This window comes from Streptomyces solicavernae (assembly GCF_029968095.1).
GTDB lineage: Bacteria > Actinomycetota > Actinomycetes > Streptomycetales > Streptomycetaceae > Streptomyces > Streptomyces solicavernae.
Genome location: NZ_JASCIR010000002.1, coordinates 112,460 through 168,939, shown reverse-complemented (window position 1 = coordinate 168,939; position 56,480 = coordinate 112,460). Strand labels below are relative to the sequence as shown.

Genomic DNA, 56,480 nt, shown 5'->3' with positions numbered 1-56,480 from the left:
CAGCACCGCGTACGACGCGGCCGGCAACGTCACCAAACGCACCGACGCCGACAAGCGCACCACCACCTACGACTACGACAACCTCGACCGACTCACCACCGTCACAGCCGCCGACGGCGCAAAGACCGCCTACGAGTACGACCCGGCCGGCAACGTCACCACACGCACCGACGCCAACAACCACGTCACGACGTACGCCTACGACGCGGCCCGCCAACTCACCACGGTCACCGACCCGCTCAGCCGCGTGACCTCGTACGCCTACGACGCCGAGGGCAACGCCACCAAAAAGACCACGCCTCGCGGCTCGACCAGCTACACGTTCGACCCGCGCGGGCTGCTCACCAAGGTCGACTACTCGGACACGACCCCTGACGTGTCCCTCGCCTACGACGCCGCAGGCCGGATGACTTCCCGGGCCAACTCGAAGATCTCCGAGGACTTCGTCTACGACGCGGTCGGCAACCTCACCAAGACCCGCGGCTTCGCCTACACCTACGATGCCGCCGGTCAGATGCTCACCCGCAAATACTCCGACGGCAACACCATCGGCTACGCCTACGACAACGATGGCCGCACGTCGTCCATGACCGCCGACGGAGTCACCACCAACTACACCTGGGACGCCGCGGGCAACCTGACCCGAACCGCCCTGCCCAACTCCGAAACCGAGGACCGCTCCTACGACCGGGCCGGCCGACTGACCGCTGTCACCTCAGCCAAGTTCGGCTCCACCGTCACCAGGACGGCACAAACCCTGTCCGCCGCCGGGCTGCCCACCCACGTCGACGTCACGCGTGCCAGTGTCGGCACTGGCGGCTACGACCTGACCTACGACGCGGCAGGCCGCCTCACGTCCGGCTGCTACCGCAGCCTTGGGTCACCGGCTGCGCGTCCAGCCGCACCACCTCCTACACCTACGACAAGGTCGGCAACCGCCTGACCTCTGCGCTCGGCGCCACCGAGACCAACTACACCTACGACGCCGCCGACCAGCTGACCTCGGCCACCACCGGCACCACGACCACCGCCTACGACTACGACAGCGAGGGCAACCAGACCAAAGCGGGCGCCGACACCTTCACCTACGACCTGGCCGGCCAGATCTCCGCGGCCACAGTCGCGGGCATCAGTTACGCCTACGACCACGATGCCAGCGGCAACCAGGTGACCACGAGCAAGGACGGCACGGTCACCAACCGCACCCAGTGGGACCCGAACGCCCCGCTCCCTATCCTGGCCACTGAATACGACAGTGCCTGGACGATCAAGCAGTCCTACCGCTACGACCCGTTGGGGCATCCCACCGCGACCAAGACCGGCTCAGGCGGCCTCTTCTACTACCACCACGACACCCAGGGCTCCCCGGTCGACGTCACGAGCAGCACCGGCACGCTCCACCAGCGATGGGCCTACGACCCGTACGGCACCCGACTGCTGAACACGGTCACCAGTGGCGCGCCCACGAACACACCATCCTTCACCGGTGCACGCTACGAAACCACGACAGGCAACCTGGACCTTCACGCCCGCCAATACAACACCGCAAGCGGGCGCTTCACCCGCCCCGATCCCGCGACTCGCGACCGGTCAACGCCAGGTGTCTCGGCGTACGCATACGCCGACAACGTCCCCTCGCTGCTTACCGACCCCAGTGGACTGACACCTGTGCCGGGCGACGACAACGGCAATGGAAAGGTCGACAGCGTTGGCGAAGGGCTGAAGATCTTCGGCAACGGATTCCTTCAAGGACTGAAGCTCCCCTTCGACTTCGTCGGCGATGCCTACGACGCTGTCACTGGACAGAACGGCGGCGCTGGGGCCTTCGTGGACAAGTACCTCCCCGTCCGACCCGGCTACCGCCTCTACCGTGCCGAGTACATGCTCCGCCAACAGGGCTGCGATGCGCTCGCAGACCTGTACGCCGATGCTGCCGACGAACTGGCAAAGCAGATCGCGGTCACAGGTCTTGCGGGCCTCACGGGGTGGCGACGGACAGCAGTCAACCCCGAAGCTCCCGCTGCAGGGGGCGTCGTCAGATTCCCTGGCATCAACGTGCCCGCCAAGGCGATCGTGACGCCCAAGCAGGTCTTCCGAGGCGATGCCCGGGACCCACAACTGATATTCAAGACAGGATTCCGAGTAAAGGCCGAGGATGGGAACCTGGACCTGAACGAGTACGGACGGAACAACACCCCCTCGGCTTGGGTTGGGACCAGTAAACGGGCCAGTCTCGCTGCCATGTTCCCCCAGAAGGCCAAGGGGACCACTTGGGTGTATGAGATCGACTCTCCCGGGGCGGGAATCGATGTGAACAAGGCCCTGGGGCTTGGCTATGTGTTCCGAGCTGAAAGGGAGATCGTTTTTCCTGGAGGCATCGACCCATCGAACATTGTGAGAGCTGTCCGCTGATAGTGGGGTAGGCCGACCAGCGAGGTCGTCGAGAATCCGGGGTACCGTCCATGAACAAGAAGACACGCGTCAGGGCGAAACTGAATCACGGTGGCGAACAGATCTGGACCGTCCGGTACTCGGACCAACCGCCCTGGCAGGTTCAGGCGGAGGCACCCGACGGCGCATCGTTCTCAGCTGCAGGCGATGACCTGTTCCGTGCCCTGCAGCAGGTTCGCCGGGACCTTGAGGCGAAAGGAACGATCCTGTGCTGCAACGGCGCTCGCTCCAACGCACACCCCTCACCCGCAGCGTCGGAACACGGCGCAGAGCTCGTCTACCTGGTTCCCGCGAGGAGACCGGCCTGTTCCCTCGATCTCGCACCTCTTCTTGCCCCTGCCCCGTCGAGGGTCGTCGTGTCCGTGAGTGAGCAGGAACGGCGATGGCAACGAATCCAGTCAACTCCGCTTGGCGCGCTCAGAATTGCCAACCCGATCGGTTGGTGGAAGAAGATCGACGAGGCAATCCTGGGCCTTCGGCAGTGGGTTCCCGTAGAGACTGAAAGCGGCTTCGTGGAGTGGCAGTCCTTCAGACCACGACGGGGAGGCCCCGGCTCCACGGCCCAGAGGCTGTGACATCTGACGGCGTGGGTTCAAATCCAACTGAGCCCACGCCGTCGGTCGGTTCCCACCTCACCGGCACTCGTCGAGACAATATCCATCCAGACCGGCGCTCTCAGCGCTGCATCCGTCCGCGCCTCCTTGGCGGAAGAGTTGCCGACAGCCGCATGCCGGGTGGGGCGGGCTGCGGAACGGAAGGAACCGATCATGGAAACGGACCGGCAGCCGGCCCAGGGCCCTCTGCGTTGTCTCGTCACCGGGGCCTCCGGGTACGTCGGCGGCCGTCTGGTGCCCGAGCTGGTGGAGGCCGGTCACCGGGTGCGGTGTCTGGCCCGCTCTCCGGGCAAGCTCCGCGATCATCCGTGGGCGGGGGACGCCGAGGTGGTGCGGGGCGATGTCACGGACGAGGACTCCGTGGCGGCGGCGATGAGGGGTGTGGACGTCGCGTACTACCTGGTGCACGCGCTCGGCTCCGGCGCAGGCTTCGAGGAGACCGACCGCCGCGCGGCCCGGGTCTTCGCCGAGCAGGCGCATGCCGCGGGTGTGCGGCGGATCGTCTACCTGGGCGGTCTCACACCCCGTGGCGTGCCCGAGGCAGAGCTGTCCCCGCACCTGCGTTCCCGCGCGGAGGTCGGCCGGATCTTCCTGGACGGTCCGGTGCCCGCCACCGTGCTGCGGGCCGCGGTGGTGATCGGCTCGGGGTCGGCGTCGTTCGAGATGCTGCGCTACCTGACCGAGCGGCTGCCGGTCATGGTCACGCCCAGTTGGGTGCACACCCGTACCCAGCCCATCGGCGTACGTGATGTCCTGCGCTACCTGGTCGGCTCCGCCACGATGCCGCAGGACGTGGACCGGGCCTTCGACATCGGCGGCCCGGACGTCCTCACCTACCGCCAGATGATGCGCAGATACGCGGATGTGGCGCGGCTGCGGAAGCGGCTCATCCTGCCGGTTCCGATGCTCACCCCGGGGCTGTCCAGCCACTGGGTCGGGCTCGTCACCCCGGTGCCCGCGTCCATCGCCCGGCCGCTGACGGAGTCACTGCGGCACGAGGTCGTCTGCCACGAACACGACATCGCGCGGTACGTGCCCGACCCGCCCGGCCGCCCGCTGCCGTTCGACGAGGCGCTGGCCCTGGCGCTGCGCCGGGTGCGCGAGGCGCAGGTCGCCACCCGCTGGTCCTCCGCCTCCGTACCGGGCGCGCCCAGCGACCCGCTGCCCACCGACCCGGACTGGGCGGGCGGCAGCCTCTACGAGGACGAACGGCACCTGCCCGTCGACGTGTCAACGGACGTGCTGTGGAAGGTGATCGAGGGGATCGGCGGCGACAACGGCTGGTACTCGCTGCCGCTCGCGTGGGCGGTCCGGGGCTGGCTCGACCGGTTCGTCGGAGGCGTGGGTCTGCGCCGTGGCCGCAGGGACGCCGAGCGGCTGCGGGTCGGCGACTCCCTGGACTTCTGGCGTGTCGAGGAGATCGAGCCAGGACATCTGCTGCGGCTCCGGGCGGAGATGCGGCTGCCCGGCCTGGCGTGGCTGGAGATGTACGCCGAGGTGGACGACACGGGCCGCACCCGCTACCGGCAGCGCGCCCTGTTCCACCCGCGCGGCCTGCTGGGTCACGCGTACTGGTGGTCCGTGTTCCCGTTCCACGCGGTCGTGTTCGGCGGCATGGCCCGCAACATCACGCAGGCCGCCGCCAAAGGCATGAGCGCACACCGGAACACGTCCCGCTCCGGTCCCGGCGGACCCGCGCACACCGGGAGGACGGAGCACACCGGGCAGACGGAGCACACCGGGCGGACGGAGCACCGGTGACCCGACCTGCACCGCACCACCTCCTCACGGGAGTTGCCCCATGACTGTCGCGGTCGTCCTGTTCACCTCGGACCTGCGCCTGCACGACCACCCGCCGCTGCGGGCCGCCCTCGCCGCCGCCGACGAGGTGGTGCCGCTCTTCGTACGCGACCCCGCTGTGCACGCGGCGGGCTTCGACGCGCCCAACCGCAGCGCTTTTCTGGCCGACTGCCTCACCGACCTCGACGGCTCACTGCGCAGACGCGGCGGCCGTCTCGTCGTGCGTGGCGGACCGGTGGCCGAGGTGGTGTGCCGGGTCGTCACGGAGTGCCGGGCGACCGAGGTGCACATGGCCGCAGGCGTCTCCGCACACGCCCACCGGCGCGAGCAGCGCCTGCGGGACGCCCTGGACGCGGGCGGCACCGCCCTGCACGTACACGACTCCGTGATCACCGCCGTCGCCCCCGGAGCCGTGACCCCGGCCGGAAACGACCACTACGCGGTGTTCACGCCCTACTTCCGCCGCTGGTCGCAGGAGCAGCCGCGGGAGGTCTGCCCGGCACCGCGCGCCGTGTCCGTCCCGGAAGCGGCGCGCGGTGAACGGCTGCCGGACCGCGGCCGGTTGTCCGGTCTCTCGCCGGGTCTGCCCGCGGGAGGGGAGACGGCGGGACGCGCCCGGCTCTCCCGCTGGACCCGGTCGTCGCTCGACGGATACGAAGACGGCCACGACGACCTGGCGGGCGACGCGACATCGCGGCTCTCGCCGTATCTGCACTTCGGCGCCCTGTCACCGGTGGAGGTCGTCCAGCGGGCCCGCGCGCGCGGCGGTGGCGGTGCGGAGGCGTTCGTACGCCAGGTGTGCTGGCGCGACTTCCACCATCAGGTGCTTTCGGCGCGGCCGGACGCCTCCGTTCGGAACTACCGTGACCGGCACGACCGTTGGCGGACCGAGGAGGACGCCGCCGACGACATCACCGCCTGGCGTGAGGGCCGTACCGGCTATCCCGTCGTCGATGCCGCGATGCGTCAACTGCGCCACGAGGGCTGGATGCACAACCGAGGACGCCTCCTCGCGGCGAGTTTCCTCACCAAGACGCTGTACGTGGACTGGCGGATCGGCGCCCGGCACTTCCTGCACCTGCTCGTCGACGGCGACATCGCCAACAACCAGCTCAACTGGCAGTGGGTCGCCGGAACCGGCACCGACACCCGCCCCAACCGCGTCCTCAACCCCGTCCGCCAGGGCCTGCGCCACGACCCGACCGGCGCCTACGTACGCCGCTGGGTGCCCGAGCTGAAGGATGTGGACGAGCGACTGGTGCACGAGCCGTGGAGACTCCCTGAGGACGAGCGTGATGGGCTCGGCTATCCCGCCCCTCTCATCGATCTCGCTGACGGCCTCGCCCGTTTCCAGCGCGCCCGCGACCGGGACTGAGGTGTGCTCGCGTGCACTGGCTCTTCGGCGACCAGCTCGGGCCCCACTTCCTCACCCCCGGGGACGACGGGCCCGGCCGCGACACCCCGCTGCTCATGATCGAGGCGCGGTCGGTGTTCCGGCGCCGGAGGTTCCACCGCGCCAAGGCCCACCTGATCCTCTCCGCGATGCGGCACCGGGCGGCGGAACTCGGTGACCGGATCACGTACGTACGGGCCGACACGTACCGGGAAGGACTGGAACAGGCCGCAGACAAAGCCCCGGTGACGGTCCATCACCCGACATCCCACGCCGCCCTGAAGCTCGTACGGTCCCTCCCGCACGTCGCGGTGGGCCCGGCGCGCGGATTTCTGCTGCCCGTGGACGAGTTCACGACCTGGGCGGACGGCCACGGCGGCAAGCGGCTGCGGCAAGAGGACTTCTACCGCTGGATGCGCCGACGGCACGGCCTCCTGATGGACGCGGACGCCCCGGCGGGCGGCCGCTGGAACTACGACCACGACAACCGGGAGCCCCCGCCCCGGGACGCCCCCGACCTGCAGGTTCCCGCCCCGTACCGGCCGCGGGAGGACGACATCGACGCAGAGGTCCGCCACGACCTCGACCGCTGGGAGAGGGACGGCGAGGTCTCCTTCGTCGGCCGCGACGGGCCACGCCTCTTCCCCGCGACCCGCGCCGAGGCTCTCCGGGCACTCCGACGCTTCATCGGCCGTCGGCTCGACACCTTCGGGCCGTACGAGGACGCCATCCTCGCGGCCGACCCGGTGATGAGCCACAGCCTGCTGTCCGCCCCTCTCAACCTCGGGCTGCTCGACCCCGCCGAGTGCGTCGGGCGGGCCGAGACGGCGTGGCGGGCGGGCGAGGCGCCGCTGAACAGCGTGGAGGGCTTCGTCCGGCAGATCGCGGGCTGGAGGGAGTACGTGTGGCAGCTGTACTGGTACTTCGGCGACGCCTACCGGCACTCCAACGCGCTGCTCCACACCGCTCCCCTGCCCGCCTGGTGGAACGAGCTCGACGCGGACTCGGTCGGCGCGCACTGCCTGCGCACGGCGCTGGCCCAGGTCAGGGACACCGGCTGGACCCATCACATTCCCCGGCTGATGGTGCTCGGCAGCTACGCGCTGCAGCGGGGCTGGGACCCCGCCGCCGTCACCGACTGGTTCCACCGCTGCTTCGTGGACGGATACGACTGGGTCATGGTCCCCAACGTCGTGGGCATGTCCCAGTACGCGGACGGCGGGCGGATGACCACCAAGCCGTACACCTCGGGCGGCGCCTACCTGAACCGCATGAGCGACCTGTGCGGAGCGTGCCGGTACCGGCCTGCCGAGCGGACCGGCGAGCACGCCTGCCCCTACACCGCCGGCTACTGGGCGTTCTTCGACCGGCACCGCGAACGCCTCGCCCACAACCACCGCACAGCCCGGCCGGTGCGACAGCTCGACCGGCTCGCCGACCTCGCGCAGGTCCGCCGAGAGGACCGCGAACGAGGGGACGCACCGCCATGAGACAGGGACCGGTCGGCCGTTGGAGTGAGCGGAGACGCGAGGGCACCGCGTACCGGGCAGGAATCAGCGCATCCGTACGCGGGACTGCCGCGGAAGCACGGGTGCACACGTGACGGAGGGCGAGGAGAGGCTGGGAATGCCAGGACCGCGGCCGGATACGGCACCACACGCCGGACTTGTCGAACTTGTCGACGCCCCGCTCACGGCCGTCGGGGTAACGGAAGCCGTGGAAGCGGTTCTCGACGACGTGCTCGACGCGGGACTTCGGCGGGCCCACGACATCGACCCCGTGTACGCCCGGGACGTCGTGGGCCGCGTGACCGCCTTCGTCCAGCGGGGCGGGAAGCGGCTGCGCACCGCGTTCGCCTGGTGCGGCTGGCGGGCGGCGGGCGGCTCGGCCGACGCCGCCCCCGTCCTGCGCATCGGGGCCGCGCTCGAACTCCTCCAGGCGTGCGCGCTCATCCACGACGACGTGATGGACGGATCGTCCCTGCGCCGGGGCGGTCCGTCGATGCATGTCGACTTCGCGCGCCGGCACCGGGCGGACGGCATGAACGGCTCGCCGGAGTCGTTCGCCGAGTCCGCCGCGGTCCTCGCCGGGGACCTCGCGCTGGCCTGGTCCGATGACCTGCTGACGGAGACGGCGCTCAGCTCACCGCACGGCATACGGCTGCTCAGCGAGTGGCGGGGGATGCGCGGGGAGATGGTCGCCGGCCAGTACCGCGACATACACGCGCAGGCGAGCGGCGCCTCCGGCCTCGACGAGGCGGAGGCCATCGCCACGCTCAAGAGCGCCCTCTACACGGTCGCGCGCCCGCTGGCCCTCGGCGCATCCCTGGCGGGCGCCGACGCGCACACCCTGGACGCGCTGCGCGCCGCGGGCCGGTGTGCCGGTCTTGCCTTCCAGCTCCGCGACGACCTCCTCGGAGCCTTCGGCGACCCGGTCCTGACCGGCAAACCGGCCGATGACGACCTGCGCACGCGCAAGCTCACGTACCTCGTCGCCGTGGCGCTCACCCTCGCCGAGGCCTCCGGGGACGCCGACGCCGTGGACGTGCTCGCACCGGGTGCGGAGCATCGCTCCGACGCCACCGTGGAACGTATGCGCCTCGCACTTGAACGCACCGGGGCGCGCGCCCTGGTCGAGGGGAAAATCGAGGAACTGGCGGCGAGGAGTCTGCTGCATTTCGCCGAGTGCGGCGCGAGTCCTGAGGCACGACGCGAGTTCGCCGCCTTGGTCGCACGCGCCGCGGGCCTCCCCGCCCCGCAGCAGCGCGGGGAGGGCCGATGAAAGCCGTACCGGGCCGCACCGACCACGTGGTCGTCGTCGGAGCCGGGCTCTCCGGTCTCGCCTGCGCCCTCCACCTGCTCGGCGCCGGCCGCCGGGTCACGGTCGTCGAACGGGACGCGGGGCCCGGCGGCCGCGCCGGTCGGGTCGACCTCGGCGGCTACCAGGTGGACACCGGGCCGACGGTCCTGACCATGCCGCACCTCGCCGACGAAGCGTTCGCCGCCGTCGGGGACAGCCTGCACGCCCGAGTGGAACTGGTGCCGCTGCACCCCGCCTACCGTGCGGGCTTCGCCGACGGCAGTGCGCTGGACGTGCACACCGACGGTGAGGCGATGGAGGCGGAGGTCCGACGCTTCGCCGGAGCGGACCAGGCCGCGGGGTACCGCAGGCTGCGGAAGTGGCTCCAGCTCCTCCACCAAGCGCAGATGCGGCGCTTCATCGACACCAACTTCGACTCGCCGTTCCAGCTGCTTCACCCTGACCTGGCACGCCTTGCGGCGCTCGGCGGTTTCGGGCGTCTCGACCGGCGCATCGGCCGCTTCCTGTCCGACCCACGGCTGCGCCGGATCTTCACCTTCCAGGCCCTGTACGCCGGAGTCGCCCCGGCACAGGCACTCGCGGCGTATGCCGTGATCGCCTACATGGACACCGTGGCCGGTGTCTGGTTCCCCAAGGGCGGCATGCACGCTCTGCCACGTGCCATGGCCGACGCGGCCGATGAGGCAGGCGCCGACTTCCGATGGTCTGCCGAGGTCACCGCACTGGAACGATCGGCCGGCCGGGTGCGTGCCGTGCGGCTGGCCACGGGAGAGCGGATTCCTTGCGACGCGGTCGTACTGTCCTGCGAACTTCCCTCCGCCTACCGGCTGTTGGGCCGGTCCCCGCGGCGTCCCGTACGGCTGCGCCACTCGCCGTCGGCGGTGATCCTCCATGCCGGGACCGACCGCACCTGGCCCGGCCTCGCCCACCACACGCTCTCCTTCGGCGCGGCCTGGGAAAAGACCTTCGACGAGTTGACCCGTACCGGGAAGCTGATGAGCGACCCGTCCCTGCTCATCACCCGGCCCACGACGCACGACCCCACCCTCGCGCCGCCGGGAAGGCACCTGCACTACGTTCTGGCCCCCTGCCCGAACACCGTCGTCGGGCCCCCTGCCGCCACGTGGCACGAACTCGGACCGCGCTATCGGGACAGCCTGTCCACCGCCTTGGAGCGCCGGGGCCTGGACGGCTTCCAGGACAGCGTCCAGGAGGAGTTGCTGGTCACCCCGCTGGACTGGGCGGCGCAGGGGCACGCGGCGGGCAGCCCCTTCTCGGTCTCCCACACGTTCGCCCAGACCGGTCCGTTCCGGCCCCGCAATCTGGTCGGCGGCCTCGACAACGTCGTGCTCGCCGGCTGCGGGACCACTCCCGGCGTCGGCGTACCGACCGTACTCATCAGCGGCAAGCTCGCCGCGGCGCGTGTCACCGGCAACGACCGCCGGGCAGGACCGAGCAGGCCGATGTCGCCGGCCGTCGGCGGAGCCGCGTCCGTCACCACTGCGAGAGGAACCGATGACCCGTCGTGAACTGGACGCCGCCGGGATCGTCGATCCCTCCTTGCGCGCCGCGTACACCCATTGCCGGCAGCTCAACGCCCGCCACGGCAGGACCTACTTCCTCGCCACCCGACTCCTGCCGGTGGCGCGCCGCTCCGCGGTGCACGCGTTGTACGGCTTCGCGCGCTGGGCGGACGACATCGTCGACGACAGCGACCGGCGTCTGACACCCCCCGAGCGGGACCGGCTGCTGCAACGCCTGGAGGACGACCTGGCCCAAGGCCTACGGACGGGCGATGGCGACGATCCCGTGGTCCGCGCGGTCGCCGACACGGCCGCCCGGTACGCCATCGATCCCACGCTGTTCGCGGACTTCCTGGCCTCCATGCGCAGCGACCTGAGCGTCACGGACTACCCCACCTACGCCGACCTGCGGGCGTACATGCACGGTTCGGCCGCCGTGATCGGTTTGCAGATGCTGCCGGTCCTGGGCACGACCGTGCCCCGCGAGGAGGCGGCGCCGCACGCGGAGGCGCTCGGAGTGGCGTTCCAGCTGACCAACTTCCTGCGGGACGTGGGCGAGGACCTCGACCGGGGCCGCGTCTACCTGCCGGCGGACCTGCTCGCCGCTCATGGCGTCGACCGGCCCCTCCTTGAGTGGAGCCGCCGCACCGGCCGCCACGACGGGCGGATCCGCGCCGCACTGGTCGCGGCCGACGCCCTCACGCGGGACGTCTACCGGGACGCGGAACCGGGCATCGCGATGCTCGACCCGCGGGTGCGCCCCTGCATCCGCACCGCGTTCACCCTGTACGGCGGCATCCTCGACGCGATCTGCGACCAGGACTACACCGTGCTGCACCGCCGAGCGGTGGTGTCCCGCAGACGCAGGACGGCAACGGCCGCGGCAGGAGCCCTGCGCATCGTCGGGGCGCGGTGCCGCGCCCGCCTGTCGGCCCCCGGGGCACCGGCCACGCCGGGCGGGTCGGTACTTCAGTGGAAGGGACAGAGCAGTGACTGACCGTCGGAGCAGGGCCCGCTGGACACCGCCGTTGCGCCGCCGCAGCGGTCCGGGGTGGGCGGCACAGACACCGACCTGGCAGGCCGCGCGCCCCGCCCTGATCGCCGAAGCACTCAAGCGGGCCTCGGCGCGCCCCTCCGGCAACTGGTTCGTCGTCGGCGCTTCCAGGGACGTGCGAGCCGGTGCCGGGCCGTGCGGCCGGACGGTGGGCGGCGTCGAGATCGTGCTGTGGCGCTCGGACACCGGCGCATTGCACGCGGGTCCGGGTGCCTGCCCTCACCTGGGGGCTCCGCTGCGGGACAGCCGCGTGGTCTGCGGCACGCTGGTCTGCCACTGGCACGGACTGGCCCTGGACGGCGCCCCGTTCGCGGGCTGGGAGCCCTTCCCGGTCCACGACGACGGAGTGCTGCTGTGGGTACGCCTGGACGAGGTCGGAGGTGAGAAACCCACCGAGCGCCCGTCGGTACCGGCCCGCCCCGCACCGGGGCAGGCTCTGGACGCCGTGTTCACCGCGGTCGGAGCGTGCGAACCACCGGACGTCGTCGCCAACCGCCTCGACCCGTGGCACGGTTCGTGGCTCCACCCGTATTCGTTCGTGGACCTGACGGTGGCGCGAACGCCGAGCGGCGACGGTGACGACGCCTTCGTCGTCGACGTCTCCTTCCGGGTGGCGGGGCGTCTGGTGGTGCCGGTGCGGGCGGAGTTCACCGCACCCGGTCCGCGTACGGTCCTGATGCGCATCAGCGAGGGCGAGGGCGCCTCTTCGGTGGTGGAGACCCATGCCACGCCGCTCACCGCCGAGGGTTCCGGGCGGCCCCGGACCGCGGTGGTCGAGGCGGTCGTCGCCGCCTCGGACCGCCGGGGCTTCGCGCTGGCACGGGCCGCCGCCCCCGCACTGCGCCCGCTCGTGCGCCGTACGGCGGGCCGCCTCTGGCGCGACGACCTCGCGTACGCCGAGCGGCGCTGGACCCTGCGCAGCAACGGGCGCTTCCCTGAGTGAGCCGGGAGATCAGCGCTCCGCGAGCGCCCCGAGCGCCCCGAGCGCCCCGAGCGCCCCGAGTGCCCCGAGTGCCCCGAGTGCCCCGAGTGCCCGCAGCGTGGGCGAGCGACCCGCGCGCGGCACCGTCCACAGCACCTGCCCCCGTACGTTCCAACGGGCGAGCAAGGCGTTGGCCGCCAGGAAGCCGGTGGTGGCGGCGCGTTCCATCAGGGCCACCGGAAGCCCGCAGCGCACCGAGTCCCCGGCCAGCGTCAGCCAGGCGTGGGGGCTCTGCACGGCAGGACGGCGGTGATAGGACCCGACGGGGAAGAGCGGGCAGTCGGCACGCCATTCGTGCCGGGCGTCCACGATCCGGGCCGCACGCGTCTCCGGGTACACCGCGTGCAGCTGCTCGACCAGTCCGGCCTGTACGGCGCCGGGTTCCGCCGCCGGACCGACGGCGTAGGCATGCAGCTCGACCACGGAGCCGCCGGTCCGCGCGGCCCATCGGGCGGCTTCGTTCTCGTAGCGGTCCAGGACGCTGACGTTGTCCAGGCCGCCGAACCCGCTGGTGCCGAGGAAGGCGGCACGGTCGGTGCGGACCGGCCGGTCGAGCCAGAGCCTGGAGACGAGGAACGGCGGGGCGGTACGGAGGGCGGCGACGTCCTCGCGCCAGGAAGGGGTGCCGAGTTCCGGCGATGCGGCCACCACCTCGCGCAGCCCGCCCGCGTCGAGGGCGAGGACGACCGCGTCGTGACCCTCCGCCGAGGTCTCGGTGTGCACCTCGGCCCGCTCGCCTTCGCGCCGCTGCACCCGGTGCACAGGCGTGCCGGTGCGGATGTCCGCTCCGAGGCGCTGAAGGTAGTCGCCGAGCGGCTCCCAGAGCGCTTGCGGAAAGGGCGCGTCCGGGACGTCGAAGAGCAGCCCCTCGGCGGAACCGAGGAAGTAGATGTGGAACATCAACAGCAGTTCGGCCGCCGACAGTTCGCGCGGGTCGGCGAAGAAGCTGCGCGAGAACACCTCGAACGCCAAGTGGTGGGCCGCTTCGGGGAACCGGACCTGTTCCAGGAACGCGGTCGCGCTGACGGAGTCGAAGCGTTCGTAGACCTGCGGCACGCGCACGTCGAGGAGCGGCAGGGCCGCCCGGGGGTTCATCGCGGCGAGATCCCACCACCCGAACGTGGGGCTCAGAGCGACGAACCCGAGGGCGCTCAGGGGCGGTGTCCGCGGGACACGGGCGAAGCTGTCGGTGAGCCCGCCGCTGTGGCGGAGGGGATAGTCGGGCAGGGGAGTGAGCCGCGTGAGTCCGGGGTCGGTGCGCCGCAGCAGGCCCCGCAGGTTGTAGTACTGCCGGAAGAAGGCGTGGAAGCCGCGGCTCATGGTCGCCGTGGAGCCGTCGGCCAGACGGGTGCGCCATCCGGCCAGTCGGCCGCCGAGCGACTCTCCTCCTTCGTACAGCGTCACGTGAGCACCGCGTTCCGCCAGCAGGACGGCGGCGGACAGACCGGCGATTCCGCCGCCGATCACCGCGACGCGGGGTGCGTCCCCCGGAGCGAACCGGTCCCGGCCGGGCCCGGGCATCAGCACTTCGGCCTTGCGGTCCCGGCCGCGCCGGGCCGCGCGGGGCGGGGCACTCATGCGGGCCGCTCGGTCTGATCCGTTTGATCCATCTGACCCATCTGACCCGTCCGACCCATCTGACCCGTCCGATCCATCTGATCCGTCTGATCCGTCTGATCCATCTGCTCCGTCTGCTCCGTCGTCGCGGCGGAGTCGTTCCGGGCCAGGAACGTGTGCACGATCCCCGTCTGCCAGCCTGCGACAGGGGCGGTGCGCACCCCGGTGAATCCGGCCCGCGACAGCCGGTCCGCGAAGGCCGGCGCGGTGTCGAAGTCGAGCACGCTCTGCCACAGGTGGCGGTACAGCGCACGGTCACCGCTGAGGGTGCCCACGGGGATGATCACGCCCTGGCACACGGCGGTCCACAGGGCGCGGTGGACCACCGAGCCGCTGAGGCTGTACTCGTGCACGACGAGCCGCCCTCCCGGTCGCAGCCGGCTGCGGACGGACGCGAGGACGCTGTCCGGAAACGTGACGTTGCGGAACAGATAGGCGGCGAAGACCGCGTCGAACGGCCCTTCCCGCATCGTCTGCAGGTGCTCGGCGGCCTGGTGCACGAAGCGCACACGCGCGGGCCACGGCTTGGCCCGTGCGCGCCGCAGCATCCCGGACGAGGCATCGACAGCGGTGATCCGGGCATGGGGCGCGGCCCGCAACAGCGCGCGCGTGGAGGCCCCGGTGCCACAGCCGAGATCGAGTACGTGCTGTCCCGCCCCCTCGTCGGGCAGCCGGAGCCGGCGCGCCGAGCGGCGCAGATCGGTCTGGTAGCCGGGGTTCAGCGCGGTGAGGAGGTCGTACGTGCGGGCTGCGTCGTCGAAGGCGTGGGCAAGGTCGTGGTCGTGCAGCAGGGCCATCAGCGGCTCTCCTCGCAGGCGGGAACGGCGGCAGGCGCGGCCCGCAGGCGGCCGCGCAGGAAGGGGAGTTCAACAGCGGTGCGCAGCATGGGCCGCACGGGACAGCGCAGTCCGATGCCCCACTCCTCCCACGGTGTGGTGGCACCGTCGAGGAAGCGCAGCAGGCGCTCGGGCGGGGTGTGCCGGAACAAGTCGGTGAAGAACGCGGGACCGTCGATCCGCCCGGTGTCCAGCGCGCGCAGCAGCACCGCGTCGAGGGCAAGCGCCCGCCGGCCATGAGCAGGGGGCACGGCCGCCCGCCCGCGGCGGACGCCGTCGGCGATGGCGCGGCTCTGCCGCTGCACGGCCGCGAACGTGTAGCCCGTCGCCGGCCGGGTGGCACCGCCCGCGGCCCCGATCCGGAAGACGGAAGCCCCGACCCGGCGGGGGAAGCGCCCGTCGGTCATCGGGATGACGCCCTGCTCCACCGCTTCCACGGTCCGGGCACCGATCCCCAGGACGTCGCGGGTGTACTGGCCCAGGGCCGCTTCGTACGCACGCGTGCTCAGCGGAGCGCGGGAGAACTGGGTGTACTCCACCAGCGCCCGGTCCGGAGCCAACGGCAGTACGTAACCGAAGGCGAGCCCGTGACGGGGCTGCGGCACCCGGAAGTCCATCAGGTCCGCGACCGCCGGATCGAAGTGTTCCGTGTCCGTGCGGACGAACCAGCCGCGGAAGTGCTGCAGCAACTGCGTCCGGGCCGACGGCAGTACGGGCACGGGCCGGGAGTCGAACACCAGGCGAGCCCACAGCGTCAGGGCCCCGCCGTCGGGCAGGGTGCAGTCGACCTCGGCGCCGTCGCCCACGTCACGTACCGCATCCGCGGTCGCCCGCACCACCTGCGCACCGGGGGACCGGGCAAGGCGGGCGTGCACCAGCCGCTCGAACGGCCCGGACCGCAGCATGCGGTAGCGGAACGGTGACGGGGTGACGCTCACGGGGCTGCCGTCGGCGGCGTGCACGCGCAGGCGGGACCACGAGGCGCTCACCGCTTCCTCGAAGTCGCCTGCGCCCGCTTCCCAGAAGCACCAGGTCCGCTCCGGCGGACGCAGCGGCCCGTCCGGGGCCTCCACGACCGTCACGGTGGCGGAGCCGTCCGCCATCAGCCGGTGCGCCAGACTGAGTCCGGCCGCGCCACCGCCCACGATGACCACGTCGGACCTGACGTTCCTGACGTTGCTGGCGTTGCTGCTGTTGCTGCCGTTGCTGCCGTTGCTGCCGTTGCTGCCGTTGCTGGCGCCGGGGTGCTGCTCGGACGTCGGCCGCGTCATCGGGCCCGCCGCTCGGTCACCGGGGTTCCGTCCGCCGACGTGCGCAGGAGTTCGGCGTCCGAGGCCATGGCGTCCACGACGGCTGCGACCACCTTGTCCACGTCGGCGCCCGCAGGCAGCGGCGGGGCAGCACCCACGACAGGCCGGTCGGCGAAGCCGGTGTCCATGTGCCCCGGCCGGATGTCGAGGACCCGGACGCCTGCGGTCCGTGCCTCACGCCGTACCGCACCGAGCCAGGCACTGAGGGCTGCCTTGGAGGCGCTGTAGTCGGCCATCCCCGGTTGCGGGCGCTCCGCCACGACCCCGGTGACGGCGGCGATCAGCGATCCGGGACGCATGACGCCCAGCGCGGCGCGGAAGAACGCCGCAGGCGCCAGGAAGTTGACCGCCATCAGGTGTTCGGCCACCTCGTCGCCGACCTCGTCCACGCTGCCGAAGCCCACCGATCCGAACACGGTCACGACGGCGTCCAGACCGCCGAGTTCGGCCACTACCGTGTGCACGGCACGCGCGCAGGACGCGGGGTCGTACGCGTCGAACAGCACGGTCGGCACCGAACCGTGGCTCCTTGCAGCAGCTGCCAGACGCGCCGGGTCGCGTCCGGCCAGCGCGGGGCGCGCGCCCCGGCCGACCAGCTCAGCCGTGATCGCACCGCCCAGAACGCCGGTCGCACCGGCCACCAGCACCCGCGCACCACGCATGTCCATGTCTCACCCCGCGATCGCCAACTTGCCATGCCCGCAGTCTCACTTCAGCTGATGGTGTGCCAACGGATGCAGCGGGGCACGGCGGAGAACCCTCAGGCGCCTGCCAAGTCTTGCAGCACCTCGCGGGCGGCGCGCGTACCCGACGCCAGCGCACCCTGCACCGACCCGGTCGCGCGATGGTCCCCGCACACGTACCGGCCCGGAGCGAAACGGCTCGTGCGGCTCAGCGGCAGCGGCGGCGGCATCGCGGGCAGCGCTTCCGCAACCGTGCAGGAAGCGATCTGCCGCCAGCCGCTCGTGTCGGTGCCGTACAGCTCGCCCAGGCGCCGCAGCACCTTGCGCGCCGTGTCCGGCGCGTCCTCGCCCAGCACTGAGCTGGAGATCAGCGAGGTGCCTCGTGGTGCGTAGGTGGGGGCGACCTCGCTGAGGACACAGGTGTTCAGTACGGCTCCCGTGCCGTCCACCATCAGGGTGGGTTCCGGCATCGGTGTCGTTGGAGCGGCGTGGTAGTAGGTCGTGACGGTGCGGCCGGCCGGGACTTGCAGGCCGGGCAGCAGGCGGGCCGCGGAGGTGGCGTCCGTTGCCACCACGACGGCCGTGGCAGGCAGCTCTGTGCCATCGGCAAGGAGCACGCCTGTCGCCGAGATCCCGGCCACGGCCCTCTCCAGCCGCAGGACGCCGTCGGGCAGCCCGTCGGCGAGCTGTGCGGGTACGGCACCGATGCCCTCGGCGGGCAGGCAGAGCGTTCCCCGGATCATGCTGCGCCAGACCAGATGGAAGAAGCGCGCAGAGGTGTCCAGCCGGTCTTCCAGAAACACACCGGACAGAAACGGCCGCAGGATCTCGGCGACCACGGTGTCCGACACTCCTGCCCGGGCCAGCTCGGCCGAGGTGGTGCGCTCGGGGCCTCGCTTCAGAGCGCGGGCGGGAAGGAGTGTGTCCCGCGCGGTGAGCGCCGCGAGGGCGATCAAGTCGCGGGGAGGCACCGTCCGTTGCGAGAGCAGTTGCGAGAGCAGTTGCGAGAGCAGAGGTGCGGCTGCCGCCGGCCGCCTCGTCGGATCCACGAACCGGACCGGCCCCGTCGAAGTAGAGGCGACGAACCCCGGAGTGAACGGACGCAGTCGCAGGCCCGGCAACTCCAGACGCCGCTTCACCTGCGGGTACGACGTGTTGAACACCTGGAACCCGCGGTCCAGCAAGAACCCGTCCCGTCGGTCCGTACGCATCCGGCCGCCGACACCGTCGGACGCCTCCAAGAGAGCCACCCGCCTCCCAGCACGGCACAGATCCCGAGCGCAGGCGAGCCCGGCGAGACCGGCCCCGACGACGATGATGTCCGGAGCTGCGTGTTGCTGAACGGTCATCCCACTCCTTCGTTGGCGAACCACCTGAGCTGCGTGGCTCGCGCACCGTGGAGATCACTGCGGGCAGGCCCTCCCCCGTGGCCGGCGTCCCGCTGCCGGCTCAGTGGGGTTGAGCACGCGCCGGTGCTCGTCTCCGCCGGCGGCCACTTCCTCACGTACGCGGGTGCAGGTCTGCGCGAGGATCCGGCACACCTGCATCTGGGAGACGCCGATCTGTTCGGCGATGCGGCTCTGCGTCTGGCCCTCGAAGAACCGCAGGTAGAGGATGGTCCGTTCGCGGTCCGGCAGGTGCCGGATGCTGGATCCGGCCGCGAGCCGGTCCACGATGAGGTCGTACGAGGGGTCGGTCGTGCCCAGAGTGTCGGCCAGGGAAATACCGTCCACATGCTCGGGCTCGGCGTCGAGGGACAGCGCGCTGTAGCTGCTCAGCGCCTGCTGCCCCGCCTGCACGTCCTGCTCGGAGAGGCCGGTGTGCCGGGCCAGCTGCGGGACGGTGGGCTCCGGGCTGCCGGGCCGCTGGGACATGTCGCGGTACGCGATACGGACCGTGTTGCGCAGGTCCTGGACGCGGCGGGGCACGTGCAGGTCCCAGGTGTGGTCGCGGAAGTGGCGGCGGATCTCTCCGCTGATGGTGGGCACGGCGTACGGCTCGAAGGGGCCGCGACGCGGGTCGTAGCCCCTGATGGCCTTGAGCAGGCCGAGAGCGGCGATCTGCTGGAGGTCCTCCAGCGCCTCGCCCTTGCCGTGGTACCGGCCGGCGATGCGGTGAGCCATCGGCAGCCATGCCTCGAACAGCTCCTCGCACAGCGCGTCGCACTCCCGCCCCGGCCCGAGGCCGTGGATACGGGCGAAGGCCTGACGGGTATCCGGGGCGTCGTCGTGCAGGCGCCGACGGGAGGGCCAGCGGGTCACGGGCCGTCCCGGCCGGGCAGATCGGTCGGTGAGCATGAGCATCCGCTCCTCAGCGGGCCGCGGACGGGGAACGGTGCCCTGAGCCCGAACTCTCCGGGTGCTCGTTCCTGATCGCCCACGGCGGAAGCGCATGTGCACTCCCACTCCTATCGTCCTCCGGTCACGCGACTGCGCGAGTCGGACCTGCGTCGTACGGGTGTGGAAGTGGTGGACGGTGCGGCCGCTCGTCAGTGGGGACAGGGGTGGCCCTGCGCTACCGCCCCCGCCCCTCCTCCCGGCCCTCCGCCCGCCCCTCCACACGGTCCTCCGATCCGCTCCCGTCGCTAGTGGGTTCCGGCCCGTCTGCGCGAGCGGAGCACCCCCGGGCGCGCCGGGCCTCCTTCATCTCCGCCTCGTACAGGTGGGCTCGGCCGGAGGCGAGCTCCTGCCGCACCTGCGCCTCCACGCGGGTGAACGGCCGGTAGTAGGTGGCGTTGTAGGCCTCGACGATCTGGTAGGTCCAGTGGCCGGGGATGACGTTGCGCCCCACTATCTCGCGCTCCACCAGGTCGGCCTGCGCCGTGTGCCCCGCCCGTCGCAGCAGCTCGACGGCCGTCCCGACGGCGAGGTCGGCGCCTCCGGTCATCTGGTGGAAGGCGTACAGGTGGCCACGGGCTCGCTCCGCGATCTCCAACGCCTCCGACAGGACGCCCAGGGCTTCGACGGTGGCGTCACTGACACCCGGCGGCCGTACGTGCTCCGGGTCCGGGTGGCCTTCGTCTCCGTCGTCCGTGGCTCGGCTCATGAACCGATCCTGCCCCGTCTCGTGCCCTGGTGCCGCCGGTGGGCCGCGGCCGACGGGTCCCGCTACGGCGAGTGGGCGGTCGGACGACCGGACGCCGCCCGGCCCGGAGGTGAGCCGGGTGAGACAATGTATCCGGGTATCCGGGTATCCGGAGCAATCGTGGGCACGGTCCCTTCCCGGCTCGCCAGGCTCAACGTCGGAGCGGTGCGAAATGAACAGCCACAGCAGCGCCACACGTGGGAGTGTGTTCAGTCGCTCGGTGTTCGGTGCCCCCTGCTGGATCAGCCTGACCACGCGTGACCTCTCGGCCGCGGAGAAGTTCTACACCGCCGTACTGGGGTGGGACTGGCGCGTCGGCAAACTCGGCGACCAGTACCGGTTCGCGAGCGTGAACGGGGTGCCCGTGGCGGGCGTCTCCGCTGTGGGGGCCATGGAGATGGCCTTCGCATGGACTCCCTTCTTCGCCACCGCCGACGCCGACCAGACCGTTGCGCGCAGCCAGGAGCGCGGAGGGACGACCGCGGTGGGGCCCATCTCGTTCGCACCGGGGCGGGCGGCTCTCCTGGCCGATCGTGACGGAGCCGTCTTCGGCATCTGGGAGGGCGAACTCGTAGCCGACTGGGAGGACTGGCGCCGCGCGGCCCCGGCCTTCGTTGAGCTCCACACACGGGACGCCTTCGACGCGGCCATCTTCTATGCCGAGGTCCTCGGCTGGGCCTCCGGGACCGCAGGGTGCTGCGAAGTCCAGTACGACGACGAGAAGGTCGTCCTGAGAAGCCGGGGCGAGACCGTGGCCCACATCCATTCGGGTGCCGTCGATTCCGCGAGGGATCCCGCGATCCGGCCCCGATGGCAGATCCACTTTGCCGTCGCCGACGTGGACGCCTGCCTCGATGCCGCGCCGGCCCACGGCGGCAGCATCGTCCAGGGCGTGCCGGGCTCCGCCGAGGCGGTCCTGCTCGATCCGGACGGCGCACGCTTCAAGATCAACGCGCGCTCTGCCCTGTGAGGCCTTGAAGCACGCCTTGGTCAGCTGCCCTCCTGCTGCCTTCCTGCCGCCTTCCTGCCGCCTTCCTGCTGCCATCCAGCTGCCTTCCCCGCCCGCTCAGGCACCGAAGCCATGTTCCCGTACGTCTCGAAGTGCGACGGCGGGAAGCGTGGGTACTCGCGGAAAGGACCAGGCGCAAGGCAACGGCCGTCCGGCGGCCGGCGGCGGCGGGAAGCAGCCAGAAGGGACAACAGTCATGGGCATATGCGATGTCTGCGGAAATGATTACGAACTCACCTTCGAGGTCCGCCACCAGAAAGAGACATACGTTTTTGACAGCCTGGAGTGCGCGGCTGAACGCATCGCACCGACGTGCTCGCACTGCGGCTGTCGCATTCTCGGGCACGGCGTGCAGGCGGAGAGTCAGATCTACTGCTGCGCCCATTGCGCACGTCTGCAGGGGCAGCGGGGGCTGGTCGACCATCAGTGACCACGAACGGCCAGCAGTGACCACGAAGGGGCCAGGCAGGTCGGCGTGCCGCAGGCGGCCGCTCCCGTGGTGCGCATGAGGCCCGCTCTCCCTATCGTCTGGTGAGAGAGAGCACGTTCCGCCGACGGGTGTGCACGGAGACGATCCGGCCGATGCGGTCGGATCGTCTCCGCGTATCCGACCCGGAGGAGCCGTCATGCCGGAGCTGTTCATCGGCGGAAAATGGACCGCAGCTGTGGACGGGCAGGTGCGGGAGATCCGCTGCCCCGCCGACCGCACCCTGGTCGCCACCGTCGACGAGGCCGGACCGAAGGACGCCGCCGCGGCGATCGCCGCCGCACGGGAGGCGTTCGACCACGGCCCGTGGCCCGGCACCCCGGCCGCCGAACGCGGCCGGCTGCTGCTGCGCGTCGCCGACCTGCTTGAACGCGACAAGAACGCGCTCGCCCGCGCCGAATCCCTGGACACCGGGAAGCGGCTCGTGGAGAGCGAGTACGACATGGACGACATCGCGAACTGCTTCCGCTACTTCGGCAACCTGACGGCGGCGGGCGGCAGCGACCGGATCGTCGACGCCGGCAACCCCGAAGTGGACAGCCGGGTGGTGCACGAGCCGGTCGGGGTGTGCGCGCTGATCACCCCGTGGAACTACCCGCTGCTTCAGACCGCCTGGAAGGTCGCCCCGGCGCTCGGCGCGGGCAACACGTTCGTCCTGAAACCGAGCGAGCTGACCCCGCACACCGCGATCCTCCTGATGCGGCTGCTCGCCGAGGCGGGGCTGCCGGACGGGGCCGCCAACCTGATCCTCGGCGCGGGCCCCACCGCGGGCGCACCGCTCAGCGAGGACTACCGCGTCGACCTGGTGTCGTTCACCGGCGGGCTGGTCACCGGACGCCGCATCATGGCCGCCGCGGCCCCCACCGTGAAGAAGGTGGCCCTGGAACTGGGCGGCAAGAACCCCAACATCGTCTTCGCCGACGCCGACTTCGCAGCGGCCGTCGACTACGCCCTGATGGCGGTCTTCCTCCACTCCGGCCAGGTCTGCTCGGCCGGGGCGCGGCTCCTGGTCCAGGACGACCTCCATGACGCGTTCGCCGACGCGGTGGTCGAGAGCGCCCGCCGGATCCCGCTCGGCGGCCCCTTCGACGAGCACGCCCGCACCGGCCCGCTGATCTCCGCCGCGCACCGGGACAAGGTCGAGGCGTACGTGGCGGCCGGCCTCGCCGAGGGTGCGGTGCTGCGCTGCGGCGGCGCCCGCCCCGACGACCCGGCGCTGCGGGACGGCTACTACTACCTGCCGACGGTCCTCGACGAGTGCACGCCCGGCATGTCCGTGGTCGCCGACGAGTCCTTCGGCCCGGTGCTGACCGTCGAGCGGTTCCGGGACGAGGACGAGGCGATCGCGCTGGCCAACGACACGGTGTACGGCCTCGCGGGCGCCGTCTGGTCGCAGGACACCGGCAAGGCCCAGCGGGTGGCGAACCGGCTGCGCGCGGGAACCGTATGGATCAACGACTTCCATCCGTACGTGCCGCAGGCGGAGTGGGGCGGCATGAAGCAGTCCGGCTTCGGCCGCGAGCTTGGCCCGGCGGGCCTGGCCGAGTACCAGGAGGCCAAGCACGTCTGGCGCAATCTCTCCCCGACTCCGCAGAGGTGGTTCGAATGAGCACGGACTCCGGTTCCCGCCCCGGCCCCGCCGTGCCCGGCAAGAGCCAGGGCGAGCACGACGACGACGCGCTCGGCGAGCTCGGCTACCGCCCGGAGCTCAAGCGGACGCTGGGCAACTTCCACACCTTCGCGGCCGGGATCAGCTACATCTCGATCCTCACCGGCACCTTCCAGCTGTTCTACTTCGGCGTCACCTTCGGCGGCCCCTCGTACTGGTGGTCGTGGCCGATGGTCTTCGTGGGCCAGTTCATGGTGGCCCTGTGCTTCTGCGAGCTGGCCGCCCGCTATCCGGTCGCGGGGTCCGTCTACAACTGGGCCAAGACCCTGGGCGGCCCTCATGTCGGCTGGCTCGGCGGCTGGATGATGATGACGGCCACCATGGTGACCCTGTCCGCCGTGGCGCTGGCCTACCAGATCACGCTGCCGCAGATCTCCGAATGGTTCCAGTTCGTCGGTGACGGCACCGGCAAGAACGACGCGGCGGCCAACGCCGTCCTGCTCGGCACGGTGCTCATCCTCTTCTCCACCCTCGTCAACGCCTTCGGTGTGCAGCTCATGGCCCGGATCAACTCGGCGGGCGTCTTCATCGAACTCATCGCCGCCGTCGCGCTGATCGTCTTCCTCGCGGCCCACATCACCCGCGGACCCAACACCGCGCTGACGGAGACGTACGGGCTCGGCAGCGGCCAGAACCTCGGGTACCTCGGCGCGTTCCTCACCGCCTCGCTGGCCTCCGCCTATGTGATGTACGGCTTCGACACGGCGTCGTCCCTCGGTGAGGAGTCCCACGACCCGAGCCGCAACGCGCCCCGCGCGATCCTGCGCGCCCTCATCGCGTCGTTCCTCATCGGCGGCCTGATCCTGCTCTTCGCTCTGCTCGCCGTCCCGGACCTGCAGGCCGAGGAGCTGTCCACGGGCGGTCTGCAGTACGTGGTTCTGGAAACGCTCGGTTCGACCATCGGCGAGATCTTCCTGTGGTCCGTCGTCGTCGCCATCACCGTCTGCGTCCTGGCCGTGCACGCGGCCGGCATCCGGCTGATGTTCGCGATGGCCCGGGACAACAACCTGCCCGCGGGTTCGGTGCTCGCCAAGGTCAGCCCCCGCTTCCAGACGCCCGTGATCCCCGCCGTCCTGATCGGTGTGGTCGGTGTCGTCATCCTGGTGATCAACATCAATCAGCCGCAGATCTTCTCGGTCATCACCAGCATCGCGATCATCATGATCTACGTGGCCTACCTGCTGGTCACCGTGCCCATGCTGATCAAGCGGCTGCGCGGCCAATGGCAGCCCGCCCGGGGGAAGTTCTCGCTCGGCAGGTTCGGCCTGCCCATCAACATCATGGCCGTGCTCTGGGGCACGGCCATGTCCCTCAACCTGGCCTGGCCGCGCGCCGAGGTCTACAACGCGACCGGGCCGCAGCACTGGTATCTGCGGTGGGGTGCGTTCCTGTTCATCGGCATCGTCGCGCTCGGCGGCTTCGCCTACTACTGGTTCGTGCAGCGGCACAAGACGGGCGTCCTCGCCGAACACCGCAGCGAGACCGCCGCCCCCACCGCTCCCCCGGAGCCCCCGGCTTCGTGAACGGCAGGACGAGCCGCTGCCGGCCGACTGACAGCGGGGCCAATGTCCGGCGGACCGGTCCGGGCGGCGGTACCGGCGGCGGCGACCGACGGTACTGACACTGGCCCAACTGGTCGATTTCGGCACGGCGTTGGCCGTACGCGGTGTTGGCGGCGGGCGGCCTGATCCCCGGGATGTGGAGTCACCGCCCGGATGCCCGTCGGAGGCAGATGTTCATGGCCGCTTTGAGCTCGGTCGTGGAACCACTGCCTGGGCGTGCTCACTGCTGCTCGGCCCAGACCGTCAACTTTCCTGTGGCGCTGGGGAGATCGCCGTACTGGCTGGTGTTGGGCGTGAGCCCAGTGATCTCCAGCAGGGCGAGCCTGCCCTTCGTGGTCCGGGTGCACAGCAGGTCGCCGACCTCGATGTGATCGGTGAACTGCTCGCCCGGGATCTCCGAAGGCAGCGGGTTGGTCTGTGCCGCGCGCAGGCACTCCTGCGGGGATCGCCCGGCGCTCTTGCCCGTCGTGGTCGTGAACTCCCAGCCGTCCCGTTCGGAGACGCTGCTGATGAGGAGTTCGTCATTGTCGTAGTCGGCGTCCTGGGTGTTCACCCGCGGTCCGTCGTAATCGACGCCGCCGCCCGATGAGGAGCTGCCTGCGGGTGCGGGCAGGGCGAGTTCGCGGTCCTCGACGACGGTCCTGAAGGAGGGCTTCGGCGCTGCCGTGCCGTCGCGACCGGACGGTCCGGGCTTGCCCTGGCCCTTGGCCTGGTCCGAGGCCTCCGCGTCTTCGGCGGTGGCGTTCGCGCGCGTGTCGTCCGAGGGGCGGCCCTCCGAATCCTCCCAGTAGCTCGCAATCCTGGACTGGAAGAACTGCACGACCAGGATCAGCGCGACCAACGCGGCGATCGCCGCCAGCGCGAGCTTGAGGATGTGCCCGGCCGTTGCCGTTGCCTTTGCCGTTGCCGTGGCGGGTGCCTTCGGGTGACTGCTCGGGGCCGAAGCAGGGGCCGCGGTCCGGTTCCCGGAGTGCCACGGCCGGTCGCCCGGTGCCCGTGCCGCTCCCACCCCTCCTCGTACCAGCGCGAGGGACCCCGTCGTCCCCACGGAGCGCCGCCGTGGCCGCGGCAGGCCACGGCCGTGCAGGGCCCGGTCGACGTGGAGGTGGATCTCGTCGAGCGTGAGCGGTTCGGGCCGCCCGAGCGCGTCGAGCAGGGCGCCGGTGAACGCGGTGTGGCGCTCGCCCTCGGGCGCGTGGGAGGGAGCGGTCGACGTCGTGGACGTCAGCGTGTACGTGCCGGTCACCTCGGTCTGCCCGAGCGCCAGGCCCGCCGGTTCGGACATCGCCGAGACGGCCTGGCCCGAGAAGCAGCAGTCGAGCAGGAGGACACGGGAGTCGGCGAGGGCGCCGCCCACCCGGTTCTTGATCAGCTCGATGGAGACCGCGGAGTACGGGACCTGCTCGGGGTCGGCGTCGGTCTGCGGCAGAGAGAGGTGCAGTCGGCCAAGGTCGTCCTGCAGCCCGTGCCCGGCGTAGTACACGAGCAGCAGGTCGGTAGCCTCCTGCGAGGCCCAGGACAGCGCGGCCCCGACCGCGGACGCATCCGCGGGGTCCGCCACCACGCGGCAGTGCTCGGGGTCCAGGAGCCCGTGCACCGGGTCGGTCAGCGCGTCCCGTAACGCCGACAGGTTCGCCCCGACGGCGGGCAGGTCGGGAAGGCGCGGGTCCACGAAGCGTCCGCTGCCGATCAGCACCGCCCGGCTGACACTCCCGTCGGGAAAGTACCGGCCCGTCATCCACCCTGCCCGTCGGCCGGGTCGAACAGTTCCTGGGCCCGGCGGATCACGGCCTCCGGGTCGGCGGCCCGCTTGATGTCCAGGCTGACCTTGCGGCCGTCAGCGGACTCCAGGCTGACGGTGACATCGGAGCGCCGGCTGGTGATCCAGGAGCACAGCGGGGCCACCAGGCCGGCCACCCCGCCCGTACCGAGCAGGATGGTCAGTACGTCGACGGATGCGCCCATCTGGCCGGGCCGAGGCGGGGCGAACGAGCTGCGGACCCGGCCCCGCAGGGTGTCGTCGGACGACAGCCACTGCTGCAGCGACCGCAGCTGTGCCGAACCGTCCGCACCGGCCGGCCCGTCCGGCCCGCCCGGCCCGTCCACGCTGAGCCGCAGCTCCCCGACAGCCGACATGCCGTGTCCTCCCCGTAGTTGGCGTGCCCCGGCGGCTGCCGAGGGCGGCCGCCACGGGGGCGTTGCAGCAGTCATCTTGGCATGAACGGATCGGGCGCGGCGGCACACGGCGCAGCGTTGGCGAAGGCGGCGGAACGAGGCTCCGGCCTGCTGCCGGACGCGGTCGGCGAGAAGCTGATGAGCCGGGTGCACGGCGGCACCTCGGCCCTGTCCCGATGCGGCTCCCGCGGCGCCCTGGCAACCGGCTTGCGGCGCACCGCGTTGCGCAATCAAGTGCACCGGTGCGGCAGCGGGCGTAACCATACCGCTGGGTCTACCGTCGAGTCGTGCCTATGAACCCTGAGACCACCGGAAGAAGCGGCAAGCGACGCGGCATTCAGCATCTGACGCCGGCCGGCGTGAAGATCCTTGAGACCGCCTCCCGGCTCTTCTACGAGCAGGGAATCCGCGCGGTCGGCGTGGAAGCGATCGCGGAGGAAGCGGGCGTCACCAAGAAGACCCTCTATGATCGCTTCGGCTCGAAAGAGGGACTTATCGTTGCCTACTTGCGTGCTCGTGACGGCCTTTGGCGTTCCACCCTGGTGAAGCACATCAATGGCCACGACGGCCCTCCCGCGCAGAAGCTGCTGGCCACGTTCGACGCCTTGGGGGAATGGATGCGCGAGCGGAATCCACGCGGCTGCGCCTTTGTCAATGCCTCCGTGGAACTACCCGCGGACCACGCCGGCCGGGAGGTCGCCCGCGAGCAGAAGGCCTGGTTCCTCGACTACGTGGCGGACCTCGCAACCGAAGCCGGCGCCGAGGACCCCGCGGCGCTGGCCCGTCAGCTGCTGATCCTTCACGAAGGGGCCTGCATCACCGACTCCATGCACACGGTGGAGAGGGCTGTCGACATCGCCGAGCGGATGGCCGCGGTCCTCGTCGAGGAATCACTGGCCTGACCCCGAGGCGAGGCACCCGAGGCGAGGCAGATGACATGCAGGTCCGCCCCTCGGCCACCGGGGGACTCGGCATCCAGGTGTTTCGCCAGCTCGGTCGCGTACGGGCGGAGCAGGTCGTGCCAGCGGTAGTGATGCTCGTCCTGGTGCCGGATCAGGTGGGCGTCGGCGACATTGCGCAGCAGCAGTGACGCCTCGCCCTGACCGACACCCGCGGTCGACGCGGCGGCGGCGGCGTTGATCGCATAGTGGGGAAGCAGGCCAAGGAGCCGGAACATGCGCGCTGTCGGCTCGTCGAGCGTTCGGTAGGAGGTGTCGAACGCATGGCTGAGTACGACCTCGCCCGCGGCAAGCTCCAGCCGGGCACGCTCGGGTTTCAGATCGGCGACCAGGCTCGCGGCGCTGTGGTGTTCACGGCTCACGATGTGCTCGGCAGCCAGGACCAGCGCCAGCGGGAGATGACCACAGCGTTCGCCGGGCTGGCCACGGCCGCGGTGTCGGCGTCGGCGTCGGCGTCGGCGTCGGCGTCGGCACGTACGTCACCGATGACCGAACGGATGAGCAGAGCCGCCTCACGCCGGGACAACTCCGGCAGGGCCAGCGTGACCGCGCCCGCCAGGGAGATCAGCCCGGGCAGCCTGGAACGGCTGGTCACCACGACGGTGCAGCCCGGAGAGCCGGGCAGCAGAGGGAGGATCTGCTGGGTGTCTGCGGCGTTGTCCAGTACCAGCAGTAGCTCGCGGCCGTGCAGGGCCGAACGGAAAGTCGCGGCCCGCTGGTCCAGATCCGCCGGGGTGCACTCAGCGGGCGCACCCAGAGCGCGGAGCAGGTACCCCAGAACACCGAACGGTTCGGCCGCGGCTCCCCGCCCCGGACCCAGCAGGTTGACGAACAGCCGGCCGTCGGCGAAATATCCGTCGCTGACGGCTCGTTGTGCCGCCTGGACCACCAGCGCGGTCTTCCCCACGCCCGGTGGGCCGTTGACGACAACGACGGGTACGGCACGGGAGTGCTCATCGCCGTGCAGCACCTTGACCAGCCGGTTCATTTCGCCCTGGCTCCCGACGAAGTTGCGCTTCGCCGCGGGCAGTTGGGCAGGACGCCCCCAGCCTTGCTGCTGCCGGGTGGCCGCTTCCAGAGCCGTGGCGATGACGGTGAAGGTGTCGTCGGCGTTCAGCGCCTGGTCGCAGGCCTCCGCGAAACTTACCGAGGGCGGTCGCTGTCGGTCTCGAACCGTTCGTCGACGATGGAGGGGTAGCCATACAGGTCGGTATAGTCTGCGCGGAACCTCGTCCACACCCGCTCAGCGGTCAGGACTGCTGGGAGATGCCCAGATGAGGATGTTGCTTCGGCACGCGTGGACACTTTTGCGAGACATCGCGTACATGATCAATGCGGGACATGTCATCAGGCATGGCGCATGGGAGTACAAGCGCGCGGGCGCAGAGTGCCCAGCCCGCGGAGCCGTCGGCGGCGAACCGTCCTAGGCTCGGATCAGGACAATCGAACACCAGCCTCAACTGAGGGAGGCGGACATGTACGCGTCTATGAGACGGTCCGCTGCACGACGGTCCGGGGTCTTCCTGGGCGCGGCCCTGCTCGTCGCCGCCGCCGGGATGCAGGGCGGCGGCGCCACCCAGGCGGCCGCCGCCGAGGACGGGGAGCTGAAACTCGGCTACGTCCTGCCGGAGACCGGCCAGTTGGCGTTCCTGGGTCCGCCGCAGATCGAGTCGACGAAGTTCGCCATCGAGGAGATCAACAAGGCGGGCGGGGTGCTCGGCAAGCCGATCCCGGCCGTCGTCTCCGGTGACGAGGCGGGCCAGGAGGCCGTGGCCGCGCAGTCCGCGAACCGGGTGCTGAACGCCGGCGTGGACGCGGTGATCGGCGCGGCGGCGTCCGGGATGTCGCTGGCCTTCATCGACCGGGTGACCGGTGCGGGCGTCGTCCAGTGCTCCGGCTCCAACACCGCCCCGACATTCACCGACTACGAGGACGACGGCTTCTACTTCCGCACCGCGCCGAGCGACGCACTGCAGGGGCCGGTCCTCGCCGACGTCGTCCGGGGCGACGGCCACGACCGGGTAGCCGTGATCGCCCGCGCCGACGACTACGGCCGCGGGCTGCTCGACTCGACCCGCGACGCCCTGGAGGAGGACGGCGCCGAGGTGCCGGTGGCGGAGACGTACGACCCGAAGACGACGAACTTCGACCAGATCGTGCAGCAGGTGGCGGACGCGAACCCGGACGGCGTCGTCGTCATCGGCTTCGAGGAGGCCACGCAGATCCTGCAGGGCCTGATCGAGGCGGGCGTCGGCCCGCAGCAGATCGGCGTGTACGGGGCCGACGGGCTGCGCAGCGAGGAGCTGCCGAACCTGGTCTCGCCCGGCAACCCCGAGCGGCTCGCGGGCATGAAGGGCACGGCGCCCGCTTCGGCGTCCAACCCCGACTATGTGAAGCGGCTCAAGGAGTTCGCGCCGGACCTGAAGGAGCTGCAGTTCGCTCCGCAGGTCTTCGACTGCGTCACCACGATCGCCCTGGCCGCGGAGGTCGCGAAGTCGGACGACCCGGGCAGGTTCGTGGACGAGATGGTCGGCGTGACCAAGGACGGTGACAAGTGCACCTCGTTCGCGGCGTGCAAGGAACTGATCGCCGACGGCAAGGACATCGACTACGACGGCGTCAGCGGCCCCCTCGACTTCACCGACCGGGGCGAGCCGGGCCAGGCGACCATCGAGGTCTACACGTACGACGACCAGGGCGCGCTGAAGACGCTGCGGACGGAGGTGTCCACGGGCGAGGAGTGAACGGAGAGCAGGGAACGGAGAGCAGGGAACGGAGACCGCCCCGAGGTCTCACCGGGCACGCGCGAGGGTGCCCAGGTAACACTCGATCACCTTCTCGTCGTGCAGCAGCTGGGCGCCCGTACCGGTGTGGGCGTTGCGGCCGAGGTCGAGGACGTAGCCGCGGATGCAGATCTGCAGGCATCTGCGGGCGTTCTGCTCGACCATGAGCACCGCGACGCCCGCGGCGTTGATCTCCTTGACGCGCTCGAAGACCTGGTCCTGGAAGAGCGGTGAGAGTCCGGCCGACGGCTCGTCGAGGAGCAGCAGCTGAGGCTCCGTCATCAGGGCGCGGGCCATGGCCAGCAGCTGCCGTTCGCCGCCGGACATGGAGCCCGCCTTCTGCGACCGCCGGGCGCGCAGGACCGGGAAGAACTCCTCCAGTTCGGCGGTCCGCCGGGCGAAGCTGCGCGGTTTCAGGTACGCGCCCATCCGCAGGTTCTCCTCGACGGTCAGCGCGGGGAAGACGTTCTGCAGCTGCGGTACGTAGCCGACGCCGCGCCGGACGAGTTCGTGCGCGGGGCGGTTGGTGACGTCCCGGCCGTCGAGGCGGACCGTGCCGGTGCGCACCTTGAGCAGTCCGAAGACGGCCTTGGCGAGCGTCGACTTGCCGGCGCCGTTGGGGCCGATCACGCCGACCAGCTCGCCCCGGCCGACCTCGACGCTGCAGCCGCGCAGCACGTCGACGCCCGGGAGGTATCCGGCGACCAGGTCGTCGGCGAGCAGTACGGGCTCGTTCACGTTCTTGGCCATGGCGACGCTCACCTTCCTTTCCGCCGACGGGGATCGGCGCCGTCCGCCTCGGGTTCGTCGTGGCGCCGGCCGAGGTAGGCGTCCACTACGTCCGGGTTGCGGCCGATGGTGGCGGGCGGTCCCTCGGCGACCAGTCGGCCGCCCGCCATCACGGCCACCCAGTCGCTGACGCCCATCACCACGTCCATGTCGTGCTCGACGAAGCAGACCGTCAGGCCCTCGTCGCGCAGCTGTGTGATGTGGCCGAGCAGGGACTGGGCCAGGGCGGGGTTGACCCCGGCCATGGGCTCGTCGAGCAGCAGCATCTGCGGCCGCGCCATCAGCGCCCGGGCCAGTTCGAGCAGTTTGCGCTGGCCGCCGGAGAGGGTGCCCGCGTACTCGTCGCGCAGCCGGTCCAGCCGGAACCGTACGAGGAGTTCGTCGGCCCTGGCCCGGTGGGCGCGCTCCTGCCCGCGCCAGACGGGGGCGAACAGCGCCGCCGAGAGGCGTTCGCCGCGCTGCGCGGGGGCGGCGAGGAGCAGGTTCTCCAGGACGGTGAGCCGGGCGAGGGTGCGGGTCAGCTGGAACGTACGGACCAGGCCGCTGCGGGCGATGCGGTGCGGCGACCGGCCGTCGAGCCGGCGGCCGGCGAAGGTCCAGCGGCCGCCGTCGGGCCGGTCGAAGCCGCTGACCAGGTTGAACAGGGTGGTCTTGCCGGCGCCGTTCGGCCCGATCAGCGCGGTGATGGTGCCGCGCTGCACCTCCAGGTGCTCGACGTGCACGGCGGCGATCCCGCCGAAACAGCGGCGGACGCCGTCCAGGACGAGCAGCGCGCCGGGTTTGCGCACCCCGGGTTCGGGGGCGGGCCCCGGTCCGGTCCGGTCAGCGGTCACCGAGAAGCATCTCCTTCCGGCTGCCGAGGATCCCCTGCGGCCGGAACGCCACCAGGAGGATCAGCGCGAGCCCGACCAGTGCGAAGCGCACCGCTCCCACCTCGGACGTACTGATCACGTCGGAGGGGACGATCCCGGCGCCGATGGCCTGGCGCAGCGCGCTGTCGACGAAGGTGAGCACGAACCAGAACAGCACCGAGCCCACCACGGGCCCGAGGATCCGGCCCGCGCCGCCGAGGACGAGCAGGGTGTAGAGGAAGAAGGTGACGGCCGGGTCGAAACTGTCGGGGTTCACCGACTGCACCTGGATCGCCTGCAGCATCCCGGCCACCGCCCCGAGCAGCCCGCCGATGACGAGGCTCTGCATCTTGTACGCGTACACGTTCTTGCCGAGGCTGCGTACGGCGGTCTCGTCCTCGCGCACGGACCGGATCACGCGGCCCCACGGGCTGTGCACGAGCAGCGCGAGGAGCAGGCCGATCACCAGGACGAGCGTCCAGCCGACCAGCATCACCCACAGATCGCGGGCGCCGAACCGGACCTCCCAGAGGCCGTACCTTCCGGGTGGCATCGGGTTGAGGGCGTAGAAGTCGCCGGCGAACCGCTGCAGCCCGAACACCCCGCCGGTCGTCGGTTCGGCCCAGCCGGACCGGTAGAAGATGCGCAGCGTCTCCCCTGCGGCGATGGTCGCGATGGCCAGGTAGTCGGCGCGCAGCCGCAGCGTGGGCAGGCCGAGGAGCAGCGCGAGCACCAGCGCGGAGGCGAGGCCGACGAGGATGCCGAGCCACATCGAACCGCCCCAGGTGACCACGGTGATCGCGAGCCCGTAGCCGCCGACCAGCATGAAGCCGACCTGGCCGAAGTTGAGCAGCCCGGTGTAGCCGAAGTGCAGGTTGAGGCCCATCGCGGCGATCGCGAAGACGGCGGCGATCGGGCCGATCCCGGACCGGATGGCGTCGGCGAGGACGGCGGAGAAGTCCATGGCCGTCCTCCTCAGCCGACCCGCTCGCGCCGGCCGAGGATGCCCTGCGGCCGGACCAGCAGCACGAGGACGAGGGCGAGCAGCGCCCACGCGTACTGCAGGTCGACGGGGAACCACAGCGTGGACATCTGGGCGACGACGCCGATGACGAGGCTGCCGGCCATCGCCCCGTACGCGGAGCCGAGCCCGCCGAGGATGACCCCGGCGAACATGAGCAGCAGCAGCTTGTACCCCATGTCCCAGGTGACGATCTCCACCAGGCCGAAGAAGACCCCGCCGAGCGCGGCCAGGGCGCCGGCCAGGATCCACACGACGAGGACGACCCGCTGCACGTCGATGCCGGACGCCGCCGCCAGGTCCCGGTTCCCGGCGACCGCGCGGATCGCGGTGCCGGTCCGGGTGCGCTGCAGCAGCAGGGCGACGCCGAGCAGCGTGAGGACGGAGAGCACGGTCACGGTGAGGTCGCGGGGCGTGATCCCTACCGGCCCGAGTTCGATCGTCTGCTGGATGTCGTACTGGACGTACGAGCCGGGCCGGGTGCCGTAGAGCACAAGCACCACGTGCCGCAGCAGCAGGGACAGGCCGATGGTGACGATGAAGAGGTTGATCAGGCCGGTCCCGCGCCGCCGCAGCGGCCGCCAGACCCCCAGGTCGACGGCGGCGCCGACGAGTCCGCCGAGGAGTACGGCGGCCAGCGCGGCCGGGATCAGGTGCCAGCCGGGTCCGGACGCGGAGGCATTCAGGAAGAAGGCGGACACGGCGCCGATGGTCACGAGCTCGCCGTGCGCGAAGTTGATCAGGTGGATGGTGCCGAAGATCAGGGAGAGGCCGACCGCGGTGATCGCGATGATCACGCCGAACTGCACCCCGTCGAGCAGCGCCTGCAGCGCCCGCGCCCCGAAGCCGGGACCAGCGTCGCCCGCCTCGCCGCGGCCCGGCGCGGTGGCCCCGGCGGAGGCTGCCGGGCCCACGGTGAGGACCAGGGCGAGGGCCGCTGTGAACAACCGCTGGTGCCCCACGGTCGCTTCCGCTCTGTCGCGAGCCCCCGGTGCAGTCAGTTTAGGCGGCGGGAACATGTCCGGCGATGTCATGGTTCGGACGGGGCGCCGGTGGAGCGGCTGGGGGCTGTCGTCAGGTGTTCCTAGGCGCGTCGCGCGGTCGTGGTGTGGTTGTGGCCGGGGGTGGCTGCGGCCGTGAGCGCGCCCACCGGGTCGTGGTCGGGGGTGCCTCTCGGCCACCAGTCGTCCCGGCCCGGTTCGCTCTCGTACGCGTACCACGATCCGTCCTGGCCCAGGCGGAGTTGGAGGGTGCCCTCGGGGTGGGTCAGGCGGTTGCGGTGCGGCGTGAAGTGGGGGAACTCGGCGGCGCGCAGGGCGGGTCTCGCCTGGTCGAAGCGGCCTGCGGGCGGGTCCCAGGGCTCTTCGAGCACGGCGAGCCCCGCCCGGCCGCCCTGCCGCCAGGCGGCGACGGCGCGGGCCAGGTCCGTGGCCGTACGACCGGCGGCCGCGGCCAGCGACTCGTACTGCGCGCGGCCCGCGGCCGTCAGGCCCGAACCCGGGCGCGCGGCGGCGATCCGGACCGCGTCCTGCCACAGCGTCAGTCCGGCGACCGGGTCCTGGCCGGTGGCGAGCAGGGCGTGCGCGCGGGAGGCCGCGTCGGTGGCCAGCTGGTCCAGGGCGAACGGGTCGGGGCCGCCCGCCGCCGCCGGGTATGCGGGCGGCTGCTCGGGGTGCGGGAGCGGCGGAAGCGGTCGCGGCAACGGCTGGAGCGCGCGCGGCGCGAGGGCGTCGCGGGCCCGGACTCCGGTGATGCGTACGGCCGTTGGGGACGTCGGGTCGGGGCGGGCGGCGTTGGCGGCGTTACGGGCGGCGAGGGTGGCGTTGCGGGCGGCGAGGGTGGCGTTGCGGCGGGACAGCTCCGCGAGCAGTCCGCGCTCGCCCCGGCCGCGCAGCAGGAGCAGCACGAAGGGGTCCTCGTCGAGGAGTCGCGCCGTGCGGTAGCAGAGCGCCGCGGCGTGCTTGCAGGGGCGGCCGGAGTCGGGGCAGGAGCACTCGGGGTGCAGCTCGCCGGGCGCGGGCAGCAGGGGTACGCCGCAGTCGGCGAGGGAGCGCGGCATCTCCCGGTCGAGCAGCGCCGCGATGTGCCCGGGCTGCGCGGCGGCCGCGTCCAGGAACCGGTCCCACTCCTCGTCCGTGAACGTGGGCAGGGTGATCTTCGCGCGGTACGGGCGCGGGCGGCTGCCGTGCACGTAGGCGAGCAGCAGGCCGGGGGTGACGGTGACGGCGTCCACGCGCCCGTGCCCCGCGTAGTCGCGCCCGCGCGCGAGGCGGGCCGGGTCGAGCGCGGACTCCTCCAAGGCGTCGACCCAGGCCGTGCCCCACCAACTCCGGTCCCCCGCGCTGTCGTCGGCCCCTTCCGCGGGGAACGTACGACGGAGGTCCTCGGCGGTCTCGGGACGGCGTGCGGTGGGGCCGGTGGCGGCAGGGGTGGCAGGGGTGGCAGGGGCGGTGCCGGGGTGCGGGGTGGCCGGGGCCGACGGGCCGTCCTCGCTGCGCCGCCGCCGGCGCTTGCCGGTGCGCACCGGCTTCGCCTCGTCGCCCCGCGCCGCCCGCCGCCGCTCGGCGCCGGCCCGCGCCAGGGCGGACCGCGCGGCGCGGGACGGGGCGGGCGCGGGGGCGTCATTGGGCTCGGGGTGGGGCTCGGAGTGGGGCTCGGGCGGCGGGGGCGCTTCCCCCTCCCCCGGCCCCCGCATGGAGCGCCGCCCCTCGCGCGCCATCCGCTTCAACTCACTGACGGTGTCGCCCGATCGCCCCGGCCGGGGAGACGCGTGCCCCGTGGCTCCCCCGGCCGCACCACGTACGTCACCACCGCCGTCCCCCTCCTGCGGACCCTGCTCCCGCCGAGCCGCCCACAAGGCCTCCCGAGCCACGTCCCCGGGGCGCGCGGCCGTGGGGTGCGTGGGGAGTGGGGCGGCGAGGGGCGTCCCCGCGGGCTGGGTGGGGTGCGGGTTGGCGGGGAGTGGGTTGGCGGGGTGCGGGTTGGCGGGGTGCGGGTTGGCGGGGTGCGGGTTGGCGGGCTGCGGTTCGGTGCGCTCGGCGGCGTGTGCGGCGTCGGTGTCCTCGGCGTCGGTGTCCTCGGCGTCGGTGTCCTCGGCGTCGGTGTCCTCGGCCACGGCGTGCAGCCGACGGGGGTTCGCGGACGGCTCCTCCGCCTGATCGACGACAGCGGGCATCGCCGGACCGGCACTGGTCGGGGCGGGATTCGCGGGGGCGGTGTCCTTGGGGCACGGGCTCGCGACAGGGGCAACCCCCACCCGGCCAGAACGCCTCAACTGCCCCTCCCCAAGCCTCGGTTCAGCCCCAGCATCCTCCGCCCACGCCGCCTCATCCCCCATCGCCTCCCCCACCTGTGCCTGCCGCGCGCCGCGGGACTCGCGCAGCGCGCGGCGGGCCCTCTGGGCCGGGGTTTCAGGGGTGTCGTCGGCGCTCGGTGTCGTGCTCATGCGGGCCTCCGCAGAGAGATCAGGTCCGCCAGTTCGCGATCCGTGAGTTCCGTCAGGGCCGACTCGCCCGAGCCGAGGACCGCGTCGGCCAACGCGCGTTTCGACGCCAGCATCTCGGCGATGCGGTCCTCGACCGTGCCCTCGGTGATCAGCCGGTGCACCTGCACCGGCTGGGTCTGCCCGATGCGGTACGCACGGTCCGTGGCCTGCTCCTCCACCGCCGGGTTCCACCAGCGGTCGAAGTGCACGACGTGGCCCGCGCGGGTGAGGTTGAGGCCCGTGCCCGCCGCCTTCAGGGAGAGGACGAGGACCGGGGTCGCACCGGACTGGAAGCGGTCGACCATGCGCTCGCGCTCGACCACCGGCGTCCCGCCGTGCAGCAGCTCGGCCGGGACCGCGCGCCCCTCCAGGTGCCCGGCGATCAGCTCGGCCATGCCGACGTACTGCGTGAAGATCAGCGTCGAGCCGTCCTCCGCGAGGATCGTGTCCAACAGCTCGTCGAGCAGGTCGAGTTTGCCGGAGCGGCCGTCCAGGCGGACCCGCCCCGAGCGGCCCGCGGACTCCTTGAGGTACTGCGCCGGATGGTTGCAGATCTGCTTGAGCGCGCCGAGCAGCTTCAGGACGAGGCCGCGCCGCGCGATGCCCTGCGCCGCCTCGATCGCCGCCATCGACTCGCGGACCACCGCTTCGTACAGCGAGGCCTGTTCGCGGGAGAGCGGCACCGGATGGTCGGTCTCCGTCTTCGGCGGGAGTTCGGGCACGATGCCCGGGTCGGACTTCTTGCGGCGCAGCAGGAACGGGCGGACCAGGCGGGCCAGCCGCTCCACCGCCTCGTCCTGCTCGCCGCCCTCCACCGCGCGCGCGTGCCGGGAGCGGAACGCCTTCAGCGGGCCGAGCAGGCCGGGCGTCGTCCAGTCGAGGAGGGCCCACAGCTCGGAGAGGTTGTTCTCGACCGGCGTGCCGGTGAGGGCGATGCGGGCCGGGGCGGGAATCGTGCGCAGCGCCTTCGCCGTCGCGGAGTGCGGGTTCTTGACGTGCTGTGCCTCGTCCGCGACGACCATGCCCCAGGGCTGCTCGGCCAGGCGCGCGGCGGTGGTGCGCATCGTGGCGTACGTGGTGAGGACGAAACCGCCGTCCAGGTCGTCGAGGGAGCGGTTCGCGCCGTGGAAACGGCGGACCGGGACTCCCGGCGCGAAGCGGGTGATCTCCCGCTGCCAGTTGCCGAGGAGGGAGGCGGGGCAGACGACCAGGGTGGGTTCGCGGCGGGCGCGGCGCAGGTGCAGGGCGATGAGGGTGACGGTCTTGCCGAGGCCCATGTCGTCCGCGAGGCAGCCGCCGAGGCCGAGTGAGGTCATGAGGTCGAGCCAGGCCAGGCCGCGGAGTTGGTACTCCCGCAGCTCGGCGTCCAGGCCGGGCGGCGGCTGTGCCGGGGCGAGGCCCGTGGTGAGGCGGTCCCGCAGCTCGGCGAGCGCACCGACGGGGACGGCCTCGACCTCCTCGCCGTCGACGTCGGCCGTGCCGGTGAGGGCGACCGACAGGGCGTCGACCGGGTCAAGCAGCCCGAGTTCGCGTTTGCGGGCCTTGCGGACGAGCGCCGGGTCGACGAGCACCCACCGGTCGCGCAGCCGGACGACGGGCCGGTGCGACTCGGCGAGCCGGTCCATCTCGGCCTCGGTGAGCGGATCGCCGCCGAGCGCCAACTGCCAGCGGAACTCCAGGAGCTTCTCGGCCTCGAAGAACCCCGTGCCGTCCGTCGCGGAGCCGGGAGCGGAGCGCACCACGGCGGCGGCCGACAGGTCCTGTGCGAGGTCGCGCGGCCAGTGCACGGCGACCCCGGCGGCGCCGAGGCGGGCCGTGGCGGTGCCGAGCAGGTCGTACAACTCCGTCTCGGAGAGCGGGAGTACGTCCGGGGCGGGCTGTTCGGTGAGGCGTTCCAGGGGTGGCCAGACGCGGGCCGCGCGCCGCAGGGCGAGGGCGGCGTCCACGCGCGCGCGGGGCCCGAAGGTCTCCTCGCCCTCGCCGTCCCACAGGGCGCGCGCGTCGATGACGAGGGTGGGGTCGGCGAGGCTGTGCACCTGCACCACGGCCGCGCCCGCCGTGCGGTCCTCGTCGCTGCGGTCGAACAGGTCGCGGCCCGACAGGTCGAGGCGGAGCGAGATGCGCACGCCCGCGTCCATGCCTGCGGCGGCTTCGGCGGCCCACTCGCGCGCGTGCGGCAGGCGCTGCGGGGCGCGCGCGGCGAACGGGGCGCCGACGGAGTGCGCCGCGGCCGGGGTGCGCGGCAGACAGTCCGCGACCGCGTCGAGGAACGCCCGCATCAGGGCCTCGGGCTGCGGCAGCTGCAGCGGAACGGCGTCTTCGAGGGGGACGGCATGGCCTTCGTACGGCAGCGCGGCGGCGATGGCGCGCAGCTGCTCGAAGTCGCCGCTCTCCAGCGGGCCCGCGCGCCAGGCGTCCCGGTCGTCCGCGGTGAGGCCGGGCAGCAGGCGGCCGCGGGCCACGAGGCGCAGGGCGAGGCGGGCCGCGGCGCCCCAGCAGGCCGTGGCGGGGTGGACGGACGGGTGCGGGCGCGCCGGCGGGTGCGCGGCGAGGAGCAGCGGCAGCGCCGCGTCGACCGGCAGCGTCAGGGCGGGTGCGGTGGCCCTGCGGACGACGGCGCCCCGGTTGCGTACGACCGTCAGCTCGGCGGGTGTGCCCGGGGCGTCCGGGAGCGGGCCGCCCTCGGGGTCCCAGAGCGCGAGCCGGCCCTCACGCGGCAGCACGGCGGGCAGGAAGACGGCGGCGAGACGGAGGCGCGGGTCGGCGCCCCCCGCCTCTCGTCGTTCCAGCACTTCGGTCATGGCACAGCTCACCCCCTCCGGGATCGGTCGTCGACCGGACGTCTACGACTCTACGGAGGGGCACTGACAATCGGCCGGGCGGCGGCAAACGCGCAGGCAGGCTACGGGTTGGCCGTCGAGACGACGTAGACCATCGGGTGGTGCGGGTTGCTGCGGTCCACGTACACGTCGTGGCTGGGGCGCGGGTCCGGCTGCTCGTGCTCCAGGCCGTAGAAGGGTCCGGAGTTCTTGAACGTCCAGCCGACGACGTCGCGGTCGCGCTTGCTGAGCGTCATGTCGCCCTCCTTCAGGTCGGCGGCCTTCTTGTCCATGCTCTTGAGGAACCTCTTCAGGCCGTCGTTGCTGGTGAGGAACTGAACGTACAGCCTGCTGGTGCGCCAGTTGTTGGTCTCGTAGTACGCGACGCGGCGGGAGTACGACGGGATCGGCACCTCGTAGATGCGGCGCTGCACGCGCGAGGGCCAGGCCGAGGTGAGGCCGGTCGCGGAGTACTTCTCCTCCTTGTCGCGGCCGCTTGCCCGGCTCTGCCCGGCGGAGATCGCCAGGTAGCCGGCGGGGATGCCGATCAGGAGCACGATGATGACCGCCGTGAACCAGCGGCGGCGGAGCATGTGCCCCCGGTCCTCGGGCGGCTTCGAACCCTCCGGCGGGGTGGACGGGCCGGGTACGGAAGGGTTCATCTACTTGTTTCCCTGGGTGTGGCGGGTGGTGGTGCGGATCGCCTGCGCGTACCGCTCGTACCGCTCGTAGCGTTCGAGTCTGCGGCGGTTGGCGCGGCGGAAGCGGCGGGCGACTAGGCGCGCCAGGTCGGCGGCGCCCACCATGCCCGCCTCCGGGCCGAGCTGGGCCTGGGTGATCCGGGCCTCCGGACGGTATCCGCGGCCGGTGAGGTGGCGGCGGAAGGCGTCGCGGGCGGGGCCGATGAGGAGGTCGTCGGCGGCGCTGACGCCGCCGCCGATGACGAAGCAGGACGGGTCGAGGGCGGCGGCGAGGTTGGCGATGCCGACGCCGAGCCACTGTCCGATGTCCTGCAGCAGCTCGACGCACATCGCGTCGCCCTCGCGCGCCAGCTCGGTGATCAGCGGGCCGGTGATCTCGGGGATCTGGCCCTTGACGCGGTCGATGATGTTGTACGCGACCGGGGAGTCGGCGGCGGCCAGCTCGCGGGCCTCCCGTACGAGCGCGTTGCCGGAGCTGTACTGCTCCCAGCAGCCGCGGTTGCCGCAGGGGCAGCGGTGGCCGCCGGGCACGACCTGCATATGGCCGAACTCGCCCGCGACGCCGTACTTGCCGCGCTTGACCTGGCCGTCCTCCAGGATCGCGCCGCCGATGCCGGTGCCGAGCGTGATCATGACGAGGTGGTCCTCGCCCGCGCCCGCGCCGAAGCGCCACTCGGCCCAGGCCGCGGTGTTGGCGTCGTTGTCGACCATCACCGGGACGGCGAGGCGGGACTGCAGGGAGTCGCGCAGGGGTTCGTTGCGCCAGGACAGGTGGGGGGCGAACAGGACGCGGTTGCGGTCCGCGTCGACCCAGCCGGCCGCGCCGATGCCGACCGCGTGGACGTCGTGCCGGTCGGAGAGGTCGAGCACCAGCTCGCAGATGGTGTCCTCGACGACCTTGGGGCTCTTGGACTTGTCCGGCGTCTCCGTCCTGACCTTCTCCAGGATCTGGCCGTCCGCGTCCACGACGCCCGCCATCACCTTCGTACCGCCGATGTCGATGCCGACGGTCGGCACGCGCGGGGCGGAGAGGTGGGAGCGGCGCTCGCGGGTGCCGACGGTCCGCAGGACGGTGGCGCGCGCGGAGCCGCGGTGGGCGAAGTCGCGGTAGGTGCTCATCGGGGGCGATTCTACGGGGGACGGGTGTCAAGGCCCGGTGAGCCCGGACCGGGGCCGGGGTGGATCAGTCGTCCTGCTTCCCCTGGGCCCGTTCCAGTTCGTGGCTCAGCTCCTCCAGCTCCGAACCGCCCGCCATCTGGCGGGTGAGCTCGTCCAGGGCGATCTCCTCGCGGAGGTGGCTGCCGGCCATCGCGCCGCGCTTGAGGAGGACGAACCGGTCGCCCACGAGGTAGGCGTGGTGCGGGTTGTGCGTGATGAGCACCACTCCGAGGCCTGCGTCACGCGCGGCGGCCACGTACTTGAGGACGACGCCGGACTGCTTCACGCCGAGGGCCGCGGTCGGCTCGTCCAGGACCAGGACCTTCGCGCCGAAATACACCGCACGCGCGATGGCGACGCACTGGCGCTCGCCGCCGGAGAGGGTGCCGATGGGCTGGTCGACGTCGCGCAGGTCGATGCCCATGCGGAGCAGTTCCTCGCGGGTCGTACGGCGCATCCGCTCGACGTCGAGGCGCTGGAAGGGGCCGGTGCCCCTGGTCGGCTCGGAGCCGAGGAAGAAGTTCCGCCAGACGGGCATCAGCGGGACGACGGCGAGGTCCTGGTAGACGGTGGCGATGCCGCGGTCCAGGGCGTCGCGCGGGTTGCTGAGGCGGGTCTCCTCGTCCTGGATGCGGAAGGTGCCCGCGTCGTGCTGGTGCAGCCCCGCGATGATCTTGATCAGGGTGGACTTGCCGGCGCCGTTGTCGCCGAGGACGCAGGACACCTCCCCCGCGTGCACCTGCAGGGAGACGCCTTCCAGGGCGCGGATGTTGCCGTAGTACTTGCTGACCGAGTCCAGCTCGACCAGCGGGGTCCCGGCTCTGTTCACGGCTTCGGTCGTCATGTCGTGGCCTCCGCACGCTTGCGGACCCAGTGGTTCAGGAGGGTCGCCAGGAGGAGCATCGCTCCGAGGAAGAACTTGTACCAGTCGGCGTTCCACTCCGCGTACACGATGCCCTTGCCGGTCATGCCGAAGATGAACGCGCCGAAGGCGGAGCCGATCGCGGAGCCGTAGCCGCCGGTGATCAGGGAGCCGCCGATGACGGCCGCGACGATGTAGATCAGCTCGTTGCCGACGCCCTCGCCGGACTGCACCGCGTCGAAGGAGAAAAGCAGGTGCTGTCCCGACACCCAGGCGGCGAAACCGACCCCCATATAGAGCCCGATTTTGGTCTTGACGACCGGGACGCCCACCGCGCGTGCGGCGTCCATGTTGCCGCCGACCGCGAAGATCCAGTTGCCCGCGCGGGTGCGGAGCAGGATCCAGGTGGCGACGGCGACCAGGGCGATCCACCACAGAATCGTCACCTTGAAGGCGACGCCGCCGAGGGTGAACTGCGAGGCGAACAGCGCCTTCGCGGACTCGAAGCCCTCCATGTCGGCGATCGTCTTGGTGGAGACGGTGCCGCTGATCAGCTTGGTGAAGCCCAGGTTCAGCCCGGTGAGCATCAAGAACGTGCCGAGCGTGATGATGAAGCTGGGCAGTTTCGTACGGGTCAGCATGAAGCCGTTGAAGACGCCGATGGCGAGGGTGGTGAGCAGCGAGACGCCCACGCCCACCCAGACGTTCGCCGTCATCTGGTAGCTGAACATCGACGAGATCAGCGCGGAGCTGGTCACCAGGACGCCCGCGGACAGGTCGAACTCCCCGCCGATCATAAGGAGCGCCACCGGCACCGCCATGATCCCGATCGTCGACGAGGCGTACAGGACCGTCGACAGGCTGGCCGCGCGCAGGAAGCTGTCCGCGGCGAACGAGAAGAACATGAACACGGCGACGGCGCCGACGACCGCGCCCAGTTCGGGCCGGCCGAGCAGCTTGCGCAGGTGCGAGGTCTTCAGGAGCCGTTCGTCGGCGCGCTTGTCCGGCTTGCCCGGTCTGTCCGGCGCCGGGGCCGGGGCGGTCGCGCTCACCGGGTCCCCCGCTTCGCGAACTCCTCCAGCTTGGCGGCGTCCTTCGCGGTGACGATCTCCGGGCCGGTGAGCACGGGCCGGCCGCCGCCGAGGACGTCGGCGTTGTACTTGTACAGCCACAGCAGGTCGACCGCCTCGTACCCCTGGAGGTACGGCTGCTGGTCGACGGCGAAGCCGAGGTCGCGGGACTTGAGGCCCGCGGCGACCTTGGCGTTCAGGTCGAAGGTGTCGATCTCCGCCTTGCTGCCCACGTCCTCCTTGGCCTTGACCGCGGTGTCGGCGAAGGGCGCGCCGAGCGTGACGACCGCGTCGATGGCGGAGTCGGACTGCAGCTTGGCGCTGATGCCGGACTGGACGTCGGGCATGTTGGTGCCGTCGACGTAGAGGTTCTGCATCGTGCCGTCGAAGGTCTTCCTCGCGCCGGCACAGCGCTGCTCGTGGCCGACGTTGCCCTGCTCGTGCAGCACGCACAGGGCCTTCTTCTTCCCGCGCTTGTTGAGCTCCTCGCCGACCGCCTCGCCTGCGATCTCCTCGTCCTGGCCGATGTGGGCGAGGGCGCCGAACTCCTTGGACTCGGCGGAGCCGGAGTTGACGGTGATCACCGGGATACCGGCCTTGCGGGCGCGGGCCAGGGACGCCTTCATCGCGTCGGGCTTGGCGAGGGTGACGATCAGACCGTCGACCCTCTTGTCGATGTAGGAGTTGACCAGCTGGGCCTGCTCCTTGCCCTCGTCGTGGTTGGCGTACAGGAAGTTGATGTTGTCCTTGACGGCGGCCTGTTCGGCGCCCTTGCGGACGATGTCCCAGAAGGTGTCGCCGTCGCCCGAGTGGGTGACCATGGCGATCGTCCAGCGCGGGGTGTCGACCGCGGCCCTGCCCTGTGCCTGGGCCTTGCGGGCGTCCTCGGCGCGCTTGCCGCCGGTGCTGCTGCAGCCGGTGAGCGCGATGCCGAGCACCGCCGCGAGCGCGAGGGCTGCCCAGGTCCGAACTCTTGCCACGAAGTCGTGCCCTTCTCGGTGTGCTGCCGGGTGGTGCGGTGGGGCGGGCCGGCGGTCCGCCCCGAACGCCCCAGTATCGGTCACGGCGATCAGGGGTGCGGGCAGCGGGGTCGCCGGGTGCTGTTCGCCGGGGTTGCGTGGGCGGCTCGCCGTCGTCAACGGGTGCCGGTTCGCCGGAGTCAGCCTTGAGCTGCTTGACGAGCTCGGCGTTGCGGTCGGACGTGTCGATCTCCGCATCGCTGCCGGAGTCCTTCCCGGCCTGCACGGCGGCCTCGGCGAAGGAGGCGCCGAGCGTGGCCACCGGCCGGTCGAAGTCCAGGGTCACGGCGGTCAGTTCGAGGATCCGCTTCGGCTCGCGGACGTCCACCTGAAGGTAGTCGGTGGCGCCCTCGGGCGTGCCGCGCAGCAGGGCCGCCGCGTGGGCGGGCACGATCGGGTAATCGGGTCGTTGTCGCCGTGGACCACGCGTGCCTCGGGCCCGATCGTCTGGGCGACCTGGTGCAGATTCGGCTCCGTGGGGATGCCCGCGCCGATGTCGAGGAACCGCCGAGATGCCAGTCGTACACGTGGGCGGGGTGCGGCCTGACGGTGTCGATCAGGTGGCGCGGGTCGCTGCCTGGTGCCTGCGGCATGCGTCAACTCCCCTGACTGCGGGACAAGTTCGAGTGTACGTGCGGACCGGCGGCGCCGCCGGGCGTTCCGCCGCCCGGTGTCCCCTGTCTCCTCCTCCCGACATGTGCTGGACGCGGTGCGGCGGCGGTGCCAGGTTGGGGGCATGCGCATCGGACTCATCGGGACAGGTCGTATCGGTTCGTTCCACGCGGCGACACTCGCCCGGCACCCGCGGGTGGACGCCCTGCTGGTCGCCGACGCGGATCCGGCACGGGCTGCGGAGCTCGCGGGGCGTACGGGCGCGGAGGCCGTGGCCGAGGTCGCCGCGGTGTTCGCGGCCGGGGTGGACGCGGTCGTGATCACCGCGGCGACCTCGGCGCACGCAGCCCTGATCGGCCGGGCGGCGCGGGCCGGGCTGCCCGCGTTCTGCGAGAAGCCGGTCGCCGTGGACCTGCCGGGCACGCTGGCCGCGCTGCGGGAGGTGGAGCGGGCGGGCTCGGTGCTCCAGCTCGGCTTCCAGCGGCGCTTCGACGCGGGGTACGCGGCGGCCCGCGCAGCCGTACGGGACGGGCGGCTCGGCCGGCTGCACACGGTGCGGGCGGTCACCTCCGACCCGGCGCCGCCGCCCGCCGCGTATCTGCCGCTGTCCGGCGGGCTCTACCGGGACTGCCTGATCCACGACTTCGACGCGCTGCGCTGGGTGACGGGGCGTGAGGTGCGCGAGGTGTACGCGGTCGGCTCGGACGCGGGCCCGGCGATGTTCCGCGAGGCGGACGACGTGGCCTCGGCGGCGGTCGTCCTCACCCTGGACGACGGCACGCTCGCCACGGCGACGGCGACGCGCTGCAACGGCGCGGGGTACGACGTACGCATGGAGCTCGCCGGTGAGCGGGACCAGTTGGCGGTCGGCTGGGACGAGCGCACGCCGCTGACGTCGGCCGAGCCGACGGGGCCTGCGGCGCCCACGAAGCCGTGGCCGGGGTTCCTGGAGCGGTTCGCTCCGGCGTACGAGGCGGAGCTGGCGGCGTTCGTGGAGGTGGCCGGGGGCGAGCGGGCGAACCCCTGCGACGGTCACGAGGCGCTGCGGGCCCTGCGGGTCGCGGAGGCGTGCGAGGTGTCCCGGCGGGAGGGGCGGGCCGTGCGGCTCGCGGAGTAGTCCGCACTGTCGGCTCGGGCGCGGTTGATCGCCCTGAGGAGCGAGGTCCGGGGAGAGGCACGCGCCCGCGGGGACCGCTCAGTCGAGGAGCCGGATCGTGGGAGTCCTGGTGCTCGTCGCGACCGGACGGGAGCAGTGCGCGCAGGGTTCGCTGACCGGGCGTTCCATGTTCGTCCGGATGCCGAACGAGCCGGATGCGCCGCCCTCCTGCGGGCAGTCGTAGCCGAGGTGCAGCCGGACCCAGGGGTGCAGGGTCGGGGCGGCGGCGCGGTGGCCGGAGGCCGCGTCGGTGAACGGGGCCCACCAGAAGCTGACGACGGTGCGCAGCGCCAGCTGGTCCGCGCCCGAGGTGACGTCGAAGGCGGAGATGCGGGCAGCGGTGTAGTGCGAGGCGGCGCCGCCCCTGCTGCCGCCGCACACCGCGCGTTCGGCGCCGACCTCCAGAAGTGTGGTGCGGGCGGTCCGTTCGCAGATGAAGCAGTCCAGGGTCAGCTCGACCTTGGACCTCCACCGCAGGTAGTGGAAGCCCTCGCCGCCGCCGGTGCGGCCGGTGACGTCGGTGCAGATCTCGACGCTGCGCTGCATCTGCCGTCAGCCCCGCGCCACCGGGAGGGCGCCCTGGCGTCCGGCCGCGCACATGCTCTCCTCGCCGCCCGACCCGGCGGCTGGGGCGGCGCGCGCGGTCGCGGCGCGCGCGGTCATGTCACGCGCGGTCATGTCACGCGCGGTCACGTCACGCGCGGTCACGTCACGCGCGGTCACGTCACGCGCGGTCACGTCACGCGCGGTCACGTCGGCTGCGGGCGGCGGCTGCGTCATCGTAGGGATCTCCTCTGCTCGTCGTGCGGGCCTGCCCGGCGGCCGACGGGCGGGGGCGCGGAGGTGGGCGTGGACGCGGACGCGGACGTGGACGTGGTGCGGCGGGGCGCGAATCTACCCGCACCACCGGCGTCCAGGAACCGGTCCGGCGGCAGCGTCGCGGCGCCGACGTACGCCTCCAGGCAGCCGCGCGCCCCGCACCGGCAGCGGCGGCCGCCGACCCGCGGACGCCGCGCACCACCCGGCCCACGTCCAGCCCTCCGGACGACCGCCGGGCCCTCCGACGGACTGATCCGCGGACTGATCCGCGCGGCCGGGGTGCGTAGCGCGGCGCGCCCCGGCAGGATCGGCGCATGGCGAACCAACCGAGGATCGAAGAGCGCCCCGAGCGGGCCTTCGTGGGCGTCCGGGGCAGGGTCACGTGGGACACGTTCGGCCGGCTCGCCGACCGGCTGCCGGAGATCGTGGGCTGGCTCGGCGAGCGCGGCATCCCGATGGCCGACGGCCCGTTCTTCAAGTACGAGGTGCTCGATCCGGAGGACCGTACGCGGGAGTTCGAGGTGGTGGCCGGGGTGCCGGTCGGCGAGCGGGTCCGGGTGCCGGGCGGCGAGCTGTTCGTGGGCACACTGCCCGCCGGACGCTATGTGACGGTCCGCCATGTCGGCCACCCCGACGAGCTGTTCGCGGTGACCGCCACGGTCCTCAAGTGGGCCGAGGCCAAGGGCCTCGCCTGGGACATGGAGCGCACGGAGGCGGGCGAGGTGTGGGGCTGCCGCCTGGAGAGCTACAAGACGGACCCGCGCGTGGAGCCGGATCTGAACAAGTGGGAGACGGAGCTGGCGTTCCGGCTGCGGGACTGACGGTCGAACCGGCGTCCTCGGCGATGCGCCGGGCGAGCGCGGTCAGGCGCGGCAGCTCGTGCCTAACCGCGCTCCCCGTCGGCCCCGTACGCACCATCGGCCCCGCCGACCCCGTACGCACCATCAGCCCCGCCGACCCCGTCGACCCCGTACGCACCATCGGCCCCGCCGCCGCCACCCTCCCCACCGCCCCCATCCGCCCCGTCAAGCAGCCCCGCATCGTGGGCAAGCAGCGCGATCTGCACCCGGTTGTTGAGGTCCAGCTTCGTCAGGATGCGGCTCACGTGGGCCTTGACCGTGGCGACGCTCATGTACAGCCGGGCCGCGATCTCCGCGTTGGAGCGGCCCCGGCCGACCGCCACGGCGACCTCGCGCTCCCGGTCCGCGAGCACCGCCAGGCGGGCCTCGGCGCGAGCCCTGCGGTCGGTGTACGGGTCCGGGCCGGCCGCCCGCGTGATGAGCTGACGCGTCACGGTCGGCGAGAGGACCGGGTCGCCCGCGGCCACCCGGCGTACCGCCGCGACGATCTCCGCGGGCGGGGTGTCCTTGAGGACGAAGCCCGCGGCGCCCGCGCGCAGGGCGCGAAGAACCTGCTCGTCGGCGTGGAAGGTGGTGAGGACGACCACCTCGGGGGCGTCCGCGCGGGCGCGCAGCTCCTCGGTGGCGGTGAGGCCGTCGACCTGCGGCATGCGCAGGTCCATGAGGACCACGTCGGGCTTCGACTCGGCCACGCGGCGGGCTGCTTCGGCCCCGTCGGCGGCCTCCCCGACGATCTCGATGCCGTCGGCGCCGCCGAACATCAGGGAGAGGCCGGCGCGTACGAGAGGGTCGTCGTCGACCAGCAGCAGCCGGATCGGGTTCGAGGTCATGAGGCCCACGGTAGCCAGGCCGTGATCCGGAATCCGCCGTCGCCCTCGGCGCCGTGCGTGAGGCGGCCCCCGGCGAGGATCGCGCGCTCGGTCAGGCCGATCAGCCCCTGCCCCGAGCCGGGCACCTCCGGTACGTCGCCGGGAGGGGCCGGGTTGCGCACCTCGACGGTCAGGCCGTCGCCGGGTGCGCCGGTCACACGGACGGTGACCTCGGCGCCGGGCGCGTGCTTGCGGGCGTTGGTCAGGCCCTCCTGGGCGATGCGGTACGCGTTGCGCCCGGCGCCCGCGGGGACGGCAGCGGGGTCGGCGACGCGGTTGTCGAGGGTGACCCGCATGCCGGCGGCGCGGCACTCGGCGACCAGGGCGTCGAGCGCGGCGAGGGTGGGCTGCGGGCGGCCGCCCTCGTCGGCGGCGGGCTCGTCGGTGCGCAGGACGCCGATGATCTCCCGCAGGTCCTGCAGGGCCTCGTGCGCGCTGTCGCGGATCACGCCCGCCGCCCGGGCTACCTCCTGCTCGGGGGCGTCGGGCCGGAACTCAAGGGCGCCCGCGTGCACGCTGAGCAGAGTGAGCCGGTGGGCGAGTACGTCGTGCATCTCGCGGGCGATGGCCTCGCGGGCGAGGCGCTGGGCCTCCTTGGCGCGCAGGGCCGCCTCGGACTCGGCGCGTTCGGCGCGCTCGCGCAGGCTCAGCAGGAGCTGGCGCCGGGAGCGTACGAACAGGCCCAGGCTGATGACGGTGACGGAGAGCAGCACCGAGAAGGCGACGGTGACCAGATACGGAAGCTCGGCGTCCGGCCGGATCAGGTAGAAGAACGGGACGAGGGCGAGGGAGACGCCGCCGATCCATGCCACGTACCGGAACGGGCGGTGCACGGCGAGCGTGAAGATCGCCACGGTGGCCGCGCCGCCCGCGGTGTCCGAGACGACGCTGACCGGCAGCATCGCGACGGCCAGACCGACCGGCCAGCGGCGCCGCAGCCAGACCGCCGCGCAGGCCAGCGCGCCGACGAGCTGGTCGAGCCGGGCGAGGCCGGGGGACACGTTCGGGTTGCTGCCGATCGCCTCGGCGGCGATCAGGCCGATGAACACGGCGACGAGGAAGCAGCCGAAGTCGGCGAACCAGTCGCGCACGGTGCGCCGGGGCCGGCCGTTCCTCATCCGGTCGGGGTCGAGCTCGGCGGCGACGGCGGCGGGCAGCAGGCTGGGCCACCGGTACTCGGGGCCCGGCGTGGGGTGCGCCGGGGGCGGCTGCCGCTCCATGTCTCTCATGGTCGGCAAATCTACGCAGCGGCGCAGCCGCGCAGACACAGCTCGGACACCGCGCGGGCGCCGCGCGGGGGACCGTAGCCAAAAGTCTGGCGGGCACCGTAGCCAAAGTCTGGCGGGCACCGTAGCCAAAGTCTGGCGGGCATCGACTTTCGGCCCGTCACGGCCCTGCGGGGTTCGCCGTGCGGCCGATGTGCGGGGGTGCGGGGCGGGGCGAGGATCGGCGCATGAAGAAAGGTCTTGAGTTCCTCGGTCTGATCCTGCTGATCCAGGGCGCCTTCGCGATCGTGCGCGAGCTGACCGACTGGCAGCTCACCTGGGGCATCGTCCAGCACCTGGACTTCCTGCACGGGTACGAGCTGTACGCCGGCATCGCGCTCGTCGTGCTGTCGGTGGCGGTGTTCGCCGCGGCGGAGAGCAGCAAGGGGGGCTGATACGTACGGCTCGCCGCTCCGGTCGCCGCGTGGTGCGCTTGCGGCGACCGGGGCCGTGGGGTCCGGACCGGGTCAGCAGCCGTGGTCGACCAGGTCGAAGGACTCGTAGTGGTCGGCGGTGTAGTAGTCCTCTTCGCTCGCCTCGCCGGTGACGATGCGGCGGGCGCCGCGGTCGTCGGAGCCGGGGGTCTCGACGGTGTACTCGTGGTAGTAGCCGGAGTCCTGAGGGGGCAGCAGCCCCTCACGGTTCTGGAAGACGGTGCCGTCCTGCGGGTACGGGAAGGGGCCGCCCGCATCGATCAGGTCGAGGGTGTCGTGGGCCTCGGGCGGCAGCGCGGAGTGGCAGATGTCGCCGACGGCGGCGACGGACGCGGTCGCGGAGCGGGCGGTTACGGGGACGAGGGTGGGGGCCGGGGCCGCGTGCGCGGCGACGGGTCCGCCGACGAGGAGCGCGGCGGCCAGAGCGATGCCTGTGGCGATGCGTGGGGGGATTCGCATGCCCCTAGGATGACGCGCGTAGAGCTTGCCCTGTCAACGCCAAGTGCCGGATATTTTCCGCGAGTTCACGCGCGAAGATAGGCGAGGACCGCGAGCACGCGGCGGTGGCCCTCGCCGCCGATGTGCAGTTCGAGCTTCTGCAGGATGCTGCTCACGTGCTTGTTCACGGCCGCCTCGGTGACGTACAGCTCGCGTGCGATGGCGGCGTTGGCGCGGCCTTCCGCCATCAGGGCCAGGACCTCGCGCTCGCGTGGCGTGAGCCGTCGCAGCGGGTCCTGGCGGCGGTTGAGGAGTTGGCGGACCACCTCGGGGTCCACCACCGTGGCTCCGGCGGCGACTTGGGTGACGGCGTCGACGAACTCGGTGACCGCGCTGACGCGATCCTTGAGGAGGTAGCCCACCCCGCTGTCCGAGCCGAGGTCGAGGAGGTGGGCGGCGTAGGACTGCTCGATGTACTGGCTCAGGACGAGGACCGGCAGGGCCGGGTTCTCCCGGCGCAGGGCGATGGCGGCGCGCAGGCCGTCGTCGCTGTGGCCCGGGGGCATGCGGACGTCGGTGACGACGATGTCGGGACGGTGCTCGCGCGCGGCGGCGACCAGGGCGTCGGCGTCGCAGACGGCGGCCGCCACCTCGTGGCCGAAACGGGTGAGCACCCCGACGAGTCCGTCCCGCATGAGCGGGGAGTCCTCGGCGAGTACGACGGTCAGCGGCACGGCAGCTCCACGTGCAGGAGTGTAGGTCCGCCTACCGGGCTGGAGAGACGGAGCCTGCCGTCCGCGGCGGCGACCCGGTCGGCGAGCCCCGTCAGCCCGCTGCCCGCCCCGGGATCGGCGCCCCCGGTCCCGTCGTCCCTGACGGTCAGGGTGAGGAGGTTGGTGTGCTGCCGGGCTTGCACATGGGCGTGGGTTCCGCCGCCGTGCTTGGCGGCGTTGGCGAGGGCTTCGGAGATCACGAAGTACGCGGTGGTCTCCAGGGGCGTGGGCAGCCGGCCGGGCAGGCGGATGTCGACGGTGACCGGCAGGGCCGAGCGGGCGGCGAGGTTCCCGACCGCGGCGGCCAGACCGTGGTCGGTCAGGGCCTTGGGGTGGACGCCTCGGCTCAGGTCCCTCAACTCCGCTACGGCGAGGGTCAGTTGTGCTTGTGCCTCGGCGAGCTGCGCCGCCAGCGGCGAGCCGGGCGCGGCGTCGAGGCGCGCCAGGCCGAGCCGCACGTTGAGGGAGACGAGCCGCTGCTGCGCCCCGTCGTGCAGATCCCGTTCGATGCGCCGCCGCTCCTGGTCGAAGGCGTCGACGAGGCGGGTCCGTGAGGCGCGTACGTCGGTGAGCTGCCGGCCCAGTTCGCTGTCGCGGGGCGCGAGCATGAGGCGGGTGACGGCGGCTCGGGCACCGGCCCAGGCGGTGAGGGTGTAGGGCGCGGCGGGCAGCAGGCACAGACCGACGACGAACAGCGGCCAGGCGCCCGGGTCGTCGACGGGCGACAGCATCACCAGGACGGGCACGGCCAGGGCGAAGGCCAGGACGAGGAAGTCCATCCACCACAGTGCGGTCAAGGACACGGCGGTGAAGCCGAGTTCACGCCAGGTCGCCTGTTCGTGCAGCCGCGTGTGCAGCCAGCCGCGCAAACCGGGCCACTCCGGTGCCCGGTGCGGGTCGGGCACCGGGTCCAGGTCGACGAGCCGCAGCCGCCACCGCTCGAACCGGGTGACGACGACACCGGAGAGGGCCACGCCGAGCAGCAGCACCGCCCCCACGAGCACGATCAGCGAGGCGAACCCCGCGATCAGCAGGCTCACCAGGACGAGGGTCGCCACGGCGCCGAAGGCGACCCCGGACAGCAGGTAGGCCAGGGACCGCCAGGGCCAGCTGGAGCGGAGCAGCTTCAGCGGGTTCTGGGCCAGGGCCTGCCAGGCGTTGCGGTGACGCATTCGTCGAAGGTAGCGGCACGGGGATCTTGCGGCAGTAGTGCCCGCACTACCTTCGAACTCCCCTGTACGCCAATGTGCGAGGCGTGCGCCGACCGGTGCACTGGTCGGCATGAGAATCCCCGTTGTCCACTCCCGTACCCGCCGTGGGCTCGCCGCCTTCGCGGCCGCGCTCGGCATCACGGCGGCGACGCTGCTGGGCGCCACTCCCGTCCCCGCCGCCGAGCCCGCCCCCGCCTTGAATGCGGCGGCGATCGACCGCTTCCTGCACGACTACGTCGAGGAGACGGGCCTGCCGGGCGCGGTGGTCGCCGTGACCAGGGGCGAGGAGGTGGTGCACTCGGCCGGCTACGGGCACACCGCGTCCGGCCGGGCCATGACCGCGAGCACGCGGGTGCCCGTGGCGTCGCTGTCCAAGGCCATGACCGCCCTGGCCGTGATGCAGCTCGTCGAGGACGAACTGGTGGACCTTGACCGGCCGGTGCGCCGCTACCTGCCCGAGTTCACCCTGGCCGACCCTCGCGCCGAGAAGATCACCGTGCGGCACCTCCTCACCCAGACCTCCGGCATGGCCGACTCGACGTACCCGGATCTGACGCGGGCTCAGCCGCACACGCTCAAGGAAGCCGTCGCCGCGATGCGGAACGCTCGCCTCGCCACCGCTCCGGGCGCCCGGCACAGCTACCACAACCCCAACTACTTCGTGGCCGCACGCCTCGTCGAAGTCGTCGACGGACGCCCGTTCGCGGAGTACATGGCCGAGGAGATCTTCCGCCCGCTGCACATGACCCGTACGTCGTCCGTCCCCGGAACGGAGCAGATGCCCGGACAGGCGCGCGGTCATGTGCGCGCGTACGGGACGACCGTGCCCGTCGGCCACCCCCGCTGGTTCGCCGCGGGCGGCCACGGAGTCGTCACCACCGCCGACGATCTCGCGCGGTGGCTGATCGTCCAGAACAACCACGGTGCCTCCGCCGACGGGCGGCGCATCGCCTCCGCGCGGACCATCGACGTCACGCACACGCCGCCGGACACGCCACGGGACAGCGACTACGCGATGGGCTGGTCGGTGCACACCCACGAAGGGCCCCGGCGAATCCAGCACACCGGTCAGCTGCTCACGCACAACTCCATGGCGACCCTGCTGCCGGACAGCGGGACCGGGATCGCCGTCGTCACCAACACCGGCATGCTGTCCGGGGACGACGCGGCCCAGATCACCCAGGGCCTGGTCGACCTCGCCCGGGGCAGACGGGCCGAGGTGGCCGAGCCGTTCTCCATGACGGCCGACTGGGTCCTCGCCGCGCTCACCCTCCTTGCCCTCGCCCTCGGCACCCGTGGCGCGGTCCGCGCCGGGCGGTGGGCTCGGCGCACGTCCGGTCGGGCGTGGTGGCGGCTCGCGCTGCGGGTCCTGCCGTACGCCCTGCCCCCGCTGCTCCTCAGCCAACTCGCCGCTCTCGTCGGCCTGTTGATGCGCCGGTCAGGAACGCTCGGCCAAGTCGCGTACGCCTGGCCCGCCCTGGTCGTCTGTACGGCCGCGGCGGCTCTCGCCTCGTCCGTGGTCCTCGCGGCCCGGCTTGTCGCGGTCGTCCGGGTCAGAGCGAGGCGTACTCCGGGGCGCCCTCGCGCTCGTACGTGCCGATGACGACTCCCGTGCGGGTGACGCGGGTGTCGGCGTTGCGGAAGGCCGTGGGCAGGGTGCCCTCCGCGAAGAGCCGCTTCCCGGCGCCGAGCACGACCGGCAGCACGATGAGGTGCACGGTGTCGATCAGCCCGTCCGCGAACAGCGACCGGGCGAGGCCCGCGCTGCCGTGCATCTGCAGTTCGCGGCCCGGCTGCTCCTTCAGGGCGGTGACCTCTGCTGCGAGATCGCCGCCGATGACCTGGGCTCCCTCCCAGTCGGCGCCGGCCAGGGTGGTGCTCGCGACGTACTTGGGCAGGGAGTTGAGGGCGTCGGAGACGGGGTCGCCGCTCTGCTTGGGCCAGTACGCGGCGAAGATCTCGTACGTGCGACGGCCGAGGAGGAAGGCGTCCGCGCGCCGGAAGTTCTCGTCGACGAACGCGCTGAAGTCCTCGTCGAAGTAGGGCCAGACCCAGCCGCCCTGAGTGAAGCCGCCGCTGGTGTCCTCGTCCGGGCTGCCGGGCCCCTGCATGACGCCGTCGAGGGTGACCATCTGGGTGAGTGTGAGCCTCATGACCCGTCCCGTTGTCTCGTGCGCTCCGCTGTCACCAGGAATGACCGCCCGCCACCGGGAAACTCATCGCTCGCCCCGCGCCCCGGGACGCCGCGTCCGATTCCCGCCAGCGCCGCCCCCGTACGACCGCTGTACTTGAACACGCAAGGACAACAACACGGCGGATACAGCAAGGAGTACGGATATGAGCGGCAAGGTGGCACTCGTGACGGGCGGCAGCCGGGGTATCGGTGCGGCGATCGCGCTGAGGCTGGCGGAGGACGGCGCCGATGTGGCGATCACGTACGTACGGGACGAGGCCGCGGCCCGCGACGTCGTCGGGAAGATCGAGGCGACGGGCCGGCGGGGCCTCGCGATCCGGGCGGACGCGGCCGACGCGGCCGCCTCCGTGGCGGTGGTGGAGCGTACGGTCACCGCGTTCGGGCGGCTCGACGTGCTGGTCAACAACGTGGGCGTCGGCGTGCTCGGCCCGCTCGACCAGCTGGGGCTCGACGCGGTGGACCAGGTGCTCGACGTCAACGTCCGCTCGGTGTTCCTGACCTCGCAGGCCGCGGCCGCGCGGCTCGGGCCGGGCGGGCGGATCGTGACGGTGGGCAGCTGCATGGCGCAACGCGTGCCGGGCCCGGGCGGGACGCTGTACGCGACGAGCAAGGCCGCGCTGATCGGCCTGACCAAGGCGCTCGCGCGGGAGCTGGGCGGGCGCGGCATCACCGCGAACCTGGTGCACCCGGGCCCGATCGACACGGACATGAACCCGGCGGACGGCCCCTTCGCGGAGGCGCAGAGCGCGATGACGGCCCTGGGCCGCTACGGCTCGGCCGCCGAAGTCGCTTCCATGGTTGGCTACTTGGCGGGTGCTCAGGCCGCGTACGTCACCGGCGCGGAGTTCTCCGTGGACGGCGGGCACGCGGCGTAAGCCTCCGGAAAGGCGGATGGGGCGCGCCGGGGCTGTCCTCCCGGCGCGCCCCAGGGGCGGTGCGTGTCGTCAGCCGCCCAGCTCCTGGTGACGGGCGGCCAGGCGGGCCGCGCCGTCCTCGGTCAGGGAACCGAAGAGACGGAGGCGGGAGATGCCGCCGTCGGGGTAGATGTCGATGCGGACGTGCGTGCCCTTGGCCGCCGTGTCGAGCACGAAGCGGTGGTTGGTGTCGGGCTGGAGGCGGGTGCGGGGAAGGACCTCCACCCAGTCGCCGGACTCTCCGTCCCGCACCGAAAGGGCCGCCCAGCCCGCCGAGTTGCCCTTGAGGTACGCGGTGTCGATCTCGACGGCGCGGATCTCGGACTGCTGGACGAGCTGGTAGCGGATCC

50 protein-coding genes and 3 pseudogenes (2 of these 53 running past the window's edge) are annotated in these 56,480 nt (G+C 72.1%); 20 read left to right on the top strand and 33 right to left on the bottom strand.

The window, feature by feature from the left end:
- The 9 genes and pseudogenes from QIS99_RS03245 to QIS99_RS03205 all read left to right on the top strand — a co-directional run.
- Positions 1–2,412, top strand: a pseudogene (locus tag QIS99_RS03245) (scabin-related ADP-ribosyltransferase) (it extends 2,729 nt beyond the left edge of the window).
- A gap of 50 nt (positions 2,413–2,462) precedes the next feature.
- On the top strand, positions 2,463–3,026 hold the full coding sequence (locus QIS99_RS03240; protein ID WP_282510180.1) for a hypothetical protein: 564 nt from the start codon (positions 2,463–2,465) through the stop codon (positions 3,024–3,026).
- A 192-nt stretch (positions 3,027–3,218) separates the two neighbouring features.
- Positions 3,219–4,826, top strand: a complete 1,608-nt coding sequence (locus QIS99_RS03235; protein WP_282510178.1) for an SDR family oxidoreductase — start codon at positions 3,219–3,221, stop codon at positions 4,824–4,826.
- Positions 4,827–4,866: 40 nt separating this feature from the next.
- On the top strand, positions 4,867–6,240 hold the full coding sequence (locus QIS99_RS03230) for a cryptochrome/photolyase family protein (protein WP_282510176.1): 1,374 nt from the start codon (positions 4,867–4,869) through the stop codon (positions 6,238–6,240).
- Between the two features lie 11 nt (positions 6,241–6,251).
- Entirely contained in the window at positions 6,252–7,748 is a 1,497-nt protein-coding gene (locus QIS99_RS03225; protein WP_282510174.1) for a cryptochrome/photolyase family protein, read from the top strand.
- 136 nt (positions 7,749–7,884) lie between these two features.
- Positions 7,885–9,039, top strand: coding sequence for a polyprenyl synthetase family protein (locus QIS99_RS03220; RefSeq protein ID WP_282510172.1), 1,155 nt, complete (start codon positions 7,885–7,887; stop codon positions 9,037–9,039).
- Positions 9,036–10,607, top strand: coding sequence for a phytoene desaturase family protein (gene crtI, locus QIS99_RS03215; RefSeq protein ID WP_282510170.1), 1,572 nt, complete (start codon positions 9,036–9,038; stop codon positions 10,605–10,607). The genes QIS99_RS03220 and crtI overlap by 4 nt, the downstream gene beginning before the upstream one ends.
- The gene (locus QIS99_RS03210) at positions 10,594–11,598 is read left to right on the top strand and encodes a phytoene/squalene synthase family protein (RefSeq protein WP_282510168.1); all 1,005 of its coding nucleotides are present in this window, start codon (positions 10,594–10,596) and stop codon (positions 11,596–11,598) included. Before crtI ends, QIS99_RS03210 begins: the two co-directional genes overlap by 14 nt.
- Positions 11,591–12,598, top strand: a complete 1,008-nt coding sequence (locus QIS99_RS03205; protein WP_282510166.1) for a DUF5914 domain-containing protein — start codon at positions 11,591–11,593, stop codon at positions 12,596–12,598. Before QIS99_RS03210 ends, QIS99_RS03205 begins: the two co-directional genes overlap by 8 nt.
- 9 nt (positions 12,599–12,607) lie before the next feature.
- Here the strand turns inward: QIS99_RS03205 and QIS99_RS03200 are convergent, their stop codons facing one another.
- From QIS99_RS03200 to QIS99_RS03170, 7 genes are all read right to left on the bottom strand, one after another.
- Positions 12,608–14,215: an FAD-dependent oxidoreductase gene (locus QIS99_RS03200; RefSeq protein WP_282510164.1), complete on the bottom strand. Its 1,608-nt coding sequence runs from the start codon at positions 14,213–14,215 to the stop codon at positions 12,608–12,610.
- On the bottom strand, positions 14,212–15,051 hold the full coding sequence (locus tag QIS99_RS03195) for a class I SAM-dependent methyltransferase (protein ID WP_282510162.1): 840 nt from the start codon (positions 15,049–15,051) through the stop codon (positions 14,212–14,214). The genes QIS99_RS03200 and QIS99_RS03195 overlap by 4 nt, the downstream gene beginning before the upstream one ends.
- The gene (locus QIS99_RS03190) at positions 15,051–16,361 is read right to left on the bottom strand and encodes a lycopene cyclase family protein (RefSeq protein ID WP_282510160.1); all 1,311 of its coding nucleotides are present in this window, start codon (positions 16,359–16,361) and stop codon (positions 15,051–15,053) included. Before QIS99_RS03190 ends, QIS99_RS03195 begins: the two co-directional genes overlap by 1 nt.
- Positions 16,358–17,068, bottom strand: coding sequence for an SDR family NAD(P)-dependent oxidoreductase (locus QIS99_RS03185; protein WP_282510158.1), 711 nt, complete (start codon positions 17,066–17,068; stop codon positions 16,358–16,360). Before QIS99_RS03185 ends, QIS99_RS03190 begins: the two co-directional genes overlap by 4 nt.
- A gap of 92 nt (positions 17,069–17,160) precedes the next feature.
- Positions 17,161–18,432: an NAD(P)/FAD-dependent oxidoreductase gene (locus QIS99_RS03180; protein WP_282510155.1), complete on the bottom strand. Its 1,272-nt coding sequence runs from the start codon at positions 18,430–18,432 to the stop codon at positions 17,161–17,163.
- Between the two features lie 54 nt (positions 18,433–18,486).
- Complete coding sequence (locus QIS99_RS03175) at positions 18,487–19,380, bottom strand: sigma-70 family RNA polymerase sigma factor (RefSeq protein ID WP_282510153.1); 894 nt, start codon at positions 19,378–19,380, stop codon at positions 18,487–18,489.
- A 217-nt stretch (positions 19,381–19,597) separates the two neighbouring features.
- Positions 19,598–20,128, bottom strand: a complete 531-nt coding sequence (locus QIS99_RS03170; protein WP_282510151.1) for a hypothetical protein — start codon at positions 20,126–20,128, stop codon at positions 19,598–19,600.
- A 211-nt stretch (positions 20,129–20,339) separates the two neighbouring features.
- On the opposite strand from QIS99_RS03170, the gene QIS99_RS03165 reads away from it, so the two are divergent.
- From QIS99_RS03165 to QIS99_RS03150, 3 genes are all read left to right on the top strand, one after another.
- The gene (locus QIS99_RS03165) at positions 20,340–21,137 is read left to right on the top strand and encodes a VOC family protein (RefSeq protein WP_282510149.1); all 798 of its coding nucleotides are present in this window, start codon (positions 20,340–20,342) and stop codon (positions 21,135–21,137) included.
- Positions 21,138–21,802: 665 nt separating this feature from the next.
- The gene (locus QIS99_RS03155) at positions 21,803–23,272 is read left to right on the top strand and encodes an aldehyde dehydrogenase family protein (RefSeq protein WP_282510147.1); all 1,470 of its coding nucleotides are present in this window, start codon (positions 21,803–21,805) and stop codon (positions 23,270–23,272) included.
- Positions 23,269–24,855, top strand: a complete 1,587-nt coding sequence (locus QIS99_RS03150; RefSeq protein ID WP_282510145.1) for an APC family permease — start codon at positions 23,269–23,271, stop codon at positions 24,853–24,855. Before QIS99_RS03155 ends, QIS99_RS03150 begins: the two co-directional genes overlap by 4 nt.
- A 259-nt stretch (positions 24,856–25,114) precedes the next feature.
- Here the strand turns inward: QIS99_RS03150 and QIS99_RS03145 are convergent, their stop codons facing one another.
- Together QIS99_RS03145 and QIS99_RS03140 are read right to left on the bottom strand one after the other, a co-directional pair.
- Complete coding sequence (locus QIS99_RS03145; RefSeq protein ID WP_282510143.1) at positions 25,115–26,590, bottom strand: caspase family protein; 1,476 nt, start codon at positions 26,588–26,590, stop codon at positions 25,115–25,117.
- Positions 26,591–26,628: 38 nt separating this feature from the next.
- On the bottom strand, positions 26,629–27,030 hold the full coding sequence (locus QIS99_RS03140; RefSeq protein WP_282510141.1) for an effector-associated constant component EACC1: 402 nt from the start codon (positions 27,028–27,030) through the stop codon (positions 26,629–26,631).
- Between the two features lie 332 nt (positions 27,031–27,362).
- Here QIS99_RS03140 and QIS99_RS03135 point away from each other — a divergent pair, with 332 nt between their 5' ends.
- Positions 27,363–27,971, top strand: a complete 609-nt coding sequence (locus QIS99_RS03135; protein ID WP_282510140.1) for a TetR/AcrR family transcriptional regulator — start codon at positions 27,363–27,365, stop codon at positions 27,969–27,971.
- Here the strand turns inward: QIS99_RS03135 and QIS99_RS03130 are convergent.
- Positions 27,869–28,390, bottom strand: a complete 522-nt coding sequence (locus tag QIS99_RS03130; RefSeq protein WP_282510138.1) for a hypothetical protein — start codon at positions 28,388–28,390, stop codon at positions 27,869–27,871. The genes QIS99_RS03135 and QIS99_RS03130 overlap by 103 nt on opposite strands.
- Positions 28,387–29,265: an AAA family ATPase gene (locus tag QIS99_RS03125; protein WP_282510136.1), complete on the bottom strand. Its 879-nt coding sequence runs from the start codon at positions 29,263–29,265 to the stop codon at positions 28,387–28,389. Before QIS99_RS03125 ends, QIS99_RS03130 begins: the two co-directional genes overlap by 4 nt.
- A 238-nt stretch (positions 29,266–29,503) precedes the next feature.
- On the opposite strand from QIS99_RS03125, the gene QIS99_RS03120 reads away from it, so the two are divergent.
- The gene (locus QIS99_RS03120; protein WP_282510134.1) at positions 29,504–30,772 is read left to right on the top strand and encodes an ABC transporter substrate-binding protein; all 1,269 of its coding nucleotides are present in this window, start codon (positions 29,504–29,506) and stop codon (positions 30,770–30,772) included.
- Positions 30,773–30,820: 48 nt separating this feature from the next.
- Here the strand turns inward: QIS99_RS03120 and QIS99_RS03115 are convergent, their stop codons facing one another.
- From QIS99_RS03115 to QIS99_RS03065, 11 genes are all read right to left on the bottom strand, one after another.
- Positions 30,821–31,561: an ABC transporter ATP-binding protein gene (locus QIS99_RS03115; RefSeq protein WP_282510132.1), complete on the bottom strand. Its 741-nt coding sequence runs from the start codon at positions 31,559–31,561 to the stop codon at positions 30,821–30,823.
- 8 nt (positions 31,562–31,569) lie between these two features.
- On the bottom strand, positions 31,570–32,433 hold the full coding sequence (locus tag QIS99_RS03110) for an ABC transporter ATP-binding protein (RefSeq protein ID WP_282510131.1): 864 nt from the start codon (positions 32,431–32,433) through the stop codon (positions 31,570–31,572).
- Positions 32,423–33,415 (bottom strand): branched-chain amino acid ABC transporter permease, encoded by a 993-nt coding sequence (locus tag QIS99_RS03105; RefSeq protein WP_282510130.1) that lies wholly within the window; start codon positions 33,413–33,415, stop codon positions 32,423–32,425. Before QIS99_RS03105 ends, QIS99_RS03110 begins: the two co-directional genes overlap by 11 nt.
- A gap of 11 nt (positions 33,416–33,426) precedes the next feature.
- Positions 33,427–34,434, bottom strand: a complete 1,008-nt coding sequence (locus QIS99_RS03100) for a branched-chain amino acid ABC transporter permease (RefSeq protein WP_282510128.1) — start codon at positions 34,432–34,434, stop codon at positions 33,427–33,429.
- A 122-nt stretch (positions 34,435–34,556) separates the two neighbouring features.
- A complete protein-coding gene (locus QIS99_RS03095; protein ID WP_349017265.1) occupies positions 34,557–36,647 on the bottom strand; it encodes an SWIM zinc finger family protein in 2,091 nt (696 codons plus the stop codon).
- 266 nt (positions 36,648–36,913) lie between these two features.
- On the bottom strand, positions 36,914–39,757 hold the full coding sequence (locus QIS99_RS03090; RefSeq protein WP_282510124.1) for a DEAD/DEAH box helicase: 2,844 nt from the start codon (positions 39,755–39,757) through the stop codon (positions 36,914–36,916).
- Positions 39,758–39,858: 101 nt separating this feature from the next.
- Entirely contained in the window at positions 39,859–40,437 is a 579-nt protein-coding gene (locus QIS99_RS03085) for a sugar kinase (RefSeq protein ID WP_282510123.1), read from the bottom strand.
- Positions 40,438–41,595 (bottom strand): ROK family glucokinase, encoded by a 1,158-nt coding sequence (locus tag QIS99_RS03080; protein WP_282510121.1) that lies wholly within the window; start codon positions 41,593–41,595, stop codon positions 40,438–40,440.
- Positions 41,596–41,659: 64 nt separating this feature from the next.
- Positions 41,660–42,478 (bottom strand): ATP-binding cassette domain-containing protein, encoded by an 819-nt coding sequence (locus tag QIS99_RS03075; protein WP_282510119.1) that lies wholly within the window; start codon positions 42,476–42,478, stop codon positions 41,660–41,662.
- Positions 42,475–43,548: an ABC transporter permease gene (locus tag QIS99_RS03070; protein ID WP_282510726.1), complete on the bottom strand. Its 1,074-nt coding sequence runs from the start codon at positions 43,546–43,548 to the stop codon at positions 42,475–42,477. The genes QIS99_RS03075 and QIS99_RS03070 overlap by 4 nt, the downstream gene beginning before the upstream one ends.
- Positions 43,545–44,546 carry a sugar ABC transporter substrate-binding protein gene (locus QIS99_RS03065; protein WP_282510117.1) on the bottom strand — a complete coding sequence of 334 codons (1,002 nt, stop codon included), beginning with the start codon at positions 44,544–44,546 and terminating at the stop codon, positions 43,545–43,547. The genes QIS99_RS03070 and QIS99_RS03065 overlap by 4 nt, the downstream gene beginning before the upstream one ends.
- Before the next feature lie 194 nt (positions 44,547–44,740).
- Between QIS99_RS03065 and QIS99_RS03060 the strand changes: the two genes are divergently transcribed.
- Positions 44,741–44,917, top strand: a complete 177-nt coding sequence (locus QIS99_RS03060; RefSeq protein ID WP_282510115.1) for a hypothetical protein — start codon at positions 44,741–44,743, stop codon at positions 44,915–44,917.
- Here the strand turns inward: QIS99_RS03060 and QIS99_RS32270 are convergent.
- A pseudogene (locus tag QIS99_RS32270) lies at positions 44,896–44,976 on the bottom strand (SAM-dependent methyltransferase); the annotation flags it as partial. The gene QIS99_RS03060 and the pseudogene QIS99_RS32270 sit on opposite strands and share 22 nt — an antisense overlap.
- Before the next feature lie 62 nt (positions 44,977–45,038).
- Positions 45,039–45,323, bottom strand: a pseudogene (locus tag QIS99_RS32265) (SAM-dependent methyltransferase); the annotation flags it as partial.
- Here QIS99_RS32265 and QIS99_RS03050 point away from each other — a divergent pair.
- A complete protein-coding gene (locus tag QIS99_RS03050) occupies positions 45,322–46,314 on the top strand; it encodes a Gfo/Idh/MocA family protein (RefSeq protein ID WP_282510113.1) in 993 nt (330 codons plus the stop codon). The pseudogene QIS99_RS32265 and the gene QIS99_RS03050 overlap by 2 nt on opposite strands.
- Positions 46,315–46,392: 78 nt before the next feature.
- Here QIS99_RS03050 and QIS99_RS03045 read toward each other — a convergent pair whose 3' ends face one another.
- Together QIS99_RS03045 and QIS99_RS03040 are read right to left on the bottom strand one after the other, a co-directional pair.
- Positions 46,393–46,899, bottom strand: coding sequence for a hypothetical protein (locus QIS99_RS03045; RefSeq protein ID WP_282510111.1), 507 nt, complete (start codon positions 46,897–46,899; stop codon positions 46,393–46,395).
- Positions 46,900–46,905: 6 nt separating this feature from the next.
- Positions 46,906–47,133 (bottom strand): hypothetical protein, encoded by a 228-nt coding sequence (locus QIS99_RS03040; protein ID WP_282510109.1) that lies wholly within the window; start codon positions 47,131–47,133, stop codon positions 46,906–46,908.
- Between the two features lie 353 nt (positions 47,134–47,486).
- On the opposite strand from QIS99_RS03040, the gene QIS99_RS03035 reads away from it, so the two are divergent.
- Entirely contained in the window at positions 47,487–47,993 is a 507-nt protein-coding gene (locus tag QIS99_RS03035) for a GyrI-like domain-containing protein (RefSeq protein WP_282510107.1), read from the top strand.
- Between the two features lie 62 nt (positions 47,994–48,055).
- On the opposite strand, the gene QIS99_RS03030 is transcribed toward QIS99_RS03035, so the two are convergent.
- A complete protein-coding gene (locus tag QIS99_RS03030; RefSeq protein ID WP_282510105.1) occupies positions 48,056–48,862 on the bottom strand; it encodes a response regulator in 807 nt (268 codons plus the stop codon).
- Entirely contained in the window at positions 48,859–50,121 is a 1,263-nt protein-coding gene (locus QIS99_RS03025; RefSeq protein WP_282510723.1) for a sensor histidine kinase, read from the bottom strand. The genes QIS99_RS03030 and QIS99_RS03025 overlap by 4 nt, the downstream gene beginning before the upstream one ends.
- A gap of 233 nt (positions 50,122–50,354) precedes the next feature.
- Here QIS99_RS03025 and QIS99_RS03020 point away from each other — a divergent pair, with 233 nt between their 5' ends.
- Positions 50,355–50,561 (top strand): hypothetical protein, encoded by a 207-nt coding sequence (locus QIS99_RS03020; RefSeq protein WP_282510103.1) that lies wholly within the window; start codon positions 50,355–50,357, stop codon positions 50,559–50,561.
- Positions 50,562–50,633: 72 nt separating this feature from the next.
- Here the strand turns inward: QIS99_RS03020 and QIS99_RS03015 are convergent, their stop codons facing one another.
- The 3 genes from QIS99_RS03015 to QIS99_RS03005 form a co-directional block, all read right to left on the bottom strand.
- A complete protein-coding gene (locus QIS99_RS03015) occupies positions 50,634–51,059 on the bottom strand; it encodes a ribonuclease (RefSeq protein WP_282510101.1) in 426 nt (141 codons plus the stop codon).
- Positions 51,060–51,124: 65 nt separating this feature from the next.
- Positions 51,125–51,772, bottom strand: coding sequence for a response regulator (locus QIS99_RS03010; RefSeq protein ID WP_282510099.1), 648 nt, complete (start codon positions 51,770–51,772; stop codon positions 51,125–51,127).
- Complete coding sequence (locus QIS99_RS03005; protein ID WP_282510097.1) at positions 51,763–52,983, bottom strand: sensor histidine kinase; 1,221 nt, start codon at positions 52,981–52,983, stop codon at positions 51,763–51,765. The genes QIS99_RS03010 and QIS99_RS03005 overlap by 10 nt, the downstream gene beginning before the upstream one ends.
- 109 nt (positions 52,984–53,092) lie before the next feature.
- Between QIS99_RS03005 and QIS99_RS03000 the strand changes: the two genes are divergently transcribed.
- On the top strand, positions 53,093–54,625 hold the full coding sequence (locus QIS99_RS03000) for a serine hydrolase domain-containing protein (protein WP_282510095.1): 1,533 nt from the start codon (positions 53,093–53,095) through the stop codon (positions 54,623–54,625).
- Here QIS99_RS03000 and QIS99_RS02995 read toward each other — a convergent pair.
- A complete protein-coding gene (locus tag QIS99_RS02995; RefSeq protein WP_282510093.1) occupies positions 54,576–55,175 on the bottom strand; it encodes a dihydrofolate reductase family protein in 600 nt (199 codons plus the stop codon). The genes QIS99_RS03000 and QIS99_RS02995 overlap by 50 nt on opposite strands.
- Before the next feature lie 184 nt (positions 55,176–55,359).
- Between QIS99_RS02995 and QIS99_RS02990 the strand changes: the two genes are divergently transcribed.
- Positions 55,360–56,091, top strand: coding sequence for an SDR family oxidoreductase (locus QIS99_RS02990; RefSeq protein ID WP_282510091.1), 732 nt, complete (start codon positions 55,360–55,362; stop codon positions 56,089–56,091).
- 69 nt (positions 56,092–56,160) lie between these two features.
- Here QIS99_RS02990 and alc read toward each other — a convergent pair whose 3' ends face one another.
- Positions 56,161–56,480 carry the final stretch of an allantoicase gene (gene alc / locus QIS99_RS02985; RefSeq protein ID WP_408909468.1) on the bottom strand. 796 nt of this gene lie beyond the right edge of the window, so only the last 320 of its 1,116 coding nucleotides appear in the window; its start codon lies off the right edge, out of view; its stop codon occupies positions 56,161–56,163.

What these genes read in the sequence shown, in the direction of transcription:
- QIS99_RS03095 (WP_349017265.1), bottom strand. Translation starts at nt 36,647, where the DNA reads ATGCCCGCTGTCGTCGATCAGGCGGAGGAGCCGTCCGCGAACCCCCGT.
- QIS99_RS03045 (WP_282510111.1), bottom strand. Translation starts at nt 46,899, where the DNA reads ATGCAGCGCAGCGTCGAGATCTGCACCGACGTCACCGGCCGCACCGGC.
- QIS99_RS03135 (WP_282510140.1), top strand. Translation starts at nt 27,363, where the DNA reads ATGAACCCTGAGACCACCGGAAGAAGCGGCAAGCGACGCGGCATTCAG.
- QIS99_RS03000 (WP_282510095.1), top strand. Translation starts at nt 53,093, where the DNA reads ATGAGAATCCCCGTTGTCCACTCCCGTACCCGCCGTGGGCTCGCCGCC.
- QIS99_RS03035 (WP_282510107.1), top strand. Translation starts at nt 47,487, where the DNA reads ATGGCGAACCAACCGAGGATCGAAGAGCGCCCCGAGCGGGCCTTCGTG.
- QIS99_RS03240 (WP_282510180.1), top strand. Translation starts at nt 2,463, where the DNA reads ATGAACAAGAAGACACGCGTCAGGGCGAAACTGAATCACGGTGGCGAA.
- QIS99_RS03150 (WP_282510145.1), top strand. Translation starts at nt 23,269, where the DNA reads ATGAGCACGGACTCCGGTTCCCGCCCCGGCCCCGCCGTGCCCGGCAAG.
- QIS99_RS03090 (WP_282510124.1), bottom strand. Translation starts at nt 39,757, where the DNA reads ATGACCGAAGTGCTGGAACGACGAGAGGCGGGGGGCGCCGACCCGCGC.
- QIS99_RS03155 (WP_282510147.1), top strand. Translation starts at nt 21,803, where the DNA reads ATGCCGGAGCTGTTCATCGGCGGAAAATGGACCGCAGCTGTGGACGGG.
- QIS99_RS03030 (WP_282510105.1), bottom strand. Translation starts at nt 48,862, where the DNA reads ATGACCTCGAACCCGATCCGGCTGCTGCTGGTCGACGACGACCCTCTC.
- QIS99_RS03120 (WP_282510134.1), top strand. Translation starts at nt 29,504, where the DNA reads ATGTACGCGTCTATGAGACGGTCCGCTGCACGACGGTCCGGGGTCTTC.
- QIS99_RS03190 (WP_282510160.1), bottom strand. Translation starts at nt 16,361, where the DNA reads ATGACGCGGCCGACGTCCGAGCAGCACCCCGGCGCCAGCAACGGCAGC.
- QIS99_RS03200 (WP_282510164.1), bottom strand. Translation starts at nt 14,215, where the DNA reads ATGAGTGCCCCGCCCCGCGCGGCCCGGCGCGGCCGGGACCGCAAGGCC.
- QIS99_RS03105 (WP_282510130.1), bottom strand. Translation starts at nt 33,415, where the DNA reads ATGGACTTCTCCGCCGTCCTCGCCGACGCCATCCGGTCCGGGATCGGC.
- QIS99_RS03185 (WP_282510158.1), bottom strand. Translation starts at nt 17,068, where the DNA reads ATGGACATGCGTGGTGCGCGGGTGCTGGTGGCCGGTGCGACCGGCGTT.
- QIS99_RS03050 (WP_282510113.1), top strand. Translation starts at nt 45,322, where the DNA reads ATGCGCATCGGACTCATCGGGACAGGTCGTATCGGTTCGTTCCACGCG.
- QIS99_RS03115 (WP_282510132.1), bottom strand. Translation starts at nt 31,561, where the DNA reads ATGGCCAAGAACGTGAACGAGCCCGTACTGCTCGCCGACGACCTGGTC.
- QIS99_RS03175 (WP_282510153.1), bottom strand. Translation starts at nt 19,380, where the DNA reads ATGCTCACCGACCGATCTGCCCGGCCGGGACGGCCCGTGACCCGCTGG.
- QIS99_RS03080 (WP_282510121.1), bottom strand. Translation starts at nt 41,595, where the DNA reads ATGAGCACCTACCGCGACTTCGCCCACCGCGGCTCCGCGCGCGCCACC.
- QIS99_RS03210 (WP_282510168.1), top strand. Translation starts at nt 10,594, where the DNA reads ATGACCCGTCGTGAACTGGACGCCGCCGGGATCGTCGATCCCTCCTTG.
- QIS99_RS03235 (WP_282510178.1), top strand. Translation starts at nt 3,219, where the DNA reads ATGGAAACGGACCGGCAGCCGGCCCAGGGCCCTCTGCGTTGTCTCGTC.
- QIS99_RS03220 (WP_282510172.1), top strand. Translation starts at nt 7,885, where the DNA reads ATGCCAGGACCGCGGCCGGATACGGCACCACACGCCGGACTTGTCGAA.
- crtI (WP_282510170.1), top strand. Translation starts at nt 9,036, where the DNA reads ATGAAAGCCGTACCGGGCCGCACCGACCACGTGGTCGTCGTCGGAGCC.
- QIS99_RS03230 (WP_282510176.1), top strand. Translation starts at nt 4,867, where the DNA reads ATGACTGTCGCGGTCGTCCTGTTCACCTCGGACCTGCGCCTGCACGAC.
- QIS99_RS03180 (WP_282510155.1), bottom strand. Translation starts at nt 18,432, where the DNA reads ATGACCGTTCAGCAACACGCAGCTCCGGACATCATCGTCGTCGGGGCC.
- QIS99_RS03085 (WP_282510123.1), bottom strand. Translation starts at nt 40,437, where the DNA reads ATGAACCCTTCCGTACCCGGCCCGTCCACCCCGCCGGAGGGTTCGAAG.
- QIS99_RS03170 (WP_282510151.1), bottom strand. Translation starts at nt 20,128, where the DNA reads ATGAGCCGAGCCACGGACGACGGAGACGAAGGCCACCCGGACCCGGAG.
- QIS99_RS03195 (WP_282510162.1), bottom strand. Translation starts at nt 15,051, where the DNA reads ATGGCCCTGCTGCACGACCACGACCTTGCCCACGCCTTCGACGACGCA.
- QIS99_RS03015 (WP_282510101.1), bottom strand. Translation starts at nt 51,059, where the DNA reads ATGCGAATCCCCCCACGCATCGCCACAGGCATCGCTCTGGCCGCCGCG.
- QIS99_RS03140 (WP_282510141.1), bottom strand. Translation starts at nt 27,030, where the DNA reads ATGTCGGCTGTCGGGGAGCTGCGGCTCAGCGTGGACGGGCCGGGCGGG.
- QIS99_RS03165 (WP_282510149.1), top strand. Translation starts at nt 20,340, where the DNA reads ATGAACAGCCACAGCAGCGCCACACGTGGGAGTGTGTTCAGTCGCTCG.
- QIS99_RS02995 (WP_282510093.1), bottom strand. Translation starts at nt 55,175, where the DNA reads ATGAGGCTCACACTCACCCAGATGGTCACCCTCGACGGCGTCATGCAG.
- QIS99_RS03075 (WP_282510119.1), bottom strand. Translation starts at nt 42,478, where the DNA reads ATGACGACCGAAGCCGTGAACAGAGCCGGGACCCCGCTGGTCGAGCTG.
- QIS99_RS03005 (WP_282510097.1), bottom strand. Translation starts at nt 52,983, where the DNA reads ATGCGTCACCGCAACGCCTGGCAGGCCCTGGCCCAGAACCCGCTGAAG.
- QIS99_RS03040 (WP_282510109.1), bottom strand. Translation starts at nt 47,133, where the DNA reads ATGACGCAGCCGCCGCCCGCAGCCGACGTGACCGCGCGTGACGTGACC.
- QIS99_RS03025 (WP_282510723.1), bottom strand. Translation starts at nt 50,121, where the DNA reads ATGGAGCGGCAGCCGCCCCCGGCGCACCCCACGCCGGGCCCCGAGTAC.
- QIS99_RS02990 (WP_282510091.1), top strand. Translation starts at nt 55,360, where the DNA reads ATGAGCGGCAAGGTGGCACTCGTGACGGGCGGCAGCCGGGGTATCGGT.
- QIS99_RS03020 (WP_282510103.1), top strand. Translation starts at nt 50,355, where the DNA reads ATGAAGAAAGGTCTTGAGTTCCTCGGTCTGATCCTGCTGATCCAGGGC.